The following is a 57671-nucleotide window of genomic DNA, read 5'->3' as shown; positions in this document are numbered from 1 at the left end:
CGATAGGACCATTAAATGGAATACCAGAGATAGAAAGCGCTGCAGAAGTACCAATCATAGAGATGATATCAGGCGCGATGTCTTGATCGACCGATACAACTGTAATGATAACTTGTACTTCGTTTTTAAATCCGTCAGGGAATAGCGGGCGAATTGGGCGGTCAATTAGACGCGCAATGAGAGTTTCACCTTCAGATGGACGACCTTCACGCTTGAAAAATCCGCCAGGGATTTTACCAGCTGCATAAGTCTTTTCTTGGTAGTTCACTGTTAGAGGGAAAAAATCTCTGCTGAGATCTGCTTCTTTTTTCCCAACAACTGTGACTAAAACAGTTGTATCGCCCATGCTTGCTAGTACTGCAGCGTCTGCTTGACGTGCAATGACACCCGTTTCTAGGGTGACAGTATGTTGACCATACTCAAAACTCTTTACGATAGGATTCACTTGACCCATTCCTTAATTTAATTACCTTGAAATACGCGCGTAAGTATACTGCAAGTACAATCAATAGATAAAGGGGATATGAGCGTGACAAAGCCAGTTCTTTTCTCTAAAGTGAATATATCGTGTAAAAATTCGTTCATAATGCTTCACAATAAGCAAAATCAAGCGCCTAGGGAAAATTGCGAATGACCGGAATGACGACTAATTTCAAGTCATTAACCTGGAAACAGACTAATTTAGTTGTTTTCACAGCACTCTTCTTTGCCGTCGCGATTTTTATTGTAGAAATTGCGTTTGTTGTTTATACCGAACGCGGCCAACTCATTCTTGCGCAACAGGAATTATTAGACTCTGTAGAACAACCTGCGGCTAATGCGGTGTGGGCGTTAGATGATAATCTAGCCAAACAAACCCTCGAAGGCGTGCTCAAAGTTGAGCATGTTGGTTCCACGGTTATCAATTTAGATGACGGTACGCTGTTTGTTTCTGTAAATAATGCAAGTCCTGATTATTCAGACCTTTTTATTAGCCTATCCCGACGACTTTTTAGTGACATTAGCGAAATTGATCGCCCCTTGTATCGCCCGTACTACTTTGAAGGGACGAGGCAGCAACAGCTCATTGGAACGCTCACGGTTTTTTACGATACACAAGAATTGACCAATTCCTTATTTTCCCAATTGCAACTTGGCTTGGTCGCGACACTGGCTCGAGCATTATTACTAACCATGGTGCTGTCGGTCGTATTCCATCGTTTTCTTACCCAGCCGATTGCCCGCATTAGTGAATCTATTGATAGAATTGACCCTGAATCACCAGACGAAAACTTGTTACCAACATCTAGAGCTCACCAAGACGATGAATTGGGTCTAGTTACCACCAAATTCAACCAAATTCTAGTTCAATTCGGGCAAACTCAAAGCAAGCTGCGAAAGATGGCGACCCGCGACCCACTCACAGGCTTACCGAACCGAACCTTACTCCTCGAAACAATTGCAGTAACAATTCAACGCGCACGGGTACATAAACGCCATTTTGCCCTGTTATTTATCGATTTAGATCGCTTCAAAAACGTCAATGACTCGCTTGGGCACGCTCTTGGTGATCAATACCTCGCACGTATTGCCCGTATCTTAGAACGTGTTGTAGGAGACCAAGGTAGTGTTGCCCGCCTTGGCGGCGATGAATTTGTAATTCTCGCTGATGATATTCAATCTCCAACTGACGCCGCAGAGTTTGTAGAAAAGCTGCTTGCTCAAATGAATACCCCAATCCAACTGGGTGAACATGCAGTACACCCCGCAGCTTCCGTGGGTATTTCTATTTATCCTGAAGATGGTCACGGCGCAGAAGATCTCATTCGCCACGCAGATATTGCAATGTATAGTGCAAAAGCAGCAGGATCGAATCAGTGGGCATTTTTCAAACAACAGATGACCGAAAGAGCCGCAGTTCGTTTAAGAACAGAGGCCTCATTACACGACGCGCTAAAACACGAAGAGTTTTGCCTACATCTTCAACCTAAGCTAAACATTGAAACCGGTGAAGTCATCGGTTGCGAAGCGTTAATACGCTGGAAGAAAGATGGGCGCTTGATCAGCCCGATGTCATTTATTCCTGTCGCTGAAGAGACCGGAATTATCATTCCAATTGGTCGCTGGGTTATTGAGCAAAGTTGTAAAATCATTCGCGACTGGCAAAAACAGTACAACTACGCGTTACCCATCGCCATCAATGTCGCGACACCACAATTTGCTGATGCTAGTTTAGTCCCCGACATCAAGCAAATGGCTTTGCGTTATCAAGTCAACCCTGAACTCTTAGAAATCGAAATCACAGAAACGTCCCTAATGAACGACATAGAACTTGCAATCAACAAGTTAGAACAGTTGAAATCTGCAGGGTTTGGGATTGCGGTCGATGATTTTGGTACCGGTTACTCATCGCTATCCTACTTGCGCCATTTACCGATTACGACGATGAAAATTGACCGCTGTTTCGTCTCTGACCTGCCACACGACAGTGCAATTGCATCGACGATTTTGATGCTCGGTCGACAGTTAAATTTAAAAATTGTGGCAGAAGGCATTGAAAATGAGCAGCAACTCGCTTGGCTAAAAGAACACAACTGTCCAATCGGTCAAGGCTTTTACTATAGTCAACCACTAGAGCGTGAAGAGTTTGAAGCCAAGTATATTGCCAAGCAACACGCTTCCATTACCGTCGTTGATAACCAATAGCGTCTTGCTCGCGCAAATGCATAAGTTTCATATCACGCCGATAAAATGAGTTTTATCGGCGTTATTTTTTGTCTGGGAAAAATGGACAAAGATAACTAAAAAGACAATCACTTTATAGCGTGACGTCGATACCGGCCTTGCAATCGATTCCACCCATGCGCATTAAATAGGCAATAAAAAAGGAGGCATAAGCCTCCCTTTTTATATGAAACTATCCGAAACGCAATATTAGCGACGCAGACCAAGCTTCTGGATTAGAGCAGTATAACGCGCAACGTCTTTACCTTTTAGGTAAGAAAGAAGCTTACGACGTGTGCTAACCATACGTAGCAGACCACGACGAGAGTGATGGTCATGGATGTGCTCTTTAAAGTGACCTTGTAGGTGGTTGATTTGTGCAGTTAGCAATGCAACTTGCACTTCAGTAGAACCAGAATCGTTCTCACCACGGCCAAATTCAGCCAGGATTTTTGCTTTCGCTTCAGTACTTAGTGACATGTGTCTCTCCAAATATGTAATAAATAATCTCTAGCCGATCACTAATCCAGCCAGAGCAGCGCGGTATTCTACCTATAAATAAAGGCAACCGCAAACAAAATAATAATGAACTTAGTTTGATGATTCGAACGCAGGTGACTCGTGGCGAACAATCAATCTTTTTGGGGCTAGTAATCCATCGTCATTCATCATGCCCACACCGACAAACTCCTGCTTTTCACCTAAGGTAATTCGAACCAGAGTATCAGGCTTTAAACCAGGTGCCGTCACCGGTTGACCATGCATTAAATATTCACCCATTGCTTCGGGTAAATTAATGGCGTCAAGATGACTCACAGCAGTGTCCATGGGTAATAACAAAGGGTCAAGCACTGCTTTAGGCTCAATATCATTACTTTGTGCTTCATCAACCATTGATTGCAATTGTGCCAAAGACACCATTCGTGCGTAAGGGTAACCAGCTACCTGCGTACGACGAAGCATCGTCACATGCGCACCGCAACCTAGCATTTCGCCCAAGTCATCAATAATTGTTCGAATATATGTCCCTTTAGAGCAGTGAATATCCAACGTTAGGTCGTCGTTTTCTAAGCTAATAAACTTGAGTTCATACACTGTAATCGGTCGCGCTTCGCGCGGAACCTCAATGCCTTCACGGGCATACTTGTACAAAGGTTGCCCTTGGTACTTTAATGCAGAAAACATAGAGGGGACTTGCATCGTGCTACCGCGGAAATGTTCAAGTGACTCAGCCAACAGGGACTCACTAAATGCCACATCCCTTGTTTGCACTACTTCGCCATCCGAATCACTGGTATCCGTGCGAACACCAAGCTTAGCCGTCACTAAGTAACGTTTATCTGAATCAAGTAAATGCTGAGAAAATTTGGTGGCTTCACCTAAACAAATAGGTAACATACCGGTTGCTAAAGGATCTAAAGCACCAGTATGTCCCGCCTTTGCCGCGCCATAAATACGCTTCACACGCTGCAAGGCAAAGTTTGAGCTCATGCCTGTCTCTTTATCTAAAAGGACAATCCCGTCGATATGACGGCCGCGTGAACGCCTTCCCATTACTCTTTATCCTCTGTGGCATCATCCCCTTCTGGAGCATCGTCAGAGTTAAAAGCTTCCTGCTTGGCTTTGTCTTTACTAATGACTTGGCTGACTAGGTTTGACATGCGCATCCCTTCAACCAATGAACTGTCATAAACAAAGCGTAGTTCAGGCATCACTCGCAGTTTCATGCGACCCGCAACCAAACTACGCACATAAGGTGCAGCGGCTTCGAGTGCCGCAAGTTTTTCTTCAACTAAGCTTTGATCTTCTTCGAAGAAAGTCACAAAGACTTTTGCAAAGCTTAAATCCCGAGATACATCAACATCATTGACCGTTACAAACCCTACACGGGGATCTTTGATATCTCGTTGCAATGCTTGCGCTAGCTCTTGCTGAAGCTGCTGTGCAATTCTGCGCGTGCGACTAAATTCTTTTGCCATAATTTCGGCCCTATAAAAAACAAGGACGGCCAACGCCGCCCTTGTATTGATACGCTAACCTAATGAAGGTTTATAGAGTACGTTCTACTTGAACGGTCTCGAAGACTTCAATCTGATCGCCAACTTTGACGTCATTGTAGTTCTTCACACCGATACCACATTCCATGCCATTTCTGACTTCATTCACGTCATCTTTAAAGCGACGTAATGATTCAAGCTCACCTTCGTAAATCACCACGTTCTCACGAAGAACGCGAATTGGAGCGCTACGCTTGATGATGCCTTCAGTAACCATACAACCAGCGATAGCACCGATCTTAGGCGACTTAAATACATCACGCACTTCAGCAAGACCAATGATTTCTTGTTTGAACTCAGGAGCAAGCATACCACTCATGGCGGCTTTCACTTCGTCAATCAAGTTATAGATCACGCTGTAGTAACGTAGATCTACACTTTCAGCTTCAATCGTCTTACGCGCTTGTGCATCGGCACGAACGTTGAAACCAACCATGATTGCATTTGAAGCCGCAGCTAGTGTTGCATCAGTTTCAGTCAATGCACCCACACCACGAGCAATGATATTCACTTTAACTTCTTCAGTAGAAAGCTTAGTCAATGAATCAGAAATCGCTTCGAGAGAACCTTGAACATCTGCTTTTAGAACAATATTCAGCTCTTGGATTTCGCCTTCAGTCATGTTGGCAAACATGTTTTCAAGCTTAGACTTCTGCTGACGTGCAAGCTTAATATCACGGAACTTGCCTTGACGGTACAATGCGACTTCACGAGCCTTACGCTCATCGCGAACAACAGTTGCTTCGTCACCTGCTGATGGAACCCCTGAAAGACCGAGGATTTCAACAGGAATCGATGGACCAGCTTCATCAATCGGCTTACCATTTTCGTCCTTCATCGCACGAATACGGCCATACTCAAGACCACATAGAACGATATCGCCCTTCTTCAGTGTGCCTTCTTGTACAAGTACAGTAGCGACTGGACCACGACCTTTATCAAGTTGAGATTCAATGACAACACCGGCAGCCATGCCATCTTTAACAGCTTTTAGCTCAAGGACTTCTGCTTGTAGAAGAATCGCTTCTAACAACTCATCCACACCGGTTCCTGCTTTTGCAGAAACGTATGCGAACATGTTGTCGCCGCCCCACTCTTCTGACATAACGCCATGCGCAGACAGTTCTGTCTTCACACGATCCACATCAGCTTCTGGCTTATCCATTTTGTTAACAGCAACGATAAGTGGCACACCACCCGCTTTCGCGTGTTGGATTGCTTCAATCGTTTGTGGCATAACACCATCATCAGCAGCGACAACAAGAATAACGATATCTGTTGCTTTCGCACCACGAGCACGCATTGCTGTAAACGCGGCGTGACCAGGTGTATCGAGGAAAGTCACGATACCGGTATCAGTTTCTACATGGTACGCACCAATGTGCTGCGTAATACCGCCAGCTTCACCATCGGCAACTTTCGCGCGACGAATGTAATCAAGTAGCGATGTTTTACCATGGTCAACGTGACCCATAATAGTGACTACAGGTGGGCGAGACTCAAGCTGTACATCACCATCACGATCCGATAGAACCTGATGCTCAAGCTCGTTTTCACGTGTCAGAACTACTTTATGACCCATTTCTTCTGCAACAAGTTGCGCAGTTTCTTGGTCAAGCACTTGGTTAATCGTAACCATAGAGCCCATTTTCATCATTTGCTTGATGATTTCTGTCGCTTTAACCGCCATCTTCTGTGCAAGTTCTGCAACAGAAACAGTTTCACCAATACGAATGTCACGTGTTACTGCAGCGGCTGGCTTGTTAAAGCCGTGCGCCATAGATTCAGGTGCGGTGCTCTTATTCCGACCTTTGCCACCCCGTGCATTACGATTGTCACGACCGCCACGCTTCTTCGCAGCTGCTTTATTGCGACCACGGCGACCACGCTTTTCAGCATCCATATCCGTCTTATCTTCAGCAGCACGAGCCGCTGTTGAAGTCGTAACATGGTGATCACTGTTGCGCTCACGCTCTTTACGTTGACGCTCTTCTTCGGCCCAACGCTTCTCATTCTCTTCAGCAAGACGCTTCGCTTCTTCAGCAGCTTTTGCCGCTTCTTCATCCGCTTTACGCTTCGCAGCTTCTTCTTGCGCCTTCAGAATACGATCTGCCTCTGCTTTCGCTGCGTCAGTCTCTTCTTTATCAGCAGCAGGAACATCAGCTTTGGCTTGCTTGGCTTTGGCATCAGCTTCGGCTTTCGCTTTGGCCTTCGCTTTGGCTTCTGCATCCGCTTTTGCCTTGGCTTCAGCTTTGGCTTTAGCTTCTGCTTCCGCCTTCACTTTTGCAGCTTCGGCTTCTGCTTTTGCTTTTGCCTCTTCTTCAGCTTTCTCTTTTGCGATCTCAGAGTCATCACGTTTAACGAAAGTACGCTTTTTACGAACTTCGACTTTTACGTCCTTCGACTGACCACCGCTTTGAGAAACACTCAAAGTTGATACAGACTTACGCTGCAATGTCATTTTAGTTGGCGCGCTGTCGCCGCCATGTTGCTTCTTTAAATACTCAAGCAATTGCTGCTTCTCTGTTTCAGAGACTGCATCATTGGTGCTTTTCTTCATGCCAGCCTGAGAAAACTGTTCAATCAAACGATCGACACTCTTTCCCACTTCGGTGGCCAGCTTTGCTACTGTTGTTTCTGCCATCAGTTAAATCCCCCTGTTGACCGACTTATTCTTCGTCGCCAAACCAACAGATATTACGGGCTGCCATGATGAGCTCACCTGCTTTTTCTTCTGTCAATTCTTCAATTTCTATCAAATCATCTACACCTTGCTCGGCGAGATCTTCTAGTGTTACGACACCTTTACTTGCAAATACGTAAGCAAGGTGTTTTTCTAACCCTTCTAATGCGAGCAAGTCTTCACTAGGCTCTGCACCATCCAGTGCTTCTTCAGAAGCCAATGCCAACGTAGAAATCGCAGCTTTCGCTCTATCACGAAGCGCTTCAACAATATCGTCATCAAAACCATCAATTTCTAATAGTTCTGATGCAGGTACATAAGCAACCTCTTCCAATGAAGTGAAGCCTTCGTCAGCAAGAACTTGTGCGAAGTCTTCATCAACATCCAACGCCTTGATAAACAAATCAACGACCTTGGCACTTTCAGCTTGGTGTTTGGCGTTCATGTCCTCAACCGTCATGACATTCAGTTCCCAACCCGTAAGCTGAGTTGCTAAGCGAATGTTTTGTCCATTACGACCAATCGCTTGTGCCAGACTGTCAGCTTCAACAGCGATATCCATCGAGTGGCTATCTTCATCAACAATGATAGAAGCGACATCAGCTGGTGCCATCGCATTAATCACATACTGAGCTGGATTATCATCCCACATGATGATGTCAACACGTTCGCCTGCAAGCTCATTCGAAACGGCTTGGACACGTGCGCCACGCATACCGACACAGGCACCGATAGGATCGATACGACGGTCATTAGATTTCACGGCAATCTTTGCTCGAGAACCAGGATCACGGGCAGCACCCATAATCTCGATCATCTCGTCTTGGATTTCTGGAACCTCTACACGGAAAAGCTCGATCAACATATCAGGCTTAGTACGTGTTAAGAATAATTGAGCCCCACGCGCTTCAGGGCGCACAGAATAAAGAAGCGAGCGAACTCGGTCACCTGGTCGGAATGACTCACGTGCAATCAGATCTTCTTTAAACAATACCGCATCAGCATTGTTGCCTAAGTCAACCACAACACTTTCGCGGTTACTCTTCTTAACGACACCGGTAATTAACTCACCTTCTTTGTCTTTAAACTGCTCTACAACTTGTGCACGCTCGGCTTCACGTACTTTTTGTACGATCACTTGCTTTGCGGTTTGCGTTGTAATGCGGTCAAACGCTATCGATTCGATTTCATCTTCGATAAAACCGCCTAATTCGATCGTTTCGTCTTCAACACGGGCTGCTTCTAAGGTGATTTCGCGGAAAGGATTTTCCAACGGCTCGCCAGTATCTTCAACCGCCATCCAACGACGATATGTATCGTAGTGGCCAGTTTTACGATCAATAGCGACGCGAACCTCAATGTCACCTTCATATTTCTTTTTTGTAGCTGTTGCTAGAGCCGTTTCCAACGCTTCAAAAATCTTCTCGCGTGGAACTCCTTTCTCATTTGAAACCGCCTCAGCGACTAGCAAAATCTCTTTATTCATCTTATTGCCTCGTCCATCAAAACTTAGCGATCAAATTACCTTTGCGGATATTATCCAAGGCAATAATTAACTCTTCACCATTCACCTTTACTGTCAGCATAGTGCCTTCAATTTGGGTTATGATGCCTTTTAAATTACGACTACCACCCACAGGCATAGTCAATTGCACTTTGATTTCCTCGCCAAGATAAGCTGCGTACTGCTCCGCAGTAAATAACGGCCTATCCACGCCTGGCGAAGAAACTTCTAATGTATATTCAGTCGAAATTGGGTCTTCAACATCAAGCACTGCACTTACTTGACGGCTCGCCTCGGCACAATCTTCAATAAAAATGCCTTTCTCGCTGTCGATATACAGTCTCACTACCGAATGCTTACCCGCCGAAACGAATTCCACACCCCATAATTGATAACCTAATGCCTCGACGGCTGGCGTTAACATGTCCGCCAATCTTGCTTCAATCGTTGCCAAGATGTCTCTCCAAAAAAACAAAAAAGGGCGCAAATGGCCCCAGTAAAGCGTTGTGTTCTTCCACAACAAATTTCTAAGTTACAGATAACAAAAAACCCCGTAATGACGAGGTCTTAAAGTTTAGAACCTGTAACCAGCTTTGAACATGATTCAATGCTGGGAGCTGGTTGCGGGGGCCGGATTTGAACCGACGACCTTCGGGTTATGAGCCCGACGAGCTACCAAACTGCTCCACCCCGCGTCAACTGCAGCAAGTATATTGAGATTCCCAATAACTTGCAATAATAAAGCATCGGATTATCGATCTTTATTTCACTTAAACGTCGATTAAATCAACGTCTAAATTTGGTGCGGATGGAGGGACTTGAACCCTCACGGCCATAGGCCACCACCCCCTCAAGATGGCGTGTCTACCAATTCCACCACATCCGCAAATCTTACTCAGTACAACACAGGTTTACTCGATATTATTTGAGGGAATATCGAACCATGTGACAACCTATTCTAATCAACCAATAAGTTTGTACTTTTGAAACTTTTTCTTAGTCAGGAATTTTATCTTCCGACTTTTTCTCTTCTTCAACTACTGGTGCAGCTGGCTTCACTTCTTCTACAACTTGTTCTGCTGTAGAGCTTAAATCATTCCAAGCGTCAGCTTCTACCGTGTGGTTCGCACTCATGCGACCAATGGTTAAGCTAAGAACAAAAAATGCAACTGCCAATACTGCCGTTGAACGTGTCAGAAAGTTTCCTGACCCACTTGATCCAAATAGAGTTCCAGATGCGCCGGCGCCAAAAGAGGCTCCCATGTCAGCACCCTTACCCTGTTGGATAAGAATTAGACCAACTAGGCCTAATGCTACTAATAAATAAACTACTGTTAGTACTTGGTACATATTATGCGCTCATCGCTATGGTACAAAGACTCAAGAATTCACTTGAATTTAGACTTGCACCGCCAATCAGTCCACCATCGACATCAGGTTGGGCGAACAAATCTGCTGCATTGCTTGGAGTGACACTGCCACCATAAAGAATGCGAACGTTCTCACCAATAAAAGGCGATACCTCAGAAAGACGTTTACGGATAAACGCGTGCACTTCTTGTGCTTGCTCTGGTGTAGCACTTTTACCTGTTCCTACAGCCCATAAAGGCTCGTAGGCGATAATAGCGTTATCAAAAGCCATGGTACCGTTTTTCTCGATAACCACATCTAACTCTTCCGCAATAACCTCAAAGGTACGTCTTGCTTCACGAGCTGGTCCCGACTCACCAACACAAAGGATGGGAGTTAAACCGTGCTTTTGAGCTGCAGCAAATTTCTCTGCTACGATATCACTTGTTTCGCCGTACATACGGCGACGTTCGGAGTGACCGATAATAACATATCGACATCCTGAATCTTTTAGCATTTGCCCAGAGATTTCACCGGTGTACGCGCCGAAATCGTGCTGACTCAAGTTTTGAGCCCCCATGCGAACTAAACAACCATTTAGCGGTTCTTTGTTTGCTTCAAGCAGTTGCCTTACGCTCTCGAGATAAATAGAAGGCGGACACATAACCACTTCTGCTGAATCATCTTGTAGCTTGGCGGCAAACTTTTTGAATAGCTCTTGTGCAAGTTGTGCACTACCATTCATTTTCCAGTTGCCAGCAACCATAGGTCTTCTAAGTGCCATCGCTGTCTCCTCTGAAAGCGGCGTGAATAATAGCGAACCACATGTAAACTTACAATACCCAAGTGGGGAATTTTTTTGATATCAAGTCGAAACGATTACTTTTTACGCGGGTTATGATAAAACATTCGCCTCAAGTAAGCGAAAGCATTTAGCTAAACTCTAAATTCTTTTACGAGACATAAACTAACGTCACAAAAAAATTATAAAACCGAGCGGATATTCACCATATCCCTTAGGCAATCCTATCATAAAACCCTTGTATCGAAGCCTTAGCAATATTGTTTGGTGTATTGCCAAACTTTTAAAACATCAATCGTCTCTTTCACATCGTGAACCCGAATAATATGTGCGCCATTTTGCATACACAATAGTGCGCCGGCTATGCTAGCTGGCATACGCTCTTCCACCTCACGATTGAGCAATTGACCAAACATACTTTTTCTCGAAAGCCCTGCAAGTAAGGGAAGATTCAGCTGCGCAAATTGATCAAGTTGTGCAAGCAGTTGATAGTTATGTTCTAAGGTTTTGCCAAAACCAAATCCAGGATCAATGATTAATTGCTCACGTGCAATCCCTGCATCAACGCAAACTTGGACTCGCTGTTCAAAGAAATGACTAACATCTTTCACAACATTTTGATATTGAGGCGAAGCCTGCATTGTTCTGGGCTGACCTTGCATATGCATTAAGCATACAGGTACTTTCAGCTTAGCCGCGCATTCAAGGGAACCTTCAGCTTGAAGTGCTCGCACATCATTAATGAGGTGGGCTCCAGCAGCAACGGCCTCTTGCATCACTTTGGCTTTACTTGTATCAATCGAAATCCAAACATCATGATGCTCGGCGACATAACGGATCAGTGGCACAACACGCTCAAGCTCTGTGGTTAAATCAACATCGACGGCTCCAGGTCTTGTAGACTCGCCACCAATATCAATAATATCCACACCATTAGCAATCATGTCATCGACATGTCGACACGCTCTTTCGAAAGCAGCAAATTGTCCACCATCAGAAAAAGAATCTGGCGTGACATTGACAATACCCATGATCTTTGGGGTTTCTAACGATAAAAGCTTATCGCCAGATTTTAAAGAGTACACATTTCCTACCTCATCATTGCAACAACATCGCGCTAGAACATGACAACAACGCCAACGTTCAGCGGTCAACCTAAATGGAGTCGTGTTCATTAAACGAAAGCGAATAAAAAAGCCCCGATGACGGGGCTTTCACTCATAGGCAAATCTTACTTAATGATCGATTCGTCAGCTTCATCAACACTCGTCGGTTTCACTGGCTCTTCTTGTTTTGGTTGATTCCCTTGGCCGTCATTATCTGGGCCATTGTCATCTAAATTCCAATCCGCCGGTTGTCTAACTTCACGTCGCTCCATCAGATCCGAAATCTGCTTCGAATCAATGGTTTCATACTTCATCAACGCATCTTTCATCGCGTGAAGAATATCCATATTATCGGTCAATAACTGGTTAGCGCGCTCATAGTTCTTATCAATGAAGATTTTCACTTCCGCATCAATAATACCAGCTGTTTCATCAGACATATGGCTCGATTTGCCCATACTACGTCCTAAGAAAACTTCGCCTTCTTCTTCAGAATAAAGTAATGGACCTAGTTTTTCAGAGAAACCCCATTGGGTAACCATATTTCGAGCAATCGAAGTTGCATATTTAATATCTTGAGAGGCTCCAGTAGAGACACGCTCAGTACCATAAATCAACTCTTCAGCTAAACGGCCACCATAGGCCACCGAAATCTGGCTTTCCAGTTTTTGGCGGCTTTGGCTAATTTGATCAGCCTCAGGCAAGAAGAAGGTCACCCCCAAAGCTCGGCCTCGTGGAATAATCGTCACCTTATGAACGGGGTCATGATCCGGAACCAAGCAGCCGACAATTGCGTGTCCAGCTTCATGGTAAGCGGTCATCTCTTTCTCATCTTCAGACATCACCATTGATCGGCGCTCTGCACCCATCATGATTTTATCTTTTGCACGCTCAAACTCTTCCATGCTAACAGTACGGCGGTTATTGCGAGCTGCAAATAACGCTGCCTCATTTACGAGGTTGGCAAGATCGGCCCCTGAGAACCCGGGTGTACCACGAGCAATAATGCTGGCTTTAATGTCGTCAGCAAGAGGCACTTTGCGCATATGAACCTTTAGGATTTGTTCGCGACCACGCACATCTGGCAAACCCACAACCACTTGACGGTCGAAACGGCCAGGACGTAGTAACGCGGAATCCAAAACATCAGGACGGTTCGTCGCAGCAATAACGATAATTCCTTCGTTTCCTTCAAAGCCGTCCATTTCGACCAACATTTGGTTCAATGTCTGTTCACGCTCATCGTGACCGCCACCTAAACCAGCGCCACGTTGGCGACCAACCGCATCGATTTCATCAATAAAGATGATACAAGGTGCTGACTTTTTCGCTTGTTCAAACATATCTCGCACACGAGAAGCACCAACACCGACAAACATTTCAACGAAGTCAGAACCAGAAATAGTGAAAAACGGTACCTTGGCTTCACCAGCAATCGCTTTGGCCAGCAAGGTTTTACCTGTACCTGGCGGGCCAACCATGAGCGCACCCGTTGGAATTCGACCACCAAGCTTTTGAAACTTAGTTGGATCACGCAAGTAATCCACCATCTCTTTCACCTCTTCCTTGGCTTCATCACAGCCAGCCACATCAGCGAAAGTCGTTTTAATTTGATCTTCGCTCATGAGCTTAGCTTTGCTTTTACCAAAGGACATGGCGCCTTTACCGCCCCCGCCTTGCATTTGACGCATGAAGAAAATCCACACACCAATAAGTAACAGCATTGGGAACCAAGAAATAAAGATCTGAGTTAGAAAACCAGATTCTTCTGCTTCTTGGCCTTTCATGATCACCCCTTTACGGTCAAGATCATTGATTAAATCTTGATCATACATCGGCATGACGGTTGTAAATTTCTCTCCACCGCGTTTCGCACCCTCAATGGTACGCTGGTCGCTTTTCACTTCGACCATGCTGACTTGCCCATTTCGGACATTATCTAGGAAAGTAGAATAGTCCATCTTCTGGGATGAGGATGAAGAAGGAGAATACCCCTGAAATACAGACATCAACACAACGGCGATGACAACCCAGAGTATTAAATTTTTAGCCATGTCACTCAAATTACTCGACCTCACAAAGTCTTGCGATTATTAACATTAGGGTACTACAACTTGTATCCTGTCGCCACAAGATAGACTTCTCGAGATCGCGCTCTCGAAGAATCTGGTTTACGCGTTTTCACCGTTTTAAATGCTTGCTTAACGGCTTTCATATATTCATCAAACCCTTCACCCTGGAAAACTTTCACTGCAAAGCTTCCATTTGGTGCCAATACTTGATGACACATATCTAAAGCCAACTCTACTAAATACATCGCTCGGGGTTGATCAGCACCACTTGTGCCGCTCATATTCGGTGCCATATCAGACAACACCACATCAACCTTTTCGTCACCAACACGAGTCAGTAATGCGTCAAGCACCTGATCTTCGCGGAAATCACCTTGCAAAAAATCAACCCCAACAATTGGGTCCATCGGCAAGATATCACAAGCAATAAGCTTTCCGCTATTACCCACAAGTTTAACAGCAACTTGCGACCAACCTCCTGGCGCCGCACCTAAATCTACGACGGTCATGCCGGGTTTGATCAATTGATCTTTTTGTTGGATCTCTTCCAATTTGAAAGCCGCTCGAGAGCGAAGCCCGCGTTTTTGCGCAAGTTTGACGTAATGATCGTCGAAATGTTCTTGCATCCAACGAGCAGAACTGGCGGTACGTTTTTTAGCTGACATTTAAATTCCGCTACGATTGAGAGTTACACCAAGCTTATATAAGGGTAGAATAACGGCTTTTCAACAGTAACTCAGTAAAAGTTGGTATAAATGAACTTAACAACCAAACAAAAACAGCACTTAAAAGCTTTGGCTCATAACTTAAAGCCAGTTGTGCTGCTTGGTGCCAATGGGCTGACTGAAGGTGTGCTTGCTGAAATAGAGCTAGCTTTATCCCACCATGAATTGATTAAAGTAAAAGTTGCATCGAGTGATAGAGAAATGAAAAACGCTATCGTCGAAGCAATTGTCCGTGAAACACAAGCTGTAAAAGTTCAGCTTATTGGTCATGTGCTCGTCTTGTTCCGTCAGTCAGAAGAAATGAAAATCGCGATTCCAAAAGCGAAGTAATTTCATTCCATGTTTAGCTCAAGGGTTTATGCTGGAGCTAAGACGCAAAAAACGCCGCATGTCGCGGCGTTTTTTGTTGATGAAATTTTGTCGCTTTAAATATATTCCACTGCAACAATTTCAAAGTCAGTATCACCACCGGGTGTACGGATCATCACTTCATCATCCAGGTTCTTGCCGATTAAGCCCCTTGCTATCGGTGAGTTCACCGAAATAAGGTTTTCTTTAATATTGGCTTCATCATCACCAACAATGCGATAGGTAACTTCTTGGTCTGTGTCGATATTTAAAATCGTCACAGTTGCACCAAAAATAACTCGGCCAGTATTTGGCATTTTCGTCACATCGATAATTTGCGCATTCGAAAGCTTGCCTTCAATATCACGAACTCTCGCTTCACAAAGACCTTGCTCTTCACGTGCAGCATGATACTCAGCATTTTCTTTAAGATCCCCAAGCTCCCTTGCCTGTGCAATTGCATCAGAAATCTTAGGGCGACGCTCAAACTTTAGAACATCTAACTCTTTTTGTAGTTGGTCAGCACCCACTACGGTCATAGGAACCTTATTCATAACGTCCTGCTTCTCCTTCAAGCTCAATCTTACTTAAAAACTGCGGTGCGCAGCATCCAAGTCCACGAATATTTCTTTGCTCACTGGCCAAGTTTAACGAGAGTTTCGCCTTCGCCTTTTTATGAGGGAGCACAGCTTAACTCAACAAGGAGCTGCGTTACCAGTAGATGAACAAAAAACTTAATCATCATCACGACCTCATATTATATGTAAACTCCATAGTTCCTAAATTAACTTGCAATGAATTTTAGCTAGGCTTTTCTTTGTATCAGAGTCCTCAAGCTAGGAACGGCTCAGAAAACCTGTAATGAAGATAATTTAATCTAAAACCAACGAAAAAAAAGGCCGCCCTAAGGCGACCTTTTTCACGAAACAAATATTCGCTACTTATTCACACGATCATGTAACTCTTGAACCGAGGCAACTTTCGCACGGTCATCAGCTGCATGCGCCATGCATGTTGCAAACGCAGCATTCATGGTCGTGGTGTAGTTGACTTTGTAACGCAATGCACCACGCCGTAACTGGCGTGAATCTTCAATGGCTTGACGACCTTCAGTGGTATTCACGATATAGGTATATTCGCCATTCTTGATCCGATCAAGAATATGAGGACGACCTTCATGAACCTTGTTCACTAGACGCGGATTAATACCAGCCTCGCCTAGTACAACTGCCGTACCATGGGTTGCATCAATATCGTAGCCAAGCTCAATGAGTTTTGCTGCTAAATCAGCAACACGTTTCTTATCACTCGAACGCACACTTAAAAGTGCACGACCTGACTTAGGCACTTCAGCAGTCGCACCAAGCTGCGCTTTGGCATAGGCTTCTGCAAACGTATCACCAACGCCCATCACCTCACCCGTTGAACGCATTTCAGGGCCAAGCAATGGGTCAACACCAGGGAACTTATTGAATGGCAGAACCACTTCTTTGACCGAATAGAAAGGTGGGATCACCTCTTGCGTGAAGTTTTGTTGCTTCAAGCTTTGGCCAGCCATCACTCGCGCTGCAATTTTAGCTAGCGGAACTCCGGTCGCTTTAGATACAAATGGAACCGTACGCGCTGCACGTGGATTCACTTCAATCATATAGATTTCGTTATCTTTCACGGCAAACTGCACATTCATCAATCCGATCACACCGAGTTCCATCGCCAACTTAGTGACTTGGACACGCATCTTGTCTTGGATTTCTTGGCTCAAAGTATACGGCGGAAGAGAGCATCCTGAATCACCTGAGTGGACACCCGCTTGCTCAATATGCTCCATAATTGAACCAACAACCACGGTCTCACCATCGGACACGGCATCAATATCAACTTCAATGGCATCATCTAAGAAGCGGTCTAGCAATACCGGTGAAGCATTTGACACGCTCACCGCTTCATTGAAGTAGCGGCGCAAATCACTTTCGTCGTAAACGATTTCCATCGCACGACCACCCAAAACATAAGATGGACGAACAACCAATGGATAACCAATACGTTCCGCAGAAATGACGGCACCTTCAACGGTCGTGACCGTATCATTTTCAGGCTGCTTCATTTCTAAACGCTGAATCGCTTGTTGGAATCGTTCACGGTCTTCCGCACGGTCAATCGCGTCAGGCGAAGTCCCGATAATTGGAACACCCGCAGCCTCTAATGCACGCGCAAGTTTTAGCGGTGTTTGGCCACCATACTGCACAATCACACCTTTTGGCTTTTCTACACGAACGATTTCTAGCACATCCTCAAATGTAACCGACTCAAAATACAAACGGTCTGATGTGTCATAATCCGTAGAAACTGTTTCAGGGTTACAGTTCACCATAATGGTTTCATAACCATCTTCACGTAGCGCTAACGCCGCATGAACACAGCAATAATCAAATTCGATCCCTTGGCCAATTCTGTTTGGACCGCCACCGAGAACCATGATTTTTTCACGTTCAGATGGATTGGCTTCGCACTCTTCCTCATAGGTTGAGTACATATACGCCGTATTCGTCGCAAATTCAGCCGCACAGGTATCGACGCGCTTATAGACAGGATAAAGCTCATGCTTATGGCGCAACTTGCGAATTTCAGACTCACTAACTCCGAGCAGCTCAGCAAGACGAGCATCCGCAAATCCTTTGCGTTTGAGGCGACGTAAAAAGTCCTCATTTAAGCCAGAAAGGCCAGCATCGGTTACTTGAGATTCAAGCTGAATAAGCTCTTCAATTTGCACTAAGAACCAAGGGTCAATATTGGTCAGGCGGAAGATACCATCTACAGACAAACCTGCACGAAACGCATCAGCGATATACCAAATACGCTCAGCGCCCGGCTCTTTTAGCTCATGACGAATACGCGATAATGCATCATGCTCTTCTAGATCGACTTCTGGATTTAGGCCATTTTTGCCCACTTCCAAGCCGCGGAGAGCTTTTTGTAGCGATTCCTGGAAAGTCCGCCCAATTGCCATCACTTCACCAACGGACTTCATTTGCGTGGTTAAGCGGTCATTGGATCCAGCAAATTTTTCAAAGTTAAATCGAGGAACTTTGGTGACAACATAGTCAATAGCGGGCTCAAACGATGCTGGTGTTAAACCACCAGTAATGTCATTGCTCAGTTCATCAAGGGTAAATCCAATCGCAAGCTTGGCTGCAATTTTCGCAATCGGGAAACCAGTGGCTTTCGAGGCCAAAGCAGAAGAGCGAGACACACGCGGGTTCATCTCAATAATGACCATACGGCCATCTTTTGGATTGATACCAAACTGAACGTTTGAGCCACCAGTTTCAACACCAATTTCACGCAATACAGCCATCGAGGCATTTCGCATGATTTGATATTCTTTATCGGTCAAAGTTTGAGCTGGCGCAACGGTAATTGAATCACCAGTATGGACGCCCATCGGGTCAAAGTTCTCAATCGAACAAACGATAATACAGTTATCGTTGCGATCGCGAACGACTTCCATTTCATACTCTTTCCAACCGATCAAAGATTCATCGATTAGCAACTCATTGGTTGGCGATAGCTCTAATCCCTGCGAGCAAATCTCTTCAAATTCTTCGCGGTTATAAGCAATGCCACCACCGCTGCCGCCCATGGTAAACGATGGACGAATAATACAAGGGAACCCCACTTCTTCTAGGACAGCATTTGCTTCATCCATACTATGGGCAATTCCGGCACGTGGACACTCAAGGCCGATTTTCTTCATCGCCACATCGAATCGACTACGGTCTTCAGCCTTATCGATAGCATCAGCAGTGGCGCCAATCATATCCACGTTAAATTCGGCAAGAACACCTTTTGCTTCAAGCTCTAATGCACAGTTCAGCGCGGTCTGTCCGCCCATGGTTGGCAAAATTGCATCAGGACGTTCTTTTGCAATAATGTTGCGTACAACTTCCCAATGAATCGGCTCGATATATGTCGCATCAGCCATTTCTGGGTCTGTCATAATCGTTGCAGGGTTCGAGTTCACCAAGATAACTCGGTAACCTTCTTCGCGCAGCGCTTTACAGGCTTGTGCACCTGAATAATCAAATTCACAGGCTTGGCCAATAACAATTGGACCAGCACCTAGGATAAGAACACTTTTTATATCTGTACGTTTTGGCATTTCTTTTGTCTTCTCCCAGATAACTTATTGCGACGAGGTTTGCTGATGCGCTTCAATCAACTCAATGAAGTGATCAAATAGCGGAGCACAATCATGGGGGCCCGGACTTGCCTCTGGGTGACCTTGGAAACTAAAGGCTGGTTTGTCTGTCAGGTGAATCCCTTGCAAAGAACCATCAAACAACGACTTATGCGTCACTTTAATGTTGCTCGGGAGGCTGGCTTCATCCGCAGCAAAACCGTGGTTTTGACTGGTGATCATGACAGTACCTTGCTCAAGGTCGCTCACAGGGTGGTTCGCGCCGTGGTGACCAAACTTCATTTTTAGAGTGGTAGCACCGCTGGCTAAAGCAAGCAATTGATGACCGAGACAAATACCAAACAGGGGTATATCAGTTTTTAGGATCTCTTGGATAGCGGCAATAGCATAATCACATGGTTCTGGGTCACCAGGACCATTGGATAAGAAGACACCATCAGGCTGCATCGCTAACACTTCAGCAGCAGACGTTTGTGCAGGAACTACAGTCACATCACAACCTCGGTCAACCAACATTCGTAAAATGTTGCTTTTCACACCGTAGTCATAAGCGACAATCTTATATTTTAGGTCTTCAGCTGCGGTATCTGTTGGTAAACCACCAACTAAACGCCAACTACCTTTGCGCCATGTATATTGTTCTGGGGTGGTCACTTCTTTCGCTAAGTCCATTCCTTTGAGACCAGGAAACGCCTTTGCAGCAGCAAGTGCCTTGTCGGTATCTAAATCACCCACAAGAATACAACCTGCTTGAGCCCCTTTTTCACGTAAGATACGGGTCAACTTACGCGTATCAATATCAGCGATACCCACAACATTATTTGCTTTCAGGTAATCAGACAAAGATTGTTGATTACGGAAATTACTAGCGACGAGAGGTAAGTCTCGAATAATTAAGCCACAAGCATGAACCCCAGTAGATTCAGTGTCTTCATCATTAGTGCCAGTGTTGCCAATATGAGGATAGGTAAGGGTTACCATTTGGCGAGAATAAGAAGGATCAGTTAAAATTTCTTGATAGCCAGTCATTGAAGTGTTAAAAACAACTTCTCCAACCGATAAACCATCAGCACCGATAGAAGTGCCAGAAAAAACGGTTCCATCTTCAAGTACGAGTAGGGCAGACTTTGTCAACGCGACCTCCGAAAAGAGCCAAGCCATTAATAATTAATGTTTTTTTATATTTGTAAAATACCAATTTTCGCGTAAATACGAAATTTTGACAAATTCCAACTAGTTTACCTTCAAACTGTGATTTCGTCTACATTTAGCATAGTAAACATGAAAAAAAACCACCTTGACGGTGGTTTTTAAAATTAGTCGTTAAAACCGAGAACTTGCTGCATATCGTAGAAGCCGGGGCCTTGCTCTACGAGCCAATGTGCCGCACGCATAGCGCCATTGGCAAAGGTCATACGGCTGGATGCCTTATGGGTAATTTCTAAACGCTCACCTATATCAGCGAACATTGCGGTGTGCTCTCCAACGAGATCACCGGCTCTAATCGTTGCAAAGCCAATGGTGTCAGGATCCCGCTCGCCAGTAATACCTTCACGACCGTAAACTGCACATTTCTCAAGATCACGCCCTAAGGTTTCAGCGATAACCTCGCCCATTTTTAATGCCGTCCCAGAGGGAGCATCTTTCTTATGGCGATGATGACCTTCAATAATTTCAATATCTGTGTAATCACCCATGACTTCAGCGGCCAGCTCTAAAAGCTTCCACATCAAGTTCACGCCAACCGACATGTTGGGCGCCAAAACAATCGGCGTCTCTTCAGAGAACGACTCAATTTGCGTTTTTTGCGAGGAGTTAAAGCCCGTTGTGCCAATCACCATGGCTTTACCATTTCGAGCACACCAATCTAAATGACTTAAACTTGCCTCAGGTGAAGTGAAATCAATGAGCACATCAAAATCATCATAAACACTTTCGAGTGAATCTGTAATTGCAATATCAGCGTAGCCAATCCCTGCGAGTTCACCGGCATCAACTCCGATTAGAGAAGAGCCTTGACGCTCGATTGCAGCACCTAAAACAATGCCGCCATGGTTTGCTGCAGCTTCTATCAAGGTTCGCCCCATACGACCACCAGCACCGGTAATCGCGACTCTTACTTTTCCACTCATGGGTGTCTCCTCTTACAACAGATAAAAAAATCGCCTGAGGATAAACTCAAGCGACTTGGTCAAGCTTTTAAAGAATGTCTAGCAACTCAACCTCAAATACGAGGGTTGAGTATGGCGGGATTGACGCGCCAGCGCCACGCTCGCCGTAAGCAAGGTGATGCGGTACATAAAGCTTCAACTTGGTGCCGACAGGCATCAATTGTAACGCTTCAGTCCAACCCGCGATAACACCTGAAACGGGAAACTCAGCCGGTTGACCACGGGTAACAGAACTATCGAAAACATCACCATTGATAAATGTACCGTGGTAATGCGTACGAACAGTTGACTCGTAAGTTGGCTTCTCACCTTCACCTTGTGCAAGAACTTCATACTGTAGACCTGACTCAGTTACAGTGATGTCTTCGCGCTTGGCGTTTTCTGCTAAGAATGCTTCACCTTCAGCCGAAGCTTCCGCAGCAGCTTCTTCTTGTGCTTTTTGAAGGCGCTTACTAATTTCAGTAAAAGCAGTTTGTAGCTCCTGCATTTCTACTTGGCTTTCTTTACCTTCAAATGCATCAGCTAAGCCTGCTTGAACCGCAGTCACATCGATACCGTCAAAAGAGTTCGCAGCGAGTTGCTCTCCTAATTGACGACCAACTCCATAGCTCGCTTGCAGTTCAATTGTGGTGAACTTATCAGACATAATAAATAGCTCTCATTCCATCAGTGAATTTTCGCTGGGCATTGTACCATAGTCTAAACCAGCATCTAGTTAAAAGGGCAACAACCACCCAAACTCGTTACTTTTTCTCAAGTTGGCAAGATTTCATGCCAGCTTTACGGGCTTGCAGGTAAAGGGGCATCACTTTCGCTTGAAGTTTGTCCAAATTGCTAATGCGCGATGAGTGCGACGGGTGAGTCGATAAAATTTCGGGTCCCTGATCGCCACCAGCTTTTGACATATTTCGCCACAGTTCGATGCTCATGGACGGGTCAAAGCCGGCTTTTGCCATCAACTCGATCCCCACTTCATCGGCTTCCGTTTCTTGGTCTCGACCATACGGTAATACATACCCAAGATTCACGCCTAAACCGAGTGCTTGCATATAAAGATCTTTGTTCGACACACCACTCGCCCCCAATGCTGCATCGGCCAATTGAATTCCTAAACCCGAAATCTGAGCTCGCGATACTTTTTCATTACCATGACGCGCCAATACATGCGCGACTTCATGGCCAATGACTGCCGCAAGCTGGTCTTCATTCTCAGCAACTTGTAATAAACCGGTATACACTCCGATATGACCACCGGGCAGCGCAAAGGCATTGACCTGATTGGATTCAAAGACGACGACTTCCCAAGACTTTTTCTCGGGTAGCGCATTCGTGATACGGTTAGCCACACAAGACACATATGCATTCGTCTTGGAGTTTTGACTGACAGTTTGCTGCTTCTTCATTTCTGCAAACGATTGCCCGCCCATCTGCTGCATTTGATCTGCTGAGTAAAGCAACATCTGCCCACGGCCAGTAGGCGACTTTGTTGAAACACACGCAGTTAACATCAACGCTGACGCGACAATGAGTATTTTTTTCATAGGATAACCTTTAAATGCTTCTATCAATGGGGAATTTATAACATAAATGGGGGTTACAGTTCACCGATTGACGCGTGGTTCAATAATACTAGAATGAGCTCTTCTAGGTATTGTGTAGACCCAGATTTCCCCTAAGATTCGCTGTTTTGCTCTAATTAAACCGGACACTTTTCGTAAGGAAGTTTCACTATTAGTCGGCGACATGTCGATGTTCACGGCATGAAGCCGATCTAACCTATAATATCACATATAGGCTACGACATCATTTCTCATATTTTCTCTTGTCGTTGGTGGCACTTTCAACAATCAGTCATGCTTTAAACTGCCAAAGAACCTTTCTACAACAGCATTATCCCAACACGCACCAACATCGACCAAACTAGTTCTGATGCCATAGCTGCCTAACAGGTTTCGGTACTTTTACTCGTATTCTGAGAGCGTCTTGAATCGCCACTACTTCACTAGACTACTTTTAGCCTCATTAAAATACTGACGCTCATACTCTAACGGCGATAGCCCCTTGTTGGAACCATGTTTGGTCGTTCATTGTTATAAACCCAAAGCCATTCAGTTGCAAAGTTTTGTAGCACGGTCACTGAGTCAAATAAGTAATGACGAAAGAAACAGCGGCCTTAGCCACGCTATACCCTTGCGTTGTCACCAATGCCACTGCTTCTTGTTTGAATTCATTAGTTGTAAGTTTTGATTTTTGTCATAGTCACCTCAATATCAGGGATTATATTCCTTTATTGAAGTATCCGGTCTGATTAAAGCAGCTCAAAGCCCTCAAGGATGATAAGATGAACACCTATTGCGACAGCCTCGTCTCAAAATGCCATTATTAACTTGAAACGTTAGCAATAACAAAAATTGTGCGCTATGAAAGTTACTCTAATTGTCAGACTTAAAAAAATCTAAATTGCCATCCTTGTTTCTACGCAAATCGTATAGCTCCTCAAAATCAATTTTCCACCTTGATGTTTTTTCAAATGGAATAACTCTAACGCTACTAACTTTCCCTTCGCTGCGCACCAGCTCAATCAGCGTAAACCCCCTTGGTACATCTTCCCACCTATCTTTTGATTCGAGAGAAACAGTGGTAGTAGTAATGTTAAGCTGATTGTTTCCTTGAACTACGTCATGTTTGTGCATATGGCCACTTAATAGTAGGTTTGGTCCAGGATATCCAGCCGAAAACGCACTATATAAAGGTGATTCTTTAATTTTAGGATGATGAGCTAGGCAGATTGTAAACAGTCCTTCGGTATCTTCGAGTTTGCTCAACTCATCCCGTAGCTCCATATAGCTGCTTTGGACTGGTAGGCCTATAAATGGCTGCTCATAACTTACTGCTGAGACAGAGTTTAATCCGACAAATACACAGCCCAAACCAGAGTAATTCTTATCAACCCAACAAAGATCATCACGAGACTCATATATATTCCTGCCTGTGATTTTATCGCTAAAGTTTTTATAGTTATAAAGTGCCAAATGCGTAGACCAATCGTGATCTAAAGTTTTTTCACAGTAGTTTATTCCTGGTTCTATCTGTTCCTTTTTAGCTTCCCTTTTGCTGATAAATCTTGCTTTTTGAACTGCTAGTTGCGGCAAAAATACATCATGATTTCCCGGAACCATTAAAAGCCGTTCGTAAGGTTCTATCCACTTGAATGACTGGCATAATCTTTTTAACCACTCACCTGCTACTTCATATTCCTTGGGGCAACCTGACTCTGAAATATCCCCTGTTACTGCAACAAAGTCTGGAAAGCTGCCTATTTGTCTACGGACAGCTTTCTTTATTGCATCGATCTCAGCTAAAAACTGAGGGACTGTGTTGCCACCTAGCTGGAGATCTGAAATGTGCATAATCCAAACGCTATCTTCGGATTCTTTTCCTAGGCTAACTTTCGTAGTGCTGTCAACACTTATGGCATAGAGTATTCTTGCAATATCTTGGTATGTATCCACATCGGATATATTGAGACTGCAGCTATCATCAGAGTTTTTAGCTTGTTCTTTTTGTGCGTCTGTCATTAGATCAGTAAACTGAATAGGAACCTTCTCGGTATCAAAGGCTGTTGATAAATCTCTAATGTATTTAGAGTTTGTTGCAGCCCAGTAACCAGTTATTAATACAATGGGAATGGTCTGACTGACTTTTCTTATTCTTTCTGCTGCATATCTACTATCTATATTCCATTTTTCAAAAACGATATCTAGGAGAATAAGATCGTATTCATCGAGGTTTTCACTATCAATTTTTTTTACGCGCTCTTCTGTTAGATAGTTAATACTTATATTGTCAAAGCCCCAGTCATCTTCCAGGTTCTGGTAAACAGGCTTACGGTTCTCATGCTCATCATCAATGACAAGTATTTTCATCAATTAACCCTCAACCAAAGTGATTATTTACAGGTGGTATGTCAATAATATATGAGTATTCATCGCTAGTGAATGAAGGAGACCTCTGTCCTCCCATTACATCGTGTAAAACCTCATATGGCTTTGCAAGAAGTTCGAATTTCTTACCAAATTTAACTTTGTTTATTAGCTCAATTCTTAGATTATCTTTTGTTATCTGAGCTCTAATTATCTGTGTGCAAGGTTGTCCCATCTCATCGGTAATACCGTCTTTTGCATAAATGGAATTACATATCCGGTCGTATATCAGTTCTCTTGTCGGGGATAGGAACATGAAACGTGGTGCAGAATCAGGATCTATTTGTAGTTCACTAATGTATACTTCCGGCATATGAGTATCATGCCATTTTTCATGCATTCTACCAGAGTTAATTTTGCTATCTATTATTCCACTTTTAGCCTTGTCAAACTTTGCAACAGTCTCATACAAGAATTCCTCTACCTTGTGGGCTTCAATAATTATAGCATCCCACATTCTAGGAATGAGTCCACTTGCAGATAGACGGTCACTGATTTTTCTTATCGTCGTTGCAGAATAAACTTTTTGTGAAGTTGAATATTCTAATAACTGCTTTATATTGCTAAAGCAGATATCATGTTGGCCTCTATCGATAAACTTGAACTCTTTTAGGTACGCTAAAACATCACTAAGTGTTGACATGCATTCTTTAAATTGATTGATAAAGCTACACCCATCAATTTTCTTCCCTTTGGGATTTAGAATTTTATCTATCAGACCCTCATGACTTACTGACGGGCCAACACCACAGACTTTAAAGAATTCTGACAGTTCTAAGCTTAACTTTGCTCCTCGCTCTTTTCCTGTAAGAACAAGTTCAAGAAAAGTAAATGCTTCTACTTGCTGGGGACTAGATATATCATCAACACGAAATGATTTCTCAGAAAGGAAACCCGTCTCTAAAAGCCGGTTAGCAATATAAGCTGAGGCCAACATCGTATCAAAGTTAAGGCAACCTCTTATTGATATGTTCTCTTTAACGCGCTCCCATATCAGCGGCAATACGACATCTTCAGCATAAAATAATGTAATTCCTGCTAATGAGGATGAAGGGCTAACCGTAATTTCATTCCAAAGTAAGTCTAACAAGCACTCATAGTATTCAACTTGCTTCGTCAATGGGATTGCATCGCCAAGTATCAAAAGGTGACAACATATTACTTCTAACTTTGCAGAGTTGCATATGTCATCCTGTAGGCTATTGCCGTAGACGAATTTTTGAATAGGGAAGTCAACTCTGAGAGTAGAGCGGCTTATTTCGATAGACATAGCTGTTAGTGTAGTCGAATACTTATGATCAAACTCTACTCCACTTTTTTCTTTGTAGTGCCTACCGAAAGTCATTTTACGGGGAGGGTCTAATGGTATTGGCTCATATACATCTACATCCCAGCCTTGGTCGACGACTTTCCTAGCGCTCCACATTTTTATCCATTCGTCGATTCGTTTTTGTAGTACTGAGTCTAGGATTACTTGCTGAAAGATCTTAGCTGTATTCAAACATGAGCACATTGGACAGTGGGCACGGCTGCCCATTGAAGGGACGTCCCAGCGCCAATAGGCGCGATGGCTTTCATAATAATCATTCATTCCCTTGCTACTGGGATAACCACTTCTATCAACAATGACCAAAGATGTTATTTCGCATTTACTATTAAACTTTAGTACTTCCTCGGCATCTCTTAAGGTTTTTCCTGAAACAATTGCATCATCAACAACAACAATATTAACCTTTTTTCCCAGAGAAGCATTACAATTTGTTTCTACGCACCTTTCGATATCCTCTAAAACAAGAGGAGAAAAAAAACTCTGTTGTGATATGCCAGAATTAACACGCTGAAGAGGAAAACTCTGGTACTTTGACAATGTGTGCTCAAACCGGTCACCTAGAATATGGAATAGTTTCTCAGTAACTGCGTGAGATATATAGACTAGTATATTAGCTTTATCTTTGTCATGTAGTTCAGTTAACATTGCAGCAACCCAACTAACTGATTGATGGCTCAATGTTACAACTCTTGACAGGTTAACTGTAAGTAGATCATGCGAACCAGAGTAATCCCAATGCCCAAGCTTCATGAAGCCTTTGGCAAATTCAGAGTACATGAGTTGTGCAGGGGAGTGCGATCTTGAAATTATATTATAGGATTTGATTCCTCCCTTTTTGACAAATGGAGTTGACTCTATACGCTCATATTTAGGATTTACTTCTGGTTTAAATTTTTCAGACCAGTTTAGCAGTCTCATATATGGCTTGTTAATAGGAATGGATGGATGAACTAAAACATATATTTCATCCATCATGTTCACTGTTCTTTGGCTAGCTGCTATAGTTTTTATATGAGTATTGGTTTCGCCAGTAACTTTGACACTTCCAACTAATACAACATTTTTTTTATATCTACTAGAGCTATCATTTATACTAGGGTAATGCCTAAGCTCAGTTTGAAGCTTTAAGTCACTAGCGAATGATTTTACCAGTTCATCAGTTGTCACAAAATCAAAGTTTTCATCATCATATTGCCAAAGAGGCAATGCTCTTTCAAAAGATGCCTTAATAATTTTGTGTATATACCGATTACTCGTTGCACGACCAAAGTCAATATATCCTTGGATAACAATATCGTCTTCGCCGTTCCTTTTTTCCCATAGTACCGACTCATTCAAAAAGGCCTGACCTATTTTACTCCAAAATATTTTAGAATCAGTTTCTCGCAGGCTTTTATTTAAATTAGCAAGATTCATTCTCTTGTATTTTTCGTTATCACTATATTTAAATACAACTTTAGCTTTGTCTTTGTAAGGTAAATAGTGAACTACTCTCCAATCTCTAGTTATAAGATAAACATTAAGCCCAGAACCAATTAAATCACCATAAAACCTTTCATTTATAATAAGATAGTCAAAATAGCTAGCCCTATGAATGGGAATGTCTGCAATTGTTATAGAAAAAATTGATTTCGAAAGGGAAAGTTCTAACCAAGATTTTATGTCATGTTTATTGACAGACTCAGAGGGTAACCAGACAATGTGCTTTAGTCCATCAGGAATACTGTTTCTTGATGGCCTTTTTGCGCTTTCAGTATAGTTACCCTCTTCTTTAAGATGCCTAATGTCAACAACCTTGACATTATTCAAACCGATTGCAGGTTTCCCGCTAAAGTCCTTCTTGATGGAGTCAATCATTTTTTCATCTGGTTTATGAAAGTAATCTGGTAGTGAAAACTTTTCTGGAGATATGCCTATACCGCAGTGATAGTATGTACCATCAGGTGTTTTTTTTGCTTGGTATACTCCTCCAATCCCATGCTGTTTAGGTAGTGGCAAATGTCCAGAAATAACTTCATTTCCGGTTATTAAGCGTATAAAATCCCCTGTCCCATCAATTGCACTAGGTCTTGAGCTTAGAGTTTGGTATATCAATTGCAAACCTGTAATGAAGGTTTTCTCATTATTCCTTCTGGAGCTAGAATAACCACCACTAAATACATTGCCCATCAAACTTCTCAAAGGGTACTTACTGGATTTAATTATCTGCTCTAGTAGTTGAGCCTCATCATTCCATTCTGTTGTCCAGTTATCTATATTTGATAAGAGTCCTGCTCCACTGTCTAATACAAAAAGCTCTATCCAGACTCCATTTTCTCCTAAGCGAAATCTTTCCCACTTATTAATGAGTATGCAGTTTCGCTCTTGGTCTTGAGCCTCATTTCTTTTATCGGATACACCGTATGAAAACCTAACTCGCGCAAACACACTAACACAACCGGCTAAATCTTGTCTTGAATAGGCATATGCACAGCTGTTCTCTATCAGTTCTGCTAGTACGGTTCTCAACTTCTGAAGTGCGTAATCTTTTTCATATATATGGCTTGATGGGATTTTTGTTGCGACTTCATTTGCTGCTGCATCAACCATGAGGTTTACTTGTTCAGCAATATCGCTTTCAGTTAGTTCATGACAGGTTAACTGTGTAGCCGGGATGCACTCAGCTTTATTAAATTTTAGCTTAACATTTATTCTCGATATTTGGTTTTTCAAGTTTCCAATTGAAATGTGGCAGTTCCCATCATAGAAAAAACAGGACTTTTCGAAGATGTCTAAGAATCCGTGACGAGAAAGAAAAGTATTAAATGTTGAAACTTGGTGATCTAAGTCATTTGTATTTATTATTAGTGAGAGCTTCTTCTCTCTATTGATAAACTCTTTATAGCACAACTGTGATATGGCGAGTAATGGTATAGTGTCCCCCCATCTTACGGAAGAAAAATCTAAGCTAGTGTTTGTAGATTTGCATAAGGCTTTTTCAAACTCATCACTATAATTGAGCCATGAAGACTCGCTTATTTCTCTTGCGAAGCGTATGACACCAATGCTTTCATTAAACAATTTTTGCAAAATTTACGCCTTCCTTAAAGCCAATTTCCCACTTCCCTATGAAGCCACAATAAATATTTACTCACTGCCAGCTCGATTTATGAACAACATACCTCCTTTCTTGAAGAAATCAATTGCAATATTTTTTTTTGCGACATTTGGGCGGCGTTGACCCTGTGTTTTTTCTCGTCTTGTACCAGCTTTAAGTTCCACCAACCTGCCTTCAGTCAATTTGCAAATTGCGTTCAGATCAACCAAATGGAGGTAGCCATCGACTTAAGTCCGAGAAATGCCCTCTGCTTTAGACAGGCAGCTGTCAGGCTCGAAGGAATGAAACAGGTATTCTTGTGAGAGAGTGGTGCACTCAGGAGTTAAACCGTCACTACTTCTTCGACTCAGTCTTTGGCACCTTTGAACACTATAATGCCTTCGGAATACTGCACAGCCTCCCATAGAAGTTGCCGAAGGTTGACGGCTGCAATCGCGAGAGCGAGGCATGGATGGCAAATAGAAGGAGCACTGATTTCAGAAAGAAACCGAGGAACACAGCTTCGCTCGAGGCGGCTTGGGGGCCAAAAGGGAAAAGCTGTTGTTTCCCTTTTGATCGGGTATGGGTGGAAAACACACTTCCATTCTGGTGTGGGCGCAGCAAGTACCGCCTGCGCCTATTTCCTAGGTCTTAAACTTAGAAATGGCCTCAGTTAGACCTTTTGAGTGCTGCACGACAACGGTTGCTGATTGAGTGTTTACCGAGACTGCGGAAACGTTAACCATGGTCAAATAGCTTATCACCGATAATGTTTCTTGAGATTTCATCAGAAACTGTACTTTGTTGCTCGACGGCTGCATCAAATTGAACACTACTGTCGAGTATGTGCTGCATTTCGTTTATAATGAGTTGAATTTTAGTGTGTGCTTCAACCGATGATGCAACAGTACTCTCCCCTTTCGAACTACAACTTTCCATGATACTCATAACCATTTTTGTCTGTTCTTGCACCGACAAAATAATACTTGCGATCTCCTCTGTTGAATTTTAGGTGCGCCCTACCAATGTTCTCACTTCATCGGCAACGCCAGCAAATCCGCGTGCCTGTTCAGCGACACCTTTAATCATCTCCAGTACCTTACTGATCTGCTCTGACAAACTAGCAAGCCGGCCCACTTCTTCGCTAGCGACAACCAAGTCATTCGATAGATCTGTAATTGTGGCTTCAGTCTTCACGATTTCCTCAAGTCCTTGCGCAGCAACATCATGGCTATTTTGTGTTTTGAACGTCACACGCTCTGTCGTTGATGTAACCTTCTCTTATGGTTTGGCCCATCAGGGTAACCGCCGTGGTGACACTATCCGTTTCTGTTTGTTGCTGGTTTAGTGCTTCTTCTGCATCAGCACTTCTTTGCTGCAATTGAATCGACGCTACGCTTAATTCATTCGCAGAAGTTTGAACCTCCCTATAAATCCGGAAATACTGCTCAGCAATTTATTAAACAAAGATGCAATATCGGCAATTTCGTTGTTACCATCGGTTTTAGCTCTAAGGGACAAATCATGTTGCTGCGCAATCTCATTCTTTAAACTATTCAAATAAAGAATATTGCTCTTGATGCTTTTACTGATGAAGTAAGAAAGACCAGTAGCAGCGCCACTAACACTATGGGTATCAATATAAATTGGCTAATGTTGTCTTGAGCGTGCTCTACTTCAACTTCTAAATGTTTTTCTATATTGATAAAAATTGCGATGAAGTCTTTGAATAGCGTTTTGAGTTCCGCCTTCAACTCTTGGTCATGCTCAGGATCTTGCCCAAATTTTCCAACTAATTCTTGGAAGTCAAACTGGTACTGGCTGATAAGTTTATGGATCTAGGGGAGTTCACGAATTTCAATTCCGAGCTCGGAATGATCGCCGCGCGGTGCTTCGATAAGAGTGCTAAACTGCTTGTACTCAGCGGCAAAATAATCTTTTTTAGATAAGCTCTTTTCATCTATAAATTCAAGTTCTATTCGGTTAAGGCTTACCATAGAAAGGTCTAACGACTTTACCTCAATAAGTGTTTTTTCTAACTTGATTAGCCGAAGGTTACTAATTTCCGTAATTGCGACGATGACAATCAGTGCCAAAATAGACAAACCTGTCAACCCCATGATCTTATGTTTTATTTTCATTTGAGCGACCCACCAAGCCTAAGTCTGATGACCCTCCTTAGTTTCAGCGCTATTAATTGATGATGAAGATAACTTTAATGACGACAATCTAACCAATTTAAGACATATCCCTCACAACAAAGCCACGCTGCCAGAAAGCTGACCAGTCGAAAATAATTGCCTTACCGAATTTTCGAGCGAAATGAATTCGTTTCAAGGGTGCAAAGTAAAATCACAGAAAGGCCAATTTAGCTATAAGTCCATCCGCGTAGAAGTAATTAACTATAAGAGATAGGTTTAACCAATAAACATGGGTTACTCGGGGCACTAACAAAAGTGGGAAAAGTAAAGGCACAGCAAAACATGTGAATTGAAAAGCCACAAAAAATCCGATGAACTTTTCAGCCCATCGGATTCTATCAGTCATACCAATCACTGCTTTACAGCAATCCTATTAACTATTTAAGTCTTGGAAGAACTTTTTCACACCATCAAAGAAACCATCAGCTTTTGGGCTATGTTTCTTAGACTCATTCACTGTGCTTTCAAACTCTCTGAGTAGCTCTTTTTGACGCTCGTTCAGATTTACTGGTGTTTCCATCACCACCTTACACATCAAATCGCCCACGGCATGACTACGGACAGACTTCACGCCTTTACCACGTAAGCGGAACATGCGACCGGTTTGGGTCTCTGTAGGGATCTTCAGGCTAACTTTGCCATCCAAAGTCGGCACTTCAATCTCGCCACCTAGCGCAGCTTTACTGAATGAAATCGGCACTTCACAGTACAAATTGTTGCCATCACGCACAAAGATTGCGTGTTCGCGAACACTCACCTGTACATATAAGTCACCCGCTGGCGCGCCGAATTCACCGGCTTCACCTTCACCAGACAAACGGATACGGTCACCGGTATCGACACCTGCAGGGATCTTAACCGAGAGCGTTTTGCTCTTTTCAACGCGACCTTCACCATGACACTTGTTACATGGGTCTTTAATGATCTTACCGCGACCATGACAGGTCGGACAGGCTTGTTGCACTGCGAAAAAACCTTGGCGCATTTGCACTTGGCCTTGACCATGACAGGTGCCACAAGTGGTTGCTTGTGTACCTTTCTTTGCGCCACTGCCATTACAAGAGTCACAACTTGCTAATGTCGGAATACGGATTTCTTTTGTCAGGCCACGGACTGCTTCTTCCAAAGACAGTTCAAGGTTATAACGTAAGTCACTACCACGAGCCGCCTGACGTTGACCGCCACCGCGACGACCGCCACCAAAGATATCGCCAAACACGTCACCAAAAATATCGCCGAAGTCACCCTGCCCACCACCAAATCCACCTTGACGATTTGGATCCACACCCGCGTGACCAAACTGGTCGTAGGCTGCTTTTTTATCGCCATCGGTTAGAATTTCGTAGGCTTCTTTCACTTCTTTAAAGCTTGCTTCAGCTTTGGCATCCCCAGGGTTTCTATCTGGGTGAAACTTCATTGCTAATCGCTTGTAAGCTTTCTTAATTTCACGTTCACTGGCATCGCGACCAACACCTAGTACTTCGTAATAATCTCGCTTTGACATAATCTCACGCTTTCTCAGCTGGAGTTGTACGAACGGGCGTTAAGGATTAACCCTAACGCCCGCCTGACTTAAATAACTTATTTAAAAATTATTTTTTGTCGTCTTTTACTTCTTCAAACTCAGCATCAACAACATCGTCAGCGGCCGCATCAGTTGCTTGGGCTTCACCTTCTGGTGCACCTTGTGCTTGCTGAGCTTGGGCTTTCGCTTGGGCAATTTCCATTAGCTTAGCAGAAGCTTCCATCAGCTCTTGACTCGCTTTTTCAATTGCTTCTTTGTCGCTGCCTTTAATTGCTTCTTCTACAGAAGCCATTGCAGTTTCAATTTTTTCTTTATCTTCGGCAGGTAATTCTTCACCCGCTTCTTCAATTTGCTTCTTCGTAGCGTGAACCATGCCATCAGCTTGGTTACGCGCTTGAACTAGCTCTTCAAACTTCGCGTCTTCATCAGCATGTGCTTCTGCATCGCGTACCATTTGCTCGACTTCTTCATCGCTTAGACCAGAAGAAGCTTTAATGGTGATCTTCTGCTCTTTACCGGTTTTCTTATCCGTCGCAGATACATGCAAGATACCGTCAGCATCAATGTCGAACATCACTTCAATTTGTGGCATACCACGCGGTGCTGGTTCGATACCTTCTAGGTTAAATTGACCTAGAGATTTGTTAGCTGCCGCTTGCTTACGCTCACCTTGAAGTACGTGAATAGTTACTGCCGCTTGATTGTCATCCGCAGTAGAGAACACTTGCTGTGCTTTCGTTGGGATAGTGGTGTTTTTCTCAATCAGCTTCGTCATCACGCTACCCATGGTTTCAATACCAAGAGATAGAGGAGTCACGTCTAGTAACAGTACATCTTTCACATCACCAGCAAGTACGCCTGCCTGAATTGCTGCGCCAACCGCTACGGCTTCATCAGGGTTCACGTCTTTACGTGGCTCTTGACCGAAGAATTGTGCAACTTCTTCTTGTACTTTAGGCATACGTGTTTGACCACCAACCAGAATCACATCATTGATGTCTGAAACTGAAAGGTCTGCATCTGCTAGTGCAACTTTTAATGGCTCTAGAGAGCGCATAATCAAATCTTCTACCAGTGACTCAAGCTTGGCACGGGTAATTTTAACCACTAAGTGCTTAGGACCTGTTGCATCGGCGGTGATGTATGGCAGGTTCACTTCGGTTTGTGTCGTGCTAGAAAGTTCGATCTTCGCTTTTTCTGCGGCTTCTTTAAGACGCTGCATCGCTAGTGGATCGTTACGAAGGTCTAGACCTTGGTCTTTTTTGAACTCATCCGCAAGGTAGTTAATCATGCGGTTATCAAAGTCTTCACCACCGAGGTGAGTATCACCATTGGTTGCAAGAACTTCGAACGTTTGCTCGCCTTCAACACTGTCGATCTCAATGATAGAGATATCGAATGTACCACCACCTAAGTCATAAACAGCAACAATGTTGTCACCTTGCTTCTTATCAATACCATAAGCAAGTGCTGCTGCAGTTGGTTCGTTGATAATACGCTTCACTTCTAGACCAGCAATACGCCCCGCATCTTTCGTTGCTTGACGTTGTGAATCGTTAAAGTATGCAGGCACGGTAATTACCGCTTCTGTTACTTCTTCACCAAGGAAATCTTCAGCAGTTTTCTTCATCTTTTTCAAGATTTCAGCAGAAACCTGTGGTGGCGCCATTTTGTTGCCACGAGACTCAACCCACGCATCACCATTGTCAGCGCCGATGATGTTGAATGGCATGATATCGACATCACGCTGAACTTCGTCATCTTTAAAGCGACGACCGATCAAACGCTTGATCGCGAAGAAAGTGTTCGTAGGGTTAGTCACAGACTGACGCTTTGCTGGTTGACCCACAAGAGTTTCGTCTTCGGTATACGCGATAATAGATGGCGTTGTACGATCGCCCTCAGCATTTTCTAGAACACGTGCTGTATCACCGTCAAGCACAGCTACACAAGAGTTAGTTGTACCTAAATCGATACCAATAATTTTACCCATGGGGTCCTCCAAAAACTTTAACTATCTAAATTTGTCATATGTTGTCGATATGGGGGTATGCAGCTGTTTTTCAACTCTGGTACTAAAAAAATAACCTTAAAGTTGCGATGCATATTCGACCGATATCGTCCTTACCCCTCTATATTGGGACAGCGAAAACAAATACAAGGGATCTGCTAAAAAAATTGTGGATTCTTTTTTACATTTTGAGTGACAGACAACACTATAGAGTGACCCCATTGAAATTCGGGCCTGCTTCGCGCGAGGTTTGTGTGGTGGGATCGTAAAAATATGCGTTCATAGCTCTTTCGTAGCCCGCAAGGACAAAGCCCATATTGCTGGCCGAATTGCAAAGAAAATTACGATAGATAGAATCCACAACCCTATAAAACAAAGGAGCAACAGAGACAAATTGAGCAAGCTTACTCGTTCCCAACAAGCCATTTTATTTGGATTAGCCGCAGTGTTTTGTTGGTCAACTGTCGCCACGGCATTTAAAATTGCACTCAGCCACCTCAGTCCTTTACAGCTGGTCTTTGTTGCCGTTTTGTCTTCAATTACTGCATTAGGTTGTATTCTCGGTTACCAAAGAAAACTACATCTAATTGTTCGACAGTGGCGACATCGCCCTCTCTTTTATTTACAAACGGGTTTACTCAATCCCTTCTTATATTATTTGGTATTATTTAAAGCGTATGACTTGCTACCCGCACAGCAAGCGTTGTCACTTAACTATACTTGGGCCATTTTACTCCCCTTATTGAGTGTGCCGCTACTCAAACAGGCGCTGAAGATTTCGGATGTTATTTCTGCTGTGGTCGCATACTTCGGTGTGGTGGTTATTGCGACTCAGGGCCAAGTTGCCAACATCAGCATCGAAAGCCCTTTAGGTTTAACCTTAATTCTATCGAGTACGGTAATTTGGTGTTTATACTGGATCATCAATACGAAAGATCAGGGTGATCCGGTCGCTAGCCTTTTGCTTAGTTTTCTTGTCGGCCTCCCCTTTATTACGAGTGCTCTCCTCGTATTTGACCAATTACCCAGTCTCAATATCAGTGCGCTTGCTGCCGGAATATATGTAGGTTTATTTGAAATGGGAATTACTTTTGTCCTGTGGTTAATGGCCCTCAAACTAACGCCGCGAACCGCCAACATAAGCACACTTGTGTTTTTGTCACCAGTCCTCTCTATCGGTTTTATAAGCTGGATATTGAAAGAGCCCATTGCCTCAACGACTTATGTTGGATTAGGACTGATATTACTCGGTTTAGTGCTGCAAAAGCTGTTACCCCGCCTCACCGCTGGCACGAAGAAAAACCACACAAAAAGCCTTAAAGGTTCAGAAGAGGAATTGGAGCCGTGACCCCTGCAATACGTACACTTCAGCAGCTCAATATTCAATATGAGACCTTGGAGTATCCGGTCAAGCATGACGGTGACTATGGTGCGAACGCAGCCCAAGCCCTTGGGCTTAATCCTGCACAAGTGTTTAAAACCTTGCTTGTCTCAGTCGATCTTCAATCTGCGCCCATTGCCGTTGCTCTTGTTCCGGTGACCGAACAGCTGAATCTAAAACAATTCGCCAAAACCTTACAAGTTAAAAAGCTCCAACTGGCCGCTCCCCATTTAGCACAAAAATCCACGGGGTATTTGGTCGGCGGTATTAGTCCAATCGGCCAAAAGAAAAAGCTGGCAACTTATTTAGATCAAAGCGCAAAACAGTTTGAAACCATCTACGTCAGTGGGGGGCAGCGCGGCCTTCAACTGTGCTTGGCTCCGCGGCATTTGATACAAGCTTGTCAGGCCCAATGGCTCGGATGACCTGTTTCAATTCTTTCAAGTGATTGAATTTAATTTGCTCAAATCTCAGAGACGCGTTATACATAAATAGACGGATCAAGAAGATCCTGAAGATGAAGTGCCACTAAGGATAGTGTCTTATGGAAAAGCACCAATATCAGTTTTCAACGAGGGCAGAGCCCCCCGCGCTTAAAAAGTTGTCTATCGCAGCAGCTATCATTGGTTGTGGACTTGTAATTAGCGAATCATTTATCGGCAATAGTTACACCCATATGGTCGTGATGCTTTATTTATGCTTTTTACTTCCTGCAGTCGCGTTAACCAAAGCCGTTCGCATCAAATTTTTCTACTACATTCAAGATTATATAGTTGTTGTACGAAGCTTCGCGGCTTTAATGTGTATTGTCTTTCTAGCCATTTGGGTATTTTCGATTATTAGTTACCAAAATCAATCCATACCCTTCTAGTAGCAGTTTTGCTGCAGTTCAGCTCTACATAAAGCTAACGCTCGTACCAACACAGTAAAAGGTTACACATTTAACGTCACAAAAAAGGTCATTCTTTACGAATGACCTTTTTAATTTGCAAGCGAAATATATCCAAAGCGACGGTTAACGACTTGTATAGTCGCCCCACGCTAACCACTTATATGTAGTCAACGCTTCAAGTCCCATTGGGCCTCGCGCATGCAGCTTCTGTGTACTAACCGCCACTTCAGCTCCGAGGCCAAACTGTCCACCATCGGTAAAGCGGGTGCTCGCATTAACATATACGGCTGACGAATCGACTTGATTCATAAAGTGGCTTGCTTTGTGGACACTATCGGTCAATATTGCTTCTGAATGACCGCTAGAATGACGACGAATATGGCAAATAGCTGTATCGATAGTCTCTACCACTCTAATCCCAAGTGTAAGCCCTAACCATTCCTGATCGTAGTCACCCTCTTGCACCAATTGCATATCAATCACCTGCGACAATTCAGATTGCGCATCAACAATATCCAGAACCTGTTGGCAGCCCACAAAGCGCACACCTAAGGTATGTAAATGCTGGCAGATACGTGGGATAAACTCTTCTGCGACCAAGCGATGAACCAAAAGCGTATCCAGCGCATTGCAGACCGTTGGGCGCTGTACTTTGGCATTCGCGATCACGTCAATAGACTTTTCTAAATCCGCATGTTCATCCACATAAAGATGACAAATTCCAATACCACCCAGAATCACTGGAATACTCGATTGTTCAGCGCAAAGTCGCTGTAAATGCTGGCCACCACGCGGCACTATCATATCAACGTATTGGTCGAGTCTGAGTAGTCCTGACACAATGCTACGATCAGGGTTATCAATTAACTGCACTGCGTTTGCATCAACATCCAGAGAGGTCAATGCTTGACGGATCACCTGACAAAGTACGCGATTCGAATTCAGCGTTTCTTTACCACCCCGTAAAATCACCGCATTGCCTGTTTTTAGAGCCAACGTTGCAATATCCACTGTGACATTCGGCCGTGCTTCGTAAATTACACCGATGACACCGAGAGGAACTGCTCGTTTTGAAAGGCGCAAGCCGGTATCGAGCAGTTGGTTGTCAAACTCTTTACCAATGGGATCAGCTAAAGCAATAACGTTGTCAATATCGGCAATGATAGCTTTGAGTCTCGGGGCATCCAATAATAAACGATCAATCAAAGCTGGGGTCAGGCCATTCTCTTTTGCTTGAGAAATGTCTTCTTGATTTGCCGCTAAAATAGTATCGCTGTTTTCTGTGAGTGCCGCGGCAATCGCTTTTAACAATCTATTTTTTTGTTGTGAACTCAAGCTTGCCAACTGATAACTCGCTTGCTGTGCTTGACTCCCTAACGCCTCTAATAAGGCTGCTGTTTGCTGCTCTTTCATAACACCACCATATCGTTACGATGCACAACAGCATCGCCATAGTCATATCCAATTAATTTTTCGATGTCATCAGAGTGATGACCTGCAATTTGCTTCGCCGCAGCAGCGTTATAGCGAGCCATTCCTCGCGCCACAACTCGGCCGCTCTTATCCACAAGTTGAAGGGTCTCACCCCGCTCAAAGTCGCCAACCACTTTAACGACACCTTTTGATAGTAAGCTGCGCCCCTTTTGAGTCACCGCAGTGACCGCACCATCATCCAACACTAGCTTACCTCTTGCTGCCGGGCCGGCTAGGATCCACTGTTTCCGACTCTCCAGCGGATTTTTAGTCGCTTTAAATAAGGTGCCAACGGGTTGACCACTGGTGGCCTTGGTAATGACACTTTGGTGATGACCCGACGCAATAATGACATCCACGCCTGCCCGTCGTGCAACATCGGCAGCCTCGAGCTTGGTCGCCATGCCGCCGGTACCCAAAGCGGTCCCCGATCCCCCAGCAAGACGACGTAAACTATCGTCAATGTTCACCACTTCGGTAATTAATTTCGCATTCGGGTTTTGACGTGGGTCGGCATCAAACAAACCTTTTTGATCGGTCAATAAAATGAGTAAGTCTGCATCGCTGAGTAGTGCGGCTCGTGCGGACAAATTGTCATTGTCGCCCACTTTAATTTCGTTCGTGGCCACGGCGTCGTTTTCATTAATAATTGGAATAATGTTTTGCGCCAGAAGAGCACTAAGCGTATCGCGAGCATTAAGGTAACGCTCACGGTCATGTAAATCAGCGCGAGTTAATAGCAATTGCCCGACATGCAAACCGTAAATACTGAATAACTGAGCCCAAGCAAGAATCAGCTGACTTTGCCCGACAGCAGCCAACACCTGTTTATTTGCCATCGTGTCGGGCAATCCAGGGAAGCGTAAATGCTCTCGCCCAGCGGCAATTGCACCAGACGTACACAACACAACTTCAACACCTGACTTCATCAGCATAGCCATCTGCCTTGCCAACTCAACCATATGTGCTTTATCTAACTGATTACTTCCAGAAGTTAATACACTGGTTCCCAATTTTACCACCACACGGCGATAGGCTATCTGCTTCAACTTCGGTCTGCCTTTACAATGAATAGGCTATTTTTATACCGAATCTACTGCTGAAATGATATAGGCAAATAGTAAACAGCAAGCTAACTACAAAATTATTAATGATTATGCAAAAAAAGCCCTGCACAACAGCGTTATGAAGGGCTTTCCATAATTTTTTATGCAATCGCTAAGAATAAGCGCAATGAACTAAGAGTGCTTACTCTCAATCAACTTATGCAAATAAGAACTTACCAACAAACAGCAATGCGATTGCAACAACACCAAGGTTTAAGTCTTTAAAGCGACCACACAGTAGCTTAATTGCAAGGTATGCGATAAAACCAAGACCAATACCGGTTGCAATTGAGAAGGTGAGCGGCATTAGGATAGACACAACCACTACAGGTGCAGCCTCTGTAATATCATCCCAATCGACTAGAACAAGGCCAGACATCATTAACATTGCTACATAGAACATCGTACCCGCAGTTGCATACGCAGGCACCATTCCAGCAAGCGGTGCAAAGAACAATGACGCAAGGAACAAAATACCAACGACAACGGCAGTAAGACCAGTACGACCACCAGCAGCAACACCGGCAGTACTTTCAATGTAACTTGTCGTTGTTGATGTACCTAACATGGCACCAGCAATTGTAGCCGTACTGTCAGCGCTTAATGCGCGGCCAAGGCGAGGTAGACGACCTTTTGAGTCAAGTAGGCCACCACGTTGTGCAACAGCAACCAAAGTGCCAGAGGTGTCGAAAAGGTCAACGAAAAGGAATGCAAAGATGACTGAAATCATGCTGATTTCAAACACACTTGAGAGATCCATTTTCATGAATGTTGGCATCACTGATGGCGGTGCAGAAACAATACCTTGATATTCAACGCCACCGAATAACAGACCAAGTGCAGTAATGATCAAAATGCTCATTAATACTGCAGACTTCATACCGCGGTGCGCCATTGCAATAATAAGGAAGAAGCCAAGTGCTGACATAACAGCCGGGAATGAAGTGATATCCCCCATAGTCACAAGCGTTGCAGGGCTAGCTACGACTATGCCCGCACTTTTCAGACCAATTAACGCTAGGAATAAACCGATACCCGCTGCAATCCCGAGTCTTAAGGACATGGGGATGCTGTTCACAATCCATTCTCTGATTTTTACCAAAGACAAAATTAAGAAGCAGATACCAGACATGAAAACCGCACCCAGCGCAGTTTCCCAGCTATAACCCATATCACCAACAACGGTAAACGTGAAGAAGGCATTTAGCCCCATTCCCGGCGCTAAAGCGATTGGGTAGTTGGCAATGAAGCCCATGATCAAACAACCGATTGCTGCAGCTAAACAAGTTGCAACGAATACTGCGCCATGATCCATTCCGGCTAGTTTGAGCATTGATGGGTTAACAAAAATAATATAAGCCATGGTCAAGAAGGTCGTGATCCCCGCGACAACTTCTTGTTTCAAGCTTGTTTGATGTTCTTTCAGTTTAAAAATTTTTTCTAACATGGAACAAGGTTCCTTGATTTTAATAATATTATTTGGAATGTAGGTACAGAGGCGTTCTTGAATGGTGCCAACCCACAACAAAAACAATGAGTTAGCATAAAACAGTCGCCTTTTCTATAACCGTCAAAGGTTATATTTGCGGCAGAGTATAGAGATTTTGCTAGTTTGAGGCTAGCTAGCTGAGAGAAGAATCTTGAGAATTGCGACGATTCACAGATAAAACCTCTTAAAAATTGATCACCCCGACAAAAACTAAATTAACAGCTCTTAATATAAAAAAATCTATCTTTATATGAGAACAATTACATCTCATACGCACCCAATAAAACTGAGAAGCACCTTGTTGACGCAAGAACAAAGTAAAAGCAGAAGAATTTTTTCAAAAGGAAAAATAAAAGAGAGGAAAAGGCCAACCACCTATGGAAACCATAAGGTGCTTGGCCATGATTCAATCCGATGCGATTCAGCTTATCAATCGAACCTTATGCCACTATGCCTTTTTAGCCATCGCATCCATATATTGATATAGGCCTACGAGGGGGGCTGCAGTCGGGCTACCATACTGAGGATGCCCTTCCGTAGCACTGCCTGCAATATCCACATGGGTATAAGGCAACGGTGTCTTAGACTGAAGACCATGCTGATCGAGGCCAGACGCGACTAATAAGAACGCAGCAGGGAATTGATGACCCCTCGCCGTAATCGAAGACGGCGCATTATTAGATGAGAGAACATCTGCTGCACCTGATGGGTCAACAATTTTATCAAAATCATCGGGCCGTAAACTCGAAACTTCAAGTGGCTCGCCCCATGTTTGGCCGACTTGCTGTAATTCTTCAGCTACCTTTTCACGCTTCGCAACCGAATTTTCAACCAAAGCGGTGTAACCGCCGTACGCACGAACGACATGGCCCGTCAATGTCGCCACCGAGAACAGCTGCGGCTTAACAGCTTTCACTGCCTTGGCACGTAAATGAGACAGTAGGTCAGCCAAAACTAATCGCCCCTCAGCATCAGTATTGCCAATGCGGACTCGGCAACCTGCGTGGCTGGCAATGATTTCATCGGTTACGAACGCCTCACTGCCAATACTATTGCGCACCAAACCTAGTTGCGCGATCACGCGAATACCTTTGGGCTTAAGGAGAGACAAGGTTTTCATTAATCCGGCGACAGCAGCTGCGCCGCCCTTATCTCGACTCATCCCTGCCATCGCGCCGCCAACTTTTAAATCTGCACCACCGGTGTCATAAACCACACCTTTCCCAGCAAAAAGAAAAGTTTGCGTCACTTCCCCATCGGGAACGTATTCGATATTGACAACCCGTGGTTGATGACGAGAAACAGCAAATGAACTGCGCGCCACAGCGCTAAGTAATGGGTAGTCTCGTTCGAGTTCGCAGCGGCTTTCAATGACTTCAACTATCAAACCGCTATTTTCCAGTGCGCTTACACAATAGTCGGCAAATGCTGGTGCAGACATTCGTTCAGGCTCTGTGCCACATAAATCACGCGCTAAGTTTCGACCACTTTCAAGAGCATTCAATAAGTCGCTTGTTTGCTGCTTAACCAGCAAACCAACTGCATCTAACTGTGCTCCTAATTGCTTAGCCTCGCGCAATTCAAGCGCCTGCCATAACTCTTGACCAATTGCTAAACCTGCAACCTCTAGCGCTTGCTGATATTTCCGCTGTAGGCTTTGGTTGAGAATCACCAAAGGTTTTTTCGCTCCTGCTTCCTTAGCAACTTGAATCCCTTGCCGCATGGCTTTGGCAAAAATCCGCACATCTGCATAGTCATCTTCAGCGTTTATAACGGGCGCGATAATTAACCGTCCGCCTGCAAGTCCTGGCGCAAACAATAATGTCGGCAGTCGGCCGACTCGATTATCGATATCAGCTCCGTGGGCTGCCAACATTTTGATTTCGTCAATATCTAACCGCTTTAGATCTTCAGTAATCACCAATACTGCATCCCAACCATGCCCTTCAAAGATCGCTTCTTCAGAGGTTACATCTACAAAATTTACTAGCCCCATACCGGTTCCTTTTTATTCATGATGTTGCGGCGTTTATCCTATGCATTATTCGCCGAATACTCGGCCTTGGCAAATGCTTTGTAGACCGTCGTTTTGTCGGTAAGGATTTACGGCCGCTACTGCATTTATGCTAGACTAGCGCCAGTTCGTATTCAGCTAAATCACAGCAATATTTAAATAATAATTAGGAGTCTAACGTGACCACGTTAAGCCAACTACAGCCACAGCCTTTATGGCAATGGTTTGAACAAATATGCGCTATTCCGCACCCTTCAAAGCATGAGCAAGCACTGAGCTCATTTATTCAAGATTGGGCAAAAGAAAAACAGCTAAAAGTTGTCGAAGACAAGGTTGGCAACTTAATTATCCAAAAGCCAGCGACGCCAGGGATGGAAGATCGAAAGGTTGTGGTCATCCAAGCACATATTGATATGGTTCCGCAAAAAAATGCTGACAAAAATCATGACTTTTTGACCGACCCAATTCAACCTGTCATTGATGGTGAGTGGGTTAAAGCGTCAGGCACGACATTAGGGGCAGACAACGGCATAGGCATGGCCTCAGCCCTAGCCATATTGGGCGCAGACGATATCAAACACGGCCCTCTTGAAGTATTACTGACCATAGATGAAGAAGCTGGAATGACGGGTGCCTTTGGCTTAGAAGCTGGCATGTTAGAGGCGGATATTTTGATCAATACCGACTCTGAGCAAGAAGGTGAAATATATATGGGTTGTGCGGGTGGAGTTGATGCACAAATAACCCTGCCTATGGTTTGGCAAGCACCGGAGCCTACCAACCCCACGTTTACATTGTCACTATCCGGATTAAAAGGCGGTCATTCAGGGGTAAATATCCACCTCGGTCGCGGAAACGCCAATAAACTGTTGGCTCGTTTCCTTTTCAACCATGAAGAAGAACTCGCTTTGGAGTTGACAAACTTTACCGGTGGTTCTTTACGCAACGCCATCCCAAGGGAGGCAAGCGTTAGCTTTATGATCCCTACGGAAAATGTCGATCGTCTGCAGCAATTGATTCAAGACTTCCAAGCGCTCGTTCGCGAAGAACTCGCCATCGCAGATCCTGATATGGTCCTCACACTGGAAGAAGTGCCAGCAGCAACCCAAGTGATGAGTGAAGAAACACAGCAGACTTTGATCGAACTGTTGCATGCTTGCCCAAACGGCGTTACTCGCATGAGCGATGAAATTGAAGGGGTAACAGAAACATCACTTAATGTTGGCGTTATCAGTACTGAAGCTGAATCGGTAAACATCCTATGTTTAATTCGTTCTTTATTAGATTCAGGTCGTCAAGAAGTTGAAACCGTACTCAATGCCATCACCAACCTTGCCGGTGCGGATATTGAGTTTAGTGGCGCATATCCAGGCTGGAAACCCGATAGCACATCACCGGTGATGGCTATCGTCAAAGAGACCTATGAAGCCATTTACCACAAAGAGCCAACAATCATGGTTATCCATGCTGGACTAGAGTGTGGTCTGTTTAAAAAACCGTACCCAGACATGGACATGGTTTCAATAGGCCCAACGATTCGCTTCCCCCATAGCCCGGATGAAAAAGTCTTGATTGAAACCGTCGATCAATACTGGAAATTGCTGCTAGCCGTGCTTGAGCGTATTCCAACGAAAGACTAGTTCTACAACTATCTACCACTAAAAGCGCCTATAAGGCGCTTTTTTATTGCAACAGCCATCAAGATCACAAAACCGCCCCAAATAAAGCATTTAAATTGCATCTTTAGTTGCTTTATTTATAATCACTTTCTCTTAACAACTTCATTTATAAGGATATAAAAATGCGAAAGAACGCAATGCTTCATGCTGTCAAAGACTCCCTCCTCATTGCCATATTGTTTGGAATTGGTTTTGGAACCTTAGCCTATGCCGAAGCAAATCGCGTTGAAGAATGGGTTCTCTATATAGGATGGGGCTTCTTCGCCCTCGCAGCACTCATGATGATCAATGGTTTGGCTGCACTTGGCGCAGCAACCCTAACCGGCGGCTCGTACCATGCTAAGAAAAGCGAGCTCTCTATGCGGGTTGCGGTTTTTCACAATGATAAACACAGCTCAATCTTTAAAATGATTAAAATTGTATTTTTTTATTTTGTGGGCGCGGCTGTATATCCATTTGCACTTTTGGTTGCCATCTTGAATCTCAAAACCCTATTTGCTGGGGACAAGGATTATGATCAGACTACTGAGATGGAAAAAGCTATCAATGGCGCCAAAAATGAAGCAGATGAAACAGTAAAGACTGCTGACAAGAAATGGAAACTAAGTCAGGGACTAAGTAGCTACTATTTCCATAGCAAGAAAGATGCACTCGCCTACGCTATCGTTAACGATATTGAAGCAAGACCAGAAAAGCTGCTATAAATTATGTGTTCAGTACTAAACGCCAAATTCTAAACCATAGACAGTGCCAAAACACAGCTTAGAAACAAAAACCCAATTGCGTCGTATCAGACTCCTGCAGCGGCGCTTCCTTTTCACTATGCAGTCCTACTGAAACCCCTAGCAAACGGATGCCCCTATCCCCTCTCCTCTCTATTGCTTGATTGAGCAAATCGTAAAACAGCTTGACCGAGATTTCATCACTTCGTTGCTCTATCGTCGTTTGCTTAAAGTCACTAAATTTGAGCTTTACTACCTGCTTTTGAATCCGACGCTCTTTCGCGCTACGACTAACTCTCACAGAAAGCTCTTGGATCAGTCCGGGCATGATCTGTTCGCATTGTGACAAGGTATGAATATCTTTTGCCAAAGTCGTTTCTACACCAACTGACTTTCTTTCCCGATGGGCTGAGATACCACGGTTATCGATACCTTTGGAGCGCTCTATTAGCAAATGTCCAAACTTACCAAACTGCTCTATCAGCTGATGATTCGGATAGCGCTGTACATCACCACAAGTATGCAAGCCCAGAGCTTCTAACTTCTTTCCCGTAACTTTTCCGACACCGGGGATTTTTCGCAAAGGCAAGGTTTCAACAAATTCAGGAATATCATCGGGTGTAATCACATATTGCCCATTGGGTTTATTAAGATCAGAGGCGATTTTCGCCAGAAACTTGATAGGCGCAATCCCAGCCGAGGCAGTCAATCCAGTCTCGTCAAAAATGTCCTTCCGGATGGCTTCCGCAATACGTGTTGCAGAGCCTTGGTATTCTTGGCAATCGCTTACATCAAGGTAGGCCTCATCAAGTGATAAAGGTTCGATTAACTCAGTATAACGGGAAAAAATAGCGCGAATTTGTTGCGATATTTCTTTATAGACTTGCATTCGGCCGGGCACTAACACAAGGTGAGGACATAATCGGTGTGCATACGCGGTTGCCATCGCAGAGCGAACACCGAACTGTCTCGCTAGATAATTGCAGGTACTGATTACCCCGCGGCGCTCATGACTGCCTCCGACGGCAACGGGTTTATTCCTAAGCTCAGGAAAGTCCCGCATCTCTACAGCTGCAAAATAACAGTCCATATCGATATGAATAATCTTTTTCAAATAACTGCCCTCCACAACTAGACTACTGTATACATAGACAGTGATCAAGCTTTTCTAGAAAACAGCACTGAGAATTTTACGTCAAGTGAACGTTGAGTATGCACTCCACATCAAGGTTATCCAAAATAACTGATGCTTTGCACTTACGAATTAAACAAAGTATTGATAAATTCGAGCTCATCACCATTCAAACTCATTTGCTGTGGCGCTCGAATTTGCAGCGTTTGTTTGCTCTGAAGACTGGGCATTGATGACGATCGTAACACGCTTAATTCAGCCTCTAAAGCAGCGACCTTTTGCTTCAAATGCTGCATATGAGTTTCCGTCTCTCGCAGTTGCGTATCTAGCGTTCTACCGGAATTGTCTTCATTTGAAAGTAGGTGGTACGCCATAACTTCTATGGTTGGAAGCCTAGAGCGAATAGGTAAAGCAATTGTCATATGAACCTCCGAGAGCTGGCATTGCATCTGTTGATGGGCTTGATATTAGTATTCGTTTTCACTTAGTCATCATACGATTAATAACTGAACACTTGCTGTATCAAGACACTTAGAGATAGCTTAAAAGGTATCAAGTTGTTTCGGGGTTAGTTCGATACCTCAAAGTTGATGAAGGAGGATACAAAGACAATGAGGACTAACGAAGCAAAGGGGAAGTGATCATCACAAGGTCGTTGTTGAAATAACATGTCACATAAAGCACTTCCATGTACGGGAAGGGTGCCATAAAAAAGCCTCCCGTCCCAAAGCACGAAAAATTCCTTTGGTCATTGAGAGGCTAATATCATCCAACGCCCATGTTTAAATGCGTTGAACCACAAAGATTAAATTTCGCTAAAGATATCAAACATTGAACCCGGTGAAAGGCTTAGGCACTTACAAAATTCGATTTTGAGCGAGCTTTTTTTCACGCGCTTCTTCGGCAGCCATTCGCGCTTTACGCGCATCACATGGATTATCGCAGTCACAAGCTTTCTCAATCCCAAGTGCGCCAAGACCACCGCAACTTCCCTCAACAGCCTTTTTCTTGATGATATAACCCACAGACATGAGCAAAAAAAATACAAGTAAAACAACGAATGCAGCGATAAAACTACTCATAACTTTCTCCTAGTCGGGCAGCTGACTTGAACTGCCCTACACGAGTAAATAACGGTATCGTATGCCTAAAGGCTACTCTTTGATAAAGGGTTTAAAGGCATCACTATAGTAGACCTTAAAACCATCATTTTGTTTCTCAATTAGCATCACCGCCAAATTTTCTTGATGAGCTAAAGCGAGCGAAGCTTGGGTACCCAATACCATCATTGCAGTCGCTAAGCCATCAGCAGTCATACTGGATGGATGCAACACGGTCGCTGAAGCTAAACGATGATTGATAGGGTAACCGGTCCGTGGATCGATCAAATGGGAATATCGACGACCGTCACCTTCATAATAGTTTCGATAGTCGCCCGATGTCGCCATAGCCATGTTGCCTGGCTCAATGACTTGTTGAACTCGACGCTCATCGACCGTGGGTTGCTCAACAGCGACCCGCCATGGTTTATTACCGGGCTTCGTTCCTTTCACTCTTAGCTCACCGCCAATTTCAACCATATAGCCTTTGACTTGATATTTATCGAGCAACTCAGCAACCTTATCAACGCCAAACCCCTTAGCGACCGATGACAGATCAACATAAAGCTCTGGAATATGTTTGTTGAGTTTATAACCTTGAATAGACACATGCTCAATGCCAGTTTGTCGCTTCGCAAAATTAATCATGTCATCCGTCGGTATACGATTCGGACGCTTATCAGGGCCAAACCCCCATAGGTTCACTAGTGGCCCTAAAGTGATATCTAAAGCACCATCAGTCAGCTTATACAAACGAAAACTTTCTTTGAGTACTTTTACCGTATCAGCCGACACCTCAACACTTTGCTCTCGAGGCATTGAGTTAAACTTTGACAACTCGGACTTGGGCCGGTAAGTCGACATCTGGTTGTTTACTTGCTCAAGGGTAAGGTCAATTTCAGCCTGTAATAGGTTTGCATCGGGCAGGCGATTATTCGGAACCACTTTAATGTGATAAGTGGTACCCATGGTGTTGCCCACAAGCAAGGTTGTTTGCTCTTGTTCTGCACAAGCAGAAAGCAAAAAAGCCAACCCCAAAAAGGCTAGCCACATTTTTATTTGATGACTTAAGGTCTTCTGCATACTGACCAGCGGTTCTCTTTGATTACACAATAACAACAAAGCGCTGCAGCTCTATTTGAACATACAGCGCCATAAAGTGCGATTAAGGTTTATCCACCAAAATCATCGAGAAGTATATTCTCATCTTCCACACCAAGATCTTTAAGCATACTAATCACAGCTGCGTTCATCATTGGTGGGCCACACATGTAAAATTCGCAATCTTCTGGTGCTTCATGATCACGCAGATAGTTTTCGTATAATACATTATGAATAAAGCCTGTATAGCCATCCCAATTGTCTTCAGGTTGTGGATCGGATAACGCGACATGCCAATCGAAGTTTTCATTGTCGGCCGCTAGACCGTCAAAATCTTCAACATAGAACATTTCACGGCTAGAACGTGCACCATACCAAAAGCTCATCTTGCGCTTAGACTTCAAGCGTTTTAGCTGATCAAAGATATGAGAACGCATGGGTGCCATACCAGCACCACCACCAACAAAGACCATTTCTGCATCGGTTTCTTTGGCGAAGAACTCACCAAATGGGCCTGAAATTGTCACTTTGTCACCTTCTTTTAGACTCCAAATGTATGAAGACATCTTGCCGCAAGGCAACGAAAGGTTCCGTGGTGGTGGCGTTGCAATCCGCACATTCAACATGATAATCCCTTCCTCTTCAGGATAGTTTGCCATGGAATATGCACGAATTGTTTCATCATCTACTTTAGACTCAAGCTTAAAGAATCCAAAGTGTTCCCAGTCGCCACGATACTCTGCAGGGATATCATAATCTGCATATTTTACATGATGCGCTGGTGCTTCAATTTGAATATACCCACCCGCACGGAATGGTACAGACTCACCATCAGGAATCGCTAGTTTCAGCTCTTTAATAAAAGTGGCCTTGTTGTCGTTAGAAATAACGCTACATTCCCACTTCTTCACACCAAAGATTTCTTCGTCGAGCTCAATTTCCATATCGGTCTTTACGTTCACCTGACAAGATAAACGACAACCGTCACGGGCTTCACCCTTGCTGATATGGTCGAGCTCGGTTGGTAAAATATCACCACCGCCAGATTTAATTTTCACACGACATTGACCGCAAGAGCCACCGCCGCCACAAGCACTTGATACGAAAATACCATTGTCAGAAAGCGCACCTAGTAGCTTTCCGCCAGCACCCGTTGTAATGCCTTTTTCCGCATCATTATTGATGCCGATTACGACGTCACCACTCGATACCAATTTTGATTTAGCAAATAAAATCACTAGGACCAAAACCACGACGATTGCGGTAAACATCGTTACGCCCAAATAAACATCTATCGGGGTCGCTTCTAAAATACCAAGAATAATATCCATCAACTTATCCTTAAAAGGTTCAAATTACTCAGCCTACTGTCGACTCTTAAAGAGACACACCAGAGAACGACATAAAACCTAAGGCCATTAAACCTGTAGTCACGAATGTAATACCTAGACCACGTAAGCCATCAGGAACATCTGCGTACTTCATCTTCTCGCGAATACCTGCAAGTAGAACGATAGCCAAAGCCCAGCCCACACCAGAGCCAATACCAAATACAACGCTTTCAATATGGTTATAATCACGCTCAACCATGAAAGATACGGCACCAAAAATTGCGCAGTTCACCGTAATCAAAGGTAGGAAAATACCTAACGCGTTGTATAGCGGTGGGAAATACTTATCTAGCGCCATCTCAAGGATTTGCACTAAAGCAGCGATCACACCGATAAAAGTAATGAACTTTAGGAAGCTCAAATCTGCATCGGGAACTCCAGCCCAAGCAAGAGCACCTGGCGCTAAGATACCTTGGTAAATAATCTGGTTAGTAGGTACTGAGATTGCAAGAACGACAATAACAGCCACACCGAGTCCCATTGCCGTCGTAACCTTCTTAGAAACCGCAAGAAACGTACACATTCCCAAGAAGAAAGACAACGCCATATTTTCAATGAAAACGGCTCGAACTAATAAACTTAAATAATGTTCCATGCGTTTACCCTTTCGCTTCGACTTGTTCAGGCTTATAGGTACGGATAATCCAAATCAAACCACCAATGAGGAAGAATGCACTTGGAGGAAGCAGTAACAAACCATTTGGCTGATACCAACCACCGTCAGAAATCTTTTGCAAGATTTCGATACCAAATAACGAACCATTACCAAACAGTTCACGCACGAAGCCAACTGAGAGCAAGATTGCACCGTAACCCAGTCCGTTACCGATACCGTCAAAGAAACTCATCATAGGCGGCGTTTTCATTGCATAGGCTTCTGCACGCCCCATCACGATACAGTTCGTGATAATCAAACCCACGAAGACTGAAAGCTGCTTGGCAACGTCATAGGCATAAGCTTGTAGTACTTGGTCAACAACGATCACCAAAGACGCAATAATTGTCATCTGCACAATAATCCGCACACTACTTGGAATGTGATTTCGAATAATTGAGATAAACAAATTAGAGAATGCGGTTACCGCAGTCAGTGCAATGGTCATCACTAAGGCGGTTTCCATTTTACTGGTCACAGCTAGCGCACTACAGACACCCAAGATTTGCAACGCAATTGGGTTATTGCTAATAATTGGCCCAGTTAAGACCTGTTTTAGTTCTTTTGAATCAGCCATTAGCTCAGCCCTCCTTTACGCGCTTTCTCAATAAAGCTCGCAAATCCTTCTTCACCTAACCAAAACTCAAGAGAGTATTGCACACCATTACCCGTTAACGTTGCACCACTAAGGGCATCAACACCATGCTCAGAAGCTGCTATAACAGGGTTTTTAGTCACACTAATAGCGAGCTCACCTTTGGCATCGTATAACTTCTTGCCTTGCCACTTAGCAACCCATTTCGGGTTTTGCACTTCACCACCAAGTCCAGGCGTTTCACCCGAACCCGAGAAGTCGTAATACACTAAGCTTTGAATCGTATTGAGATCAGGTTCAACCGCAAGGAAAGCGTACATGGTTGACCATAAGCCATAGCCTCTGACCGGTAAAATAACCGTTTTCAACTGACCTGCGTCATCTCGCACAAGATAAACAACCACCTGATTGGCAACTCGTTTAACCGAAGCAATATCGTTCACAGGTTTGAAAGAGGTTTCGCTATCGCGAGCTGCTTTCTTTTGGTCATAAGTATCAGCGTTGACGCCTTCAACCCAGTCACCTGTTTTCAGGTCAACCAACTTCGCTTCAACGTACTTACTATACGTGCTTAATACTTCTTTTTTGTCAACGCTGCCTTTAGATAAATCAATCAAACCTGCAGCTGACAAAATATACTTTTGCTTATCAAGCAGCTTGTTTTCATTTTGTGTTGGCTTTAGCAAAACTGCGGCAGTCGATACACACATCGAACACACAAAACATAGGCCAACGACAATCATCAATGTTCTTACGAACGAATCTTTATTACTAGCCACGTGCAATCCTCCGCTTAACATTTGCTTGAACCACAAAGTGGTCGAACAAAGGTGCAAACAAGTTGGCAAATAGAATCGCTAACATCATACCTTCAGGGAAAGCAGGGTTAATGACACGAATAAACACGGCCATTGCGCCAATCAAAATACCGTATGCCCATTTTGCTTGATTAGTAAATGACGCTGAAACTGGGTCAGTAGCCATAAACATCATGCCAAAAGCAAAACCACCCAATACAAAGTGCCAGTACCAAGGCATAGCAAACATTGGATTCGTTTCACTACCAATCGCATTTAGTAGTATCGAGATAGCAATCATGCCGACCATCACACCGCCAACAATGCGCCAAGATGCGATACGAGTATAAATAATGATTAAGCCACCCAGCATAATTGCCAGCGTCGACGTCTCACCCACAGAACCAGGAATGAAGCCTAAAAATGCATCCCACCAATCTTGTGTCATGCCGTACTCAAGTGTTCCTGCTGCAGCTTGGCTTAATGCCGTTGCACCCGAGAAGCCATCAGCAACAATCCAAGTGGTGTCACCTGACATGTTGAGCGGGTATGCAAAGAATAGGAAAGCACGACCTGCTAATGCAGGGTTGAGGAAGTTACGCCCCGTGCCACCGAAGATTTCTTTTGCAACAACCACACCGAAGGTAATACCTAAAGCCACCATCCATAACGGGATGGTCGCAGGCAAAGTCAACGCAAATAGCACCGAAGTCACAAAAAAACCTTCATTGACTTCATGGCCACGAATTGCTGCGAACAACACTTCCCAGATCCCGCCGACAGCAAATGTCACAAGATATATGGGTAAGAAAAAGCAGGCGCCGTACCACATCAGAGCTGCAATGCCCGAATCCGCCGTTAGCTCTGTGCCAAACAAGCTAAATAAACTGACCTGCCAAACGTCCGGCATACCAAAACCAGCAACAAGTGCTTCTTGCGCCTGTAAACCAACGTTATACATACCAAAGAACATTGCCGGGAATGTACATGCCCAGACAGTGATCATCATACGTTTAAGATCCAGATTATCACGAACGTGGGTATGCCCTTTGTTCACGTGCCCTGGGGTATAGAACACAGTATATGCCGCTTCAAATACGGCATAAAACTTCTCGTACTTACCGCCCTTTTCAAATTGCGGTTCAATACGCTCGAAAAACGCTTTCAAGCCCATTAGCCTTCCCTCTCAATCGTATCTAAGCAGTCTCGTAAATATGAGCCATAGTCATACTTGCCAGGACATACGAAAGTACACAGTGCTAAATCTTCTTCATCTAGCTCTAACGCACCAAGGTTTGCTGCACCGTCATAATCACCCGAAACTAAATCTCGAAGGAGCATAGTCGGCAAAATATCTAGCGGCATCACACGCTCGTAATTTCCAATCGGTACCATCGCTCGATCTGAACCACCGGTACTTGTTGTCATATTAAATAAGCGAGATGGTGATAAATGACTTAAAAATGCGCGAGTAATTGAGAACTTGTTCGCACCAGGCATCACCCAGCCAAATAGCTCTTTCTCATCACCTTCTTCAAGTAAGCTCACTTGATTATGGTAAGCCCCAAGGTATGCGTGTGGCCCTGAAGCCGTTGCGCCCTTCAGAACTGAGCCAGAGATAATACGAATTTTGTCTGATTGATATTCGCCTTGGGTCAGCTCAGTTAAGCTCGCGCCTTTCACTGTGCGGACAAGACGAGGGTTCGACGCTTTAGGACCACCTAAAGCAATCACTCGCTGCGTACTCAACTCTCCAGTTTCAAAAAGTTGGCCAATGGCAATCACATCTTGATAGCCGATATGCCAAACCGTACGCTGGCTAGAGGCTGGCTCAAGGAAGTGAATATGGGTTCCCACAAGGCCAGCGGGGTGCTTGCCAGCGAATTCAGCAATCTCAGCATTCGCAGCAGGCATTTGCGCTCCAGGCGCTTTACAGAGGTAAACTTTACCTTCGGTAAGGCGCGACAAGAGTGTCAATCCATTTGCAAATGCGTCTTTGAATTCATCAATAACAACCGCAGGGTTTGCAGCAAGAGGCTGGGTGTCGATAGCAGTCACGAAAATCGCTGACGCTTCTGCATCAACTGCAGGCACTTTGCTGAATGGGCGCGTACGTAAAGCAGTCCATAGTCCTGATTCAATCAGGTTGTCACGAACTTGTTGGGGCTCTAGGGCACCAAATGATGCGGGGTCGAATTTAGCAAACTCGACATAATCTTGGCCTTCGGCCTCGATAACGACAGATTGCAAAACACGCTGGGCACCACGGTTAATTTCGACAATATTTCCACTGGTTAAAGCTGTATATTTCACGCCTAGGTTTTTTTTATCTTCAAAAATAACCTGACCTTTCTTCACCTTGTCGCCGACACGAATTTTCATCGTAGGACGTAGGCCAATATACTCTTCACCCAGTGTAGCTACATGTTTGATGGACGGGCCATCATGGAGAACTTGTTCAGGACTGCCGCTAATGGGCAACTCCAATCCTTTCTTAATTGTAATCATATCCACAAGCACTACGTTTGAAGGAAAGACAATGCGCCGCAATCCTGCTTAACAGCCTCGTTTGTTCAACTAGGGCACAGGCCATTGAGCTAGCGCAGAATTATTACAAAAGTGCGATCGTAATCACGCTGGTCGCGCGCAGTTTACCGCATATAGCACACTATCGCCACGAAAATTATAGGTGTTTTACAACCTCAAGAGCATGAAACTAAGGAATCGCGCAATACCACACTCTAATTTGAGCTTTTTTAGTCACTCAAAATGAATTTCTTTGCGAAAGCAACTTACTATAACGCTAATATTTAAAGATTAAATTTAGCGAAAAGTCGAAAAAGTATAAAAAACAGGCAAAGTTAGACTAAAGCAGCAGTTACTATCAACTTGCTCAATTCGCCTTTATGAATTTTGTTCAACTAGAACAAAAATGAGCCGGTTGATTATATTCACTAAATATTCAAACGGCTCAACTTTTGTTAAAAGCTTATTTTATAACCTAAATACGCCACTTGACCTTGCTCAGAAATGACGCCACTTCCTGAATGCCTTGCGATCAAATCTTCATCCAACACGTTTTCAACACGTGCGTAGACCTGTTGTGATTTAGCAATTTGGTATGATGCTGCGATATCTACGCGCCATTGTTCAGGCACCATGCGTGACTGTGTGAGGTTATCGCGCAATTCTCGCTCTGATTGATAAAAAGCATTGGCATAGATAGCAAAAGCATCCATTTTCATTCCAACGTTCAAGGCGATTTGTTGCTCAGGAACCCAAGCCAACCGCTCACCTTCGATGGCACAGGAAATTGGGCCATTGAGACCACATTGAGTTTGTTGGTACTCGCTATTGTCATATTGGTAGGTCAGATTCAGTGGGACGAGGACTTCACCGAACTGCCACTGACTCACAAAGCTAAGTTCAGCGCCTTGAGACATCACATCCGCAATATTGTACTGCGAGGCCAACTGCTCTGCTGAACAATTAGTAAACCCATCACAGCCTGTATGCAAATTATCAAAGTCTTGCATGTAAATATTGAGACCAATTTTAAATTGCTCAGTTTGATAGTGACCCGAGATCTGGTAGTGCAATGACTCTTGCGCGAGTTCTTCTTGGTTGCCAGCAGTTGCTGCAACCCATGGGCGGGACACATCGGCACCGATATGCCAATGACCAACATCATAGGCGATACCAATGCTTGGTAACCAATTGCTGTCAGAGAAATCAGTATTTGATAAGCCAAATGCATTCGCTTCGATTTTACGTTCTACGTCAACTCGCTCATAACCAAGCCCCAATGTCAGCACCGTTGGTCCCCACTTCATATCCGTATCGGCTGCAAGTGTTAGTACATTGGCACTGTCTTTATAAGTCAATATAGTTGCTGCGTCATCCACAACGAGTAGGCTGCGATCAAACATCCACTGCATGTTTTGATGACCTAACTCCACCTCGGATGAATCCGTATGATACCGAGCACTGTAGCTAATATCATTACCCTGATATTTAGTCAGCATTTGTGTTTGCACACCAGCGCCTCGCATATCTCGGGCATCAACAAGCGAGCCTAAGCTTAGGCCAAGCACTGTTGGCTCACGATCAAAACTAGATAATTGCGCAAGTTGAGCGTCTTGAATCAAACTACCACTCAAAGAATTCAGTCGAGCAGTTTCTGTCTCTTCTGTTAGGTAATAAAACTCAGTTAAAACTTGGCTGTATTTATTAGTGTTCACCTGATGAGAAAGTTGGTACCGATGAGACGTTGAATCCGCTTGATCTCTAGCGGTTGCA

General features: G+C 44.0%; 47 protein-coding genes, 2 tRNA genes and 1 pseudogene (2 of these 50 cut by a window edge). 7 read left to right on the top strand and 43 right to left on the bottom strand.

Annotation, left to right across the window (positions count from 1 at the left end):
- Positions 1-445, bottom strand: the 5' portion of a protein-coding gene (gene pnp / locus IEY18_RS04085) for a polyribonucleotide nucleotidyltransferase (protein ID WP_188918103.1). It extends 1658 nt beyond the left edge of the window; the window shows 445 of its 2103 coding nt (coding positions 1-445); it begins with the start codon at positions 443-445; its stop codon lies off the left edge, out of view.
- 194 nt (positions 446-639) lie between these two features.
- Here pnp and IEY18_RS04080 point away from each other — a divergent pair, with 194 nt between their 5' ends.
- The gene (locus IEY18_RS04080) at positions 640-2685 is read left to right on the top strand and encodes a putative bifunctional diguanylate cyclase/phosphodiesterase (RefSeq protein WP_188919139.1); all 2046 of its coding nucleotides are present in this window, start codon (positions 640-642) and stop codon (positions 2683-2685) included.
- Between the two features lie 228 nt (positions 2686-2913).
- On the opposite strand, the gene rpsO is transcribed toward IEY18_RS04080, so the two are convergent.
- The 13 genes from rpsO to rlmE form a co-directional block, all read right to left on the bottom strand.
- Positions 2914-3183: a 30S ribosomal protein S15 gene (gene rpsO / locus IEY18_RS04075; protein WP_188918101.1), complete on the bottom strand. Its 270-nt coding sequence runs from the start codon at positions 3181-3183 to the stop codon at positions 2914-2916.
- Between the two features lie 111 nt (positions 3184-3294).
- The gene (gene truB / locus IEY18_RS04070; protein ID WP_188918099.1) at positions 3295-4257 is read right to left on the bottom strand and encodes a tRNA pseudouridine(55) synthase TruB; all 963 of its coding nucleotides are present in this window, start codon (positions 4255-4257) and stop codon (positions 3295-3297) included.
- The gene (rbfA, locus tag IEY18_RS04065) at positions 4257-4682 is read right to left on the bottom strand and encodes a 30S ribosome-binding factor RbfA (protein ID WP_188918097.1); all 426 of its coding nucleotides are present in this window, start codon (positions 4680-4682) and stop codon (positions 4257-4259) included. Before rbfA ends, truB begins: the two co-directional genes overlap by 1 nt.
- A 70-nt stretch (positions 4683-4752) precedes the next feature.
- Complete coding sequence (gene infB, locus IEY18_RS04060; RefSeq protein ID WP_188918095.1) at positions 4753-7404, bottom strand: translation initiation factor IF-2; 2652 nt, start codon at positions 7402-7404, stop codon at positions 4753-4755.
- A gap of 25 nt (positions 7405-7429) precedes the next feature.
- Positions 7430-8929 carry a transcription termination factor NusA gene (gene nusA / locus IEY18_RS04055; protein WP_188918093.1) on the bottom strand — a complete coding sequence of 500 codons (1500 nt, stop codon included), beginning with the start codon at positions 8927-8929 and terminating at the stop codon, positions 7430-7432.
- Positions 8930-8945: 16 nt separating this feature from the next.
- Positions 8946-9401: a ribosome maturation factor RimP gene (gene rimP / locus IEY18_RS04050; protein ID WP_188918091.1), complete on the bottom strand. Its 456-nt coding sequence runs from the start codon at positions 9399-9401 to the stop codon at positions 8946-8948.
- Between the two features lie 164 nt (positions 9402-9565).
- Positions 9566-9642 (bottom strand) — tRNA-Met (locus IEY18_RS04045).
- Between the two features lie 105 nt (positions 9643-9747).
- A tRNA-Leu gene (locus IEY18_RS04040) sits at positions 9748-9833 on the bottom strand.
- A gap of 110 nt (positions 9834-9943) precedes the next feature.
- Positions 9944-10297, bottom strand: coding sequence for a preprotein translocase subunit SecG (gene secG, locus IEY18_RS04035; protein WP_188918089.1), 354 nt, complete (start codon positions 10295-10297; stop codon positions 9944-9946).
- Between the two features lies 1 nt (position 10298).
- Positions 10299-11081, bottom strand: a complete 783-nt coding sequence (gene tpiA / locus IEY18_RS04030; RefSeq protein WP_188918087.1) for a triose-phosphate isomerase — start codon at positions 11079-11081, stop codon at positions 10299-10301.
- 269 nt (positions 11082-11350) lie between these two features.
- Positions 11351-12184: a dihydropteroate synthase gene (gene folP, locus IEY18_RS04025; protein WP_188918085.1), complete on the bottom strand. Its 834-nt coding sequence runs from the start codon at positions 12182-12184 to the stop codon at positions 11351-11353.
- A 146-nt stretch (positions 12185-12330) separates the two neighbouring features.
- Entirely contained in the window at positions 12331-14268 is a 1938-nt protein-coding gene (ftsH, locus tag IEY18_RS04020) for an ATP-dependent zinc metalloprotease FtsH (protein WP_188918083.1), read from the bottom strand.
- A gap of 44 nt (positions 14269-14312) precedes the next feature.
- The gene (rlmE, locus tag IEY18_RS04015) at positions 14313-14942 is read right to left on the bottom strand and encodes a 23S rRNA (uridine(2552)-2'-O)-methyltransferase RlmE (RefSeq protein ID WP_188918081.1); all 630 of its coding nucleotides are present in this window, start codon (positions 14940-14942) and stop codon (positions 14313-14315) included.
- Between the two features lie 90 nt (positions 14943-15032).
- On the opposite strand from rlmE, the gene yhbY reads away from it, so the two are divergent.
- The gene (yhbY, locus tag IEY18_RS04010) at positions 15033-15332 is read left to right on the top strand and encodes a ribosome assembly RNA-binding protein YhbY (RefSeq protein ID WP_188918079.1); all 300 of its coding nucleotides are present in this window, start codon (positions 15033-15035) and stop codon (positions 15330-15332) included.
- Between the two features lie 95 nt (positions 15333-15427).
- Here yhbY and greA read toward each other — a convergent pair whose 3' ends face one another.
- The 14 genes and pseudogenes from greA to dnaK form a co-directional block, all read right to left on the bottom strand.
- Entirely contained in the window at positions 15428-15904 is a 477-nt protein-coding gene (gene greA / locus IEY18_RS04005; RefSeq protein ID WP_188918077.1) for a transcription elongation factor GreA, read from the bottom strand.
- Positions 15905-16287: 383 nt separating this feature from the next.
- Complete coding sequence (gene carB / locus IEY18_RS04000) at positions 16288-19509, bottom strand: carbamoyl-phosphate synthase large subunit (protein WP_188918074.1); 3222 nt, start codon at positions 19507-19509, stop codon at positions 16288-16290.
- A gap of 24 nt (positions 19510-19533) precedes the next feature.
- Positions 19534-20709 (bottom strand): glutamine-hydrolyzing carbamoyl-phosphate synthase small subunit, encoded by a 1176-nt coding sequence (gene carA, locus IEY18_RS03995; RefSeq protein ID WP_188918072.1) that lies wholly within the window; start codon positions 20707-20709, stop codon positions 19534-19536.
- Between the two features lie 155 nt (positions 20710-20864).
- Positions 20865-21680 (bottom strand): 4-hydroxy-tetrahydrodipicolinate reductase, encoded by an 816-nt coding sequence (dapB, locus tag IEY18_RS03990; RefSeq protein ID WP_188918070.1) that lies wholly within the window; start codon positions 21678-21680, stop codon positions 20865-20867.
- Between the two features lie 67 nt (positions 21681-21747).
- A complete protein-coding gene (gene bamJ, locus IEY18_RS03985; protein ID WP_188918069.1) occupies positions 21748-22365 on the bottom strand; it encodes a BamJ family beta-barrel-assembly machinery protein in 618 nt (205 codons plus the stop codon).
- Positions 22366-22462: 97 nt separating this feature from the next.
- A complete protein-coding gene (locus IEY18_RS03980; RefSeq protein WP_188918067.1) occupies positions 22463-23260 on the bottom strand; it encodes a M48 family metallopeptidase in 798 nt (265 codons plus the stop codon).
- A 156-nt stretch (positions 23261-23416) separates the two neighbouring features.
- Positions 23417-23668 (bottom strand): annotated as a pseudogene (locus IEY18_RS17505) (integrase core domain-containing protein); the annotation flags it as partial.
- 483 nt (positions 23669-24151) lie between these two features.
- On the bottom strand, positions 24152-25645 hold the full coding sequence (locus tag IEY18_RS03975; protein WP_188918065.1) for a metallophosphoesterase: 1494 nt from the start codon (positions 25643-25645) through the stop codon (positions 24152-24154).
- 10 nt (positions 25646-25655) lie between these two features.
- Complete coding sequence (locus tag IEY18_RS03970) at positions 25656-30101, bottom strand: hypothetical protein (protein WP_188918062.1); 4446 nt, start codon at positions 30099-30101, stop codon at positions 25656-25658.
- A 745-nt stretch (positions 30102-30846) separates the two neighbouring features.
- A complete protein-coding gene (locus tag IEY18_RS17390; RefSeq protein ID WP_229779728.1) occupies positions 30847-31047 on the bottom strand; it encodes a hypothetical protein in 201 nt (66 codons plus the stop codon).
- A gap of 69 nt (positions 31048-31116) precedes the next feature.
- Entirely contained in the window at positions 31117-31362 is a 246-nt protein-coding gene (locus IEY18_RS17385) for a hypothetical protein (RefSeq protein ID WP_229779727.1), read from the bottom strand.
- Positions 31363-31946: 584 nt separating this feature from the next.
- Entirely contained in the window at positions 31947-32249 is a 303-nt protein-coding gene (locus IEY18_RS17380; RefSeq protein ID WP_229779726.1) for a hypothetical protein, read from the bottom strand.
- A gap of 433 nt (positions 32250-32682) precedes the next feature.
- Positions 32683-33813 (bottom strand): molecular chaperone DnaJ, encoded by a 1131-nt coding sequence (gene dnaJ, locus IEY18_RS03960; RefSeq protein ID WP_188918060.1) that lies wholly within the window; start codon positions 33811-33813, stop codon positions 32683-32685.
- An 88-nt stretch (positions 33814-33901) separates the two neighbouring features.
- On the bottom strand, positions 33902-35827 hold the full coding sequence (gene dnaK / locus IEY18_RS03955) for a molecular chaperone DnaK (protein WP_188918058.1): 1926 nt from the start codon (positions 35825-35827) through the stop codon (positions 33902-33904).
- Positions 35828-36239: 412 nt separating this feature from the next.
- Here dnaK and IEY18_RS03950 point away from each other — a divergent pair, with 412 nt between their 5' ends.
- The 3 genes from IEY18_RS03950 to IEY18_RS03940 all read left to right on the top strand — a co-directional run bounded on the left by IEY18_RS03950 (position 36240) and on the right by IEY18_RS03940 (position 38097).
- A complete protein-coding gene (locus IEY18_RS03950; RefSeq protein ID WP_188918056.1) occupies positions 36240-37193 on the top strand; it encodes a DMT family transporter in 954 nt (317 codons plus the stop codon).
- Positions 37190-37651: a Cys-tRNA(Pro) deacylase gene (gene ybaK / locus IEY18_RS03945; RefSeq protein WP_188918054.1), complete on the top strand. Its 462-nt coding sequence runs from the start codon at positions 37190-37192 to the stop codon at positions 37649-37651. Before IEY18_RS03950 ends, ybaK begins: the two co-directional genes overlap by 4 nt.
- A gap of 119 nt (positions 37652-37770) precedes the next feature.
- Positions 37771-38097 carry a hypothetical protein gene (locus tag IEY18_RS03940; RefSeq protein ID WP_188918052.1) on the top strand — a complete coding sequence of 109 codons (327 nt, stop codon included), beginning with the start codon at positions 37771-37773 and terminating at the stop codon, positions 38095-38097.
- 144 nt (positions 38098-38241) lie between these two features.
- Here the strand turns inward: IEY18_RS03940 and IEY18_RS03935 are convergent, their stop codons facing one another.
- The 4 genes from IEY18_RS03935 to IEY18_RS03920 form a co-directional block, all read right to left on the bottom strand.
- Complete coding sequence (locus IEY18_RS03935) at positions 38242-39531, bottom strand: glutamate-5-semialdehyde dehydrogenase (protein ID WP_188918050.1); 1290 nt, start codon at positions 39529-39531, stop codon at positions 38242-38244.
- The gene (proB, locus tag IEY18_RS03930; protein WP_188918048.1) at positions 39528-40640 is read right to left on the bottom strand and encodes a glutamate 5-kinase; all 1113 of its coding nucleotides are present in this window, start codon (positions 40638-40640) and stop codon (positions 39528-39530) included. The genes IEY18_RS03935 and proB overlap by 4 nt, the downstream gene beginning before the upstream one ends.
- Positions 40641-40854: 214 nt before the next feature.
- On the bottom strand, positions 40855-42144 hold the full coding sequence (locus IEY18_RS03925) for an NCS2 family permease (protein ID WP_188918046.1): 1290 nt from the start codon (positions 42142-42144) through the stop codon (positions 40855-40857).
- A gap of 490 nt (positions 42145-42634) precedes the next feature.
- Positions 42635-44182 carry a M17 family metallopeptidase gene (locus IEY18_RS03920; RefSeq protein WP_188918044.1) on the bottom strand — a complete coding sequence of 516 codons (1548 nt, stop codon included), beginning with the start codon at positions 44180-44182 and terminating at the stop codon, positions 42635-42637.
- Positions 44183-44379: 197 nt separating this feature from the next.
- On the opposite strand from IEY18_RS03920, the gene IEY18_RS03915 reads away from it, so the two are divergent.
- Both IEY18_RS03915 and IEY18_RS03910 read left to right on the top strand, forming a co-directional pair.
- The gene (locus tag IEY18_RS03915; RefSeq protein WP_188918043.1) at positions 44380-45840 is read left to right on the top strand and encodes an aminoacyl-histidine dipeptidase; all 1461 of its coding nucleotides are present in this window, start codon (positions 44380-44382) and stop codon (positions 45838-45840) included.
- Positions 45841-46001: 161 nt separating this feature from the next.
- Entirely contained in the window at positions 46002-46583 is a 582-nt protein-coding gene (locus tag IEY18_RS03910; RefSeq protein WP_188918041.1) for a hypothetical protein, read from the top strand.
- 58 nt (positions 46584-46641) lie between these two features.
- Here IEY18_RS03910 and dinB read toward each other — a convergent pair whose 3' ends face one another.
- From dinB to IEY18_RS03855, 11 genes are all read right to left on the bottom strand, one after another.
- Positions 46642-47715, bottom strand: a complete 1074-nt coding sequence (gene dinB, locus IEY18_RS03905; protein WP_188918039.1) for a DNA polymerase IV — start codon at positions 47713-47715, stop codon at positions 46642-46644.
- Between the two features lie 143 nt (positions 47716-47858).
- Complete coding sequence (locus tag IEY18_RS03900) at positions 47859-48155, bottom strand: hypothetical protein (protein ID WP_188918037.1); 297 nt, start codon at positions 48153-48155, stop codon at positions 47859-47861.
- 435 nt (positions 48156-48590) lie between these two features.
- Positions 48591-48815 (bottom strand): (Na+)-NQR maturation NqrM, encoded by a 225-nt coding sequence (gene nqrM / locus IEY18_RS03895; protein WP_188918035.1) that lies wholly within the window; start codon positions 48813-48815, stop codon positions 48591-48593.
- A 72-nt stretch (positions 48816-48887) separates the two neighbouring features.
- Entirely contained in the window at positions 48888-49916 is a 1029-nt protein-coding gene (locus IEY18_RS03890) for an FAD:protein FMN transferase (protein ID WP_188918033.1), read from the bottom strand.
- A gap of 89 nt (positions 49917-50005) precedes the next feature.
- Positions 50006-51265 (bottom strand): NADH:ubiquinone reductase (Na(+)-transporting) subunit F, encoded by a 1260-nt coding sequence (gene nqrF / locus IEY18_RS03885; RefSeq protein ID WP_188918031.1) that lies wholly within the window; start codon positions 51263-51265, stop codon positions 50006-50008.
- A gap of 46 nt (positions 51266-51311) precedes the next feature.
- On the bottom strand, positions 51312-51920 hold the full coding sequence (gene nqrE, locus IEY18_RS03880; protein WP_188918029.1) for an NADH:ubiquinone reductase (Na(+)-transporting) subunit E: 609 nt from the start codon (positions 51918-51920) through the stop codon (positions 51312-51314).
- Positions 51921-51924: 4 nt separating this feature from the next.
- Entirely contained in the window at positions 51925-52557 is a 633-nt protein-coding gene (locus tag IEY18_RS03875) for an NADH:ubiquinone reductase (Na(+)-transporting) subunit D (RefSeq protein ID WP_188918027.1), read from the bottom strand.
- Complete coding sequence (locus IEY18_RS03870) at positions 52557-53354, bottom strand: Na(+)-translocating NADH-quinone reductase subunit C (protein WP_188918025.1); 798 nt, start codon at positions 53352-53354, stop codon at positions 52557-52559. Before IEY18_RS03870 ends, IEY18_RS03875 begins: the two co-directional genes overlap by 1 nt.
- Positions 53347-54546, bottom strand: a complete 1200-nt coding sequence (locus IEY18_RS03865; protein ID WP_188918023.1) for an NADH:ubiquinone reductase (Na(+)-transporting) subunit B — start codon at positions 54544-54546, stop codon at positions 53347-53349. The genes IEY18_RS03870 and IEY18_RS03865 overlap by 8 nt, the downstream gene beginning before the upstream one ends.
- Positions 54546-55880, bottom strand: a complete 1335-nt coding sequence (locus IEY18_RS03860; protein ID WP_188919137.1) for a Na(+)-translocating NADH-quinone reductase subunit A — start codon at positions 55878-55880, stop codon at positions 54546-54548. Before IEY18_RS03860 ends, IEY18_RS03865 begins: the two co-directional genes overlap by 1 nt.
- A 473-nt stretch (positions 55881-56353) precedes the next feature.
- Positions 56354-57671: the 3' portion of a TonB-dependent receptor domain-containing protein gene (locus IEY18_RS03855; protein ID WP_188918021.1), read on the bottom strand. It continues 725 nt past the right edge of the window; 1318 of the gene's 2043 nt are visible here — the last part of the coding sequence; its start codon lies beyond the right edge, outside the window; it ends in the stop codon at positions 56354-56356.

Source organism: Shewanella gelidii, assembly GCF_014647855.1.
Lineage (GTDB): Bacteria > Pseudomonadota > Gammaproteobacteria > Enterobacterales > Shewanellaceae > Shewanella > Shewanella gelidii.
The sequence above is the reverse complement of the archived record's forward strand: the minus strand, read 5'-3'. Positions and strand labels throughout refer to the sequence as shown.

Bases quoted from the DNA above. Each gene is read 5' to 3' on its own strand.
- IEY18_RS03920 (WP_188918044.1), bottom strand. From the start codon at position 44,182: ATGGGGCTAGTAAATTTTGTAGATGTAACCTCTGAAGAAGCGATCTTT.
- IEY18_RS03890 (WP_188918033.1), bottom strand. From the start codon at position 49,916: ATGCAGAAGACCTTAAGTCATCAAATAAAAATGTGGCTAGCCTTTTTG.
- IEY18_RS03900 (WP_188918037.1), bottom strand. From the start codon at position 48,155: ATGACAATTGCTTTACCTATTCGCTCTAGGCTTCCAACCATAGAAGTT.
- IEY18_RS03860 (WP_188919137.1), bottom strand. From the start codon at position 55,880: ATGATTACAATTAAGAAAGGATTGGAGTTGCCCATTAGCGGCAGTCCT.
- nusA (WP_188918093.1), bottom strand. From the start codon at position 8,929: ATGAATAAAGAGATTTTGCTAGTCGCTGAGGCGGTTTCAAATGAGAAA.
- nqrM (WP_188918035.1), bottom strand. From the start codon at position 48,815: ATGAGTAGTTTTATCGCTGCATTCGTTGTTTTACTTGTATTTTTTTTG.
- IEY18_RS03975 (WP_188918065.1), bottom strand. From the start codon at position 25,645: ATGAAAATACTTGTCATTGATGATGAGCATGAGAACCGTAAGCCTGTT.
- IEY18_RS17390 (WP_229779728.1), bottom strand. From the start codon at position 31,047: ATGGAAAGTTGTAGTTCGAAAGGGGAGAGTACTGTTGCATCATCGGTT.
- dnaK (WP_188918058.1), bottom strand. From the start codon at position 35,827: ATGGGTAAAATTATTGGTATCGATTTAGGTACAACTAACTCTTGTGTA.
- IEY18_RS17380 (WP_229779726.1), bottom strand. From the start codon at position 32,249: ATGAAAATAAAACATAAGATCATGGGGTTGACAGGTTTGTCTATTTTG.
- secG (WP_188918089.1), bottom strand. From the start codon at position 10,297: ATGTACCAAGTACTAACAGTAGTTTATTTATTAGTAGCATTAGGCCTA.
- carA (WP_188918072.1), bottom strand. From the start codon at position 20,709: ATGGCTTGGCTCTTTTCGGAGGTCGCGTTGACAAAGTCTGCCCTACTC.
- nqrE (WP_188918029.1), bottom strand. From the start codon at position 51,920: ATGGAACATTATTTAAGTTTATTAGTTCGAGCCGTTTTCATTGAAAAT.
- dnaJ (WP_188918060.1), bottom strand. From the start codon at position 33,813: ATGTCAAAGCGAGATTATTACGAAGTACTAGGTGTTGGTCGCGATGCC.
- dapB (WP_188918070.1), bottom strand. From the start codon at position 21,680: ATGAGTGGAAAAGTAAGAGTCGCGATTACCGGTGCTGGTGGTCGTATG.
- rpsO (WP_188918101.1), bottom strand. From the start codon at position 3,183: ATGTCACTAAGTACTGAAGCGAAAGCAAAAATCCTGGCTGAATTTGGC.
- tpiA (WP_188918087.1), bottom strand. From the start codon at position 11,081: ATGGCACTTAGAAGACCTATGGTTGCTGGCAACTGGAAAATGAATGGT.
- infB (WP_188918095.1), bottom strand. From the start codon at position 7,404: ATGGCAGAAACAACAGTAGCAAAGCTGGCCACCGAAGTGGGAAAGAGT.
- carB (WP_188918074.1), bottom strand. From the start codon at position 19,509: ATGCCAAAACGTACAGATATAAAAAGTGTTCTTATCCTAGGTGCTGGT.
- yhbY (WP_188918079.1), top strand. From the start codon at position 15,033: ATGAACTTAACAACCAAACAAAAACAGCACTTAAAAGCTTTGGCTCAT.
- bamJ (WP_188918069.1), bottom strand. From the start codon at position 22,365: ATGTCTGATAAGTTCACCACAATTGAACTGCAAGCGAGCTATGGAGTT.
- IEY18_RS03875 (WP_188918027.1), bottom strand. From the start codon at position 52,557: ATGGCTGATTCAAAAGAACTAAAACAGGTCTTAACTGGGCCAATTATT.
- IEY18_RS04080 (WP_188919139.1), top strand. From the start codon at position 640: ATGACGACTAATTTCAAGTCATTAACCTGGAAACAGACTAATTTAGTT.
- rbfA (WP_188918097.1), bottom strand. From the start codon at position 4,682: ATGGCAAAAGAATTTAGTCGCACGCGCAGAATTGCACAGCAGCTTCAG.
- rlmE (WP_188918081.1), bottom strand. From the start codon at position 14,942: ATGTCAGCTAAAAAACGTACCGCCAGTTCTGCTCGTTGGATGCAAGAA.
- truB (WP_188918099.1), bottom strand. From the start codon at position 4,257: ATGGGAAGGCGTTCACGCGGCCGTCATATCGACGGGATTGTCCTTTTA.
- greA (WP_188918077.1), bottom strand. From the start codon at position 15,904: ATGAATAAGGTTCCTATGACCGTAGTGGGTGCTGACCAACTACAAAAA.
- IEY18_RS03980 (WP_188918067.1), bottom strand. From the start codon at position 23,260: ATGAAAAAAATACTCATTGTCGCGTCAGCGTTGATGTTAACTGCGTGT.
- nqrF (WP_188918031.1), bottom strand. From the start codon at position 51,265: ATGGATATTATTCTTGGTATTTTAGAAGCGACCCCGATAGATGTTTAT.
- IEY18_RS03940 (WP_188918052.1), top strand. From the start codon at position 37,771: ATGGAAAAGCACCAATATCAGTTTTCAACGAGGGCAGAGCCCCCCGCG.
- IEY18_RS03925 (WP_188918046.1), bottom strand. From the start codon at position 42,144: ATGTTAGAAAAAATTTTTAAACTGAAAGAACATCAAACAAGCTTGAAA.
- IEY18_RS03910 (WP_188918041.1), top strand. From the start codon at position 46,002: ATGCGAAAGAACGCAATGCTTCATGCTGTCAAAGACTCCCTCCTCATT.
- IEY18_RS03935 (WP_188918050.1), bottom strand. From the start codon at position 39,531: ATGAAAGAGCAGCAAACAGCAGCCTTATTAGAGGCGTTAGGGAGTCAA.
- IEY18_RS03865 (WP_188918023.1), bottom strand. From the start codon at position 54,546: ATGGGCTTGAAAGCGTTTTTCGAGCGTATTGAACCGCAATTTGAAAAG.